48 protein-coding genes and 1 tRNA gene (1 of these 49 running past the window's edge) are annotated in these 53,025 nt (G+C 68.4%); 31 read left to right on the plus strand and 18 right to left on the minus strand.

What is annotated here, in order from left to right:
• The 4 genes from rlmH to QLQ86_RS14035 all read right to left on the minus strand — a co-directional run.
• Positions 1-309, minus strand: the 5' portion of a protein-coding gene (gene rlmH / locus QLQ86_RS14020; protein ID WP_282817369.1) for a 23S rRNA (pseudouridine(1915)-N(3))-methyltransferase RlmH. Its footprint begins 159 nt before the window's first position; 309 of the gene's 468 nt are visible here — the first part of the coding sequence; the start codon lies at positions 307-309; its stop codon lies beyond the left edge, outside the window.
• The gene (gene rsfS / locus QLQ86_RS14025) at positions 306-674 is read right to left on the minus strand and encodes a ribosome silencing factor (protein ID WP_282817370.1); all 369 of its coding nucleotides are present in this window, start codon (positions 672-674) and stop codon (positions 306-308) included. Before rsfS ends, rlmH begins: the two co-directional genes overlap by 4 nt.
• A gap of 77 nt (positions 675-751) precedes the next feature.
• Positions 752-1,381 carry a nicotinate-nucleotide adenylyltransferase gene (gene nadD / locus QLQ86_RS14030; protein ID WP_282817413.1) on the minus strand — a complete coding sequence of 210 codons (630 nt, stop codon included), beginning with the start codon at positions 1,379-1,381 and terminating at the stop codon, positions 752-754.
• Positions 1,382-1,440: 59 nt separating this feature from the next.
• Positions 1,441-2,748, minus strand: coding sequence for a glutamate-5-semialdehyde dehydrogenase (locus QLQ86_RS14035; protein WP_282817371.1), 1,308 nt, complete (start codon positions 2,746-2,748; stop codon positions 1,441-1,443).
• 97 nt (positions 2,749-2,845) lie between these two features.
• Between QLQ86_RS14035 and QLQ86_RS14040 the strand changes: the two genes are divergently transcribed.
• From QLQ86_RS14040 to QLQ86_RS14050, 3 genes are read left to right on the plus strand one after another with little or no spacing between them, the layout of a single operon-like run.
• The gene (locus QLQ86_RS14040) at positions 2,846-3,715 is read left to right on the plus strand and encodes a hypothetical protein (protein WP_282817372.1); all 870 of its coding nucleotides are present in this window, start codon (positions 2,846-2,848) and stop codon (positions 3,713-3,715) included.
• Positions 3,708-4,643, plus strand: a complete 936-nt coding sequence (locus QLQ86_RS14045; RefSeq protein WP_282817373.1) for a diguanylate cyclase domain-containing protein — start codon at positions 3,708-3,710, stop codon at positions 4,641-4,643. The genes QLQ86_RS14040 and QLQ86_RS14045 overlap by 8 nt, the downstream gene beginning before the upstream one ends.
• Before the next feature lie 42 nt (positions 4,644-4,685).
• A complete protein-coding gene (locus QLQ86_RS14050; RefSeq protein WP_282817374.1) occupies positions 4,686-6,089 on the plus strand; it encodes a bifunctional DedA family/phosphatase PAP2 family protein in 1,404 nt (467 codons plus the stop codon).
• 117 nt (positions 6,090-6,206) lie between these two features.
• On the opposite strand, the gene QLQ86_RS14055 is transcribed toward QLQ86_RS14050, so the two are convergent.
• The 3 genes from QLQ86_RS14055 to mpl are packed head-to-tail and all read right to left on the minus strand — an operon-like array spanning position 6,207 to position 8,828.
• The gene (locus tag QLQ86_RS14055) at positions 6,207-6,830 is read right to left on the minus strand and encodes a LysE family translocator (RefSeq protein WP_282817375.1); all 624 of its coding nucleotides are present in this window, start codon (positions 6,828-6,830) and stop codon (positions 6,207-6,209) included.
• Positions 6,827-7,444 carry a flavin prenyltransferase UbiX gene (locus QLQ86_RS14060; RefSeq protein ID WP_282736524.1) on the minus strand — a complete coding sequence of 206 codons (618 nt, stop codon included), beginning with the start codon at positions 7,442-7,444 and terminating at the stop codon, positions 6,827-6,829. The genes QLQ86_RS14055 and QLQ86_RS14060 overlap by 4 nt, the downstream gene beginning before the upstream one ends.
• A complete protein-coding gene (gene mpl, locus QLQ86_RS14065; RefSeq protein WP_282817376.1) occupies positions 7,425-8,828 on the minus strand; it encodes a UDP-N-acetylmuramate:L-alanyl-gamma-D-glutamyl-meso-diaminopimelate ligase in 1,404 nt (467 codons plus the stop codon). Before mpl ends, QLQ86_RS14060 begins: the two co-directional genes overlap by 20 nt.
• 208 nt (positions 8,829-9,036) lie before the next feature.
• Here mpl and QLQ86_RS14070 point away from each other — a divergent pair, with 208 nt between their 5' ends.
• Positions 9,037-10,296 carry a 6-phosphofructokinase gene (locus tag QLQ86_RS14070; protein ID WP_282817377.1) on the plus strand — a complete coding sequence of 420 codons (1,260 nt, stop codon included), beginning with the start codon at positions 9,037-9,039 and terminating at the stop codon, positions 10,294-10,296.
• Positions 10,297-10,399: 103 nt separating this feature from the next.
• On the opposite strand, the gene QLQ86_RS14075 is transcribed toward QLQ86_RS14070, so the two are convergent.
• On the minus strand, positions 10,400-12,127 hold the full coding sequence (locus QLQ86_RS14075; protein ID WP_282817378.1) for a bifunctional protein-serine/threonine kinase/phosphatase: 1,728 nt from the start codon (positions 12,125-12,127) through the stop codon (positions 10,400-10,402).
• Positions 12,128-12,348: 221 nt separating this feature from the next.
• Here QLQ86_RS14075 and ppa point away from each other — a divergent pair, with 221 nt between their 5' ends.
• The gene (gene ppa / locus QLQ86_RS14080; protein WP_282736520.1) at positions 12,349-12,879 is read left to right on the plus strand and encodes an inorganic diphosphatase; all 531 of its coding nucleotides are present in this window, start codon (positions 12,349-12,351) and stop codon (positions 12,877-12,879) included.
• Between the two features lie 93 nt (positions 12,880-12,972).
• Here ppa and QLQ86_RS14085 read toward each other — a convergent pair whose 3' ends face one another.
• The gene (locus tag QLQ86_RS14085; protein ID WP_282817379.1) at positions 12,973-14,478 is read right to left on the minus strand and encodes a DUF2333 family protein; all 1,506 of its coding nucleotides are present in this window, start codon (positions 14,476-14,478) and stop codon (positions 12,973-12,975) included.
• A gap of 207 nt (positions 14,479-14,685) precedes the next feature.
• Between QLQ86_RS14085 and dsbD the strand changes: the two genes are divergently transcribed.
• From dsbD to purH, 7 genes are all read left to right on the plus strand, one after another.
• Positions 14,686-16,593, plus strand: coding sequence for a protein-disulfide reductase DsbD (dsbD, locus tag QLQ86_RS14090; RefSeq protein ID WP_282817380.1), 1,908 nt, complete (start codon positions 14,686-14,688; stop codon positions 16,591-16,593).
• 207 nt (positions 16,594-16,800) lie between these two features.
• Entirely contained in the window at positions 16,801-17,259 is a 459-nt protein-coding gene (gene accB / locus QLQ86_RS14095) for an acetyl-CoA carboxylase biotin carboxyl carrier protein (protein ID WP_282736517.1), read from the plus strand.
• Positions 17,260-17,301: 42 nt separating this feature from the next.
• A complete protein-coding gene (accC, locus tag QLQ86_RS14100; protein WP_282817381.1) occupies positions 17,302-18,642 on the plus strand; it encodes an acetyl-CoA carboxylase biotin carboxylase subunit in 1,341 nt (446 codons plus the stop codon).
• Positions 18,643-18,729: 87 nt separating this feature from the next.
• Positions 18,730-19,659, plus strand: coding sequence for a 50S ribosomal protein L11 methyltransferase (gene prmA, locus QLQ86_RS14105; RefSeq protein WP_282817382.1), 930 nt, complete (start codon positions 18,730-18,732; stop codon positions 19,657-19,659).
• Positions 19,660-19,721: 62 nt separating this feature from the next.
• Complete coding sequence (dusB, locus tag QLQ86_RS14110) at positions 19,722-20,780, plus strand: tRNA dihydrouridine synthase DusB (RefSeq protein WP_282817383.1); 1,059 nt, start codon at positions 19,722-19,724, stop codon at positions 20,778-20,780.
• Positions 20,777-21,115 (plus strand): DNA-binding transcriptional regulator Fis, encoded by a 339-nt coding sequence (fis, locus tag QLQ86_RS14115; RefSeq protein WP_282736513.1) that lies wholly within the window; start codon positions 20,777-20,779, stop codon positions 21,113-21,115. The genes dusB and fis overlap by 4 nt, the downstream gene beginning before the upstream one ends.
• 83 nt (positions 21,116-21,198) lie before the next feature.
• A complete protein-coding gene (gene purH / locus QLQ86_RS14120; protein WP_282817384.1) occupies positions 21,199-22,779 on the plus strand; it encodes a bifunctional phosphoribosylaminoimidazolecarboxamide formyltransferase/IMP cyclohydrolase in 1,581 nt (526 codons plus the stop codon).
• A gap of 224 nt (positions 22,780-23,003) precedes the next feature.
• Here the strand turns inward: purH and QLQ86_RS14125 are convergent, their stop codons facing one another.
• The 3 genes from QLQ86_RS14125 to folE all read right to left on the minus strand — a co-directional run bounded on the left by QLQ86_RS14125 (position 23,004) and on the right by folE (position 25,560).
• Positions 23,004-24,461, minus strand: a complete 1,458-nt coding sequence (locus QLQ86_RS14125) for an NAD-dependent succinate-semialdehyde dehydrogenase (RefSeq protein WP_282817385.1) — start codon at positions 24,459-24,461, stop codon at positions 23,004-23,006.
• Positions 24,462-24,569: 108 nt separating this feature from the next.
• On the minus strand, positions 24,570-24,980 hold the full coding sequence (gene folX, locus QLQ86_RS14130; protein WP_282736510.1) for a dihydroneopterin triphosphate 2'-epimerase: 411 nt from the start codon (positions 24,978-24,980) through the stop codon (positions 24,570-24,572).
• Between the two features lie 22 nt (positions 24,981-25,002).
• Positions 25,003-25,560 carry a GTP cyclohydrolase I FolE gene (gene folE / locus QLQ86_RS14135; RefSeq protein WP_282817386.1) on the minus strand — a complete coding sequence of 186 codons (558 nt, stop codon included), beginning with the start codon at positions 25,558-25,560 and terminating at the stop codon, positions 25,003-25,005.
• Positions 25,561-25,840: 280 nt separating this feature from the next.
• On the opposite strand from folE, the gene QLQ86_RS14140 reads away from it, so the two are divergent.
• A complete protein-coding gene (locus tag QLQ86_RS14140) occupies positions 25,841-26,392 on the plus strand; it encodes a hypothetical protein (protein WP_282817387.1) in 552 nt (183 codons plus the stop codon).
• A gap of 75 nt (positions 26,393-26,467) precedes the next feature.
• Here QLQ86_RS14140 and QLQ86_RS14145 read toward each other — a convergent pair whose 3' ends face one another.
• Together QLQ86_RS14145 and QLQ86_RS14150 are read right to left on the minus strand one after the other, a co-directional pair.
• The gene (locus QLQ86_RS14145) at positions 26,468-27,454 is read right to left on the minus strand and encodes a serine/threonine protein kinase (RefSeq protein ID WP_282817388.1); all 987 of its coding nucleotides are present in this window, start codon (positions 27,452-27,454) and stop codon (positions 26,468-26,470) included.
• A 48-nt stretch (positions 27,455-27,502) separates the two neighbouring features.
• On the minus strand, positions 27,503-28,291 hold the full coding sequence (locus QLQ86_RS14150) for a ComF family protein (protein ID WP_326521286.1): 789 nt from the start codon (positions 28,289-28,291) through the stop codon (positions 27,503-27,505).
• On the opposite strand from QLQ86_RS14150, the gene bioB reads away from it, so the two are divergent.
• The 7 genes from bioB to bioA all read left to right on the plus strand — a co-directional run bounded on the left by bioB (position 28,290) and on the right by bioA (position 34,363).
• Positions 28,290-29,435, plus strand: a complete 1,146-nt coding sequence (gene bioB / locus QLQ86_RS14155; protein ID WP_282817389.1) for a biotin synthase BioB — start codon at positions 28,290-28,292, stop codon at positions 29,433-29,435. The two genes, QLQ86_RS14150 and bioB, sit on opposite strands and share 2 nt — an antisense overlap.
• A 6-nt stretch (positions 29,436-29,441) precedes the next feature.
• Positions 29,442-30,614, plus strand: coding sequence for an 8-amino-7-oxononanoate synthase (gene bioF, locus QLQ86_RS14160; protein ID WP_282817390.1), 1,173 nt, complete (start codon positions 29,442-29,444; stop codon positions 30,612-30,614).
• Complete coding sequence (locus QLQ86_RS14165) at positions 30,611-31,318, plus strand: alpha/beta fold hydrolase (RefSeq protein WP_282817391.1); 708 nt, start codon at positions 30,611-30,613, stop codon at positions 31,316-31,318. Before bioF ends, QLQ86_RS14165 begins: the two co-directional genes overlap by 4 nt.
• Positions 31,315-32,127, plus strand: a complete 813-nt coding sequence (locus QLQ86_RS14170; protein WP_282817392.1) for a methyltransferase domain-containing protein — start codon at positions 31,315-31,317, stop codon at positions 32,125-32,127. The genes QLQ86_RS14165 and QLQ86_RS14170 overlap by 4 nt, the downstream gene beginning before the upstream one ends.
• 1 nt (position 32,128) lies before the next feature.
• Positions 32,129-32,830 (plus strand): dethiobiotin synthase, encoded by a 702-nt coding sequence (gene bioD / locus QLQ86_RS14175; RefSeq protein WP_282817393.1) that lies wholly within the window; start codon positions 32,129-32,131, stop codon positions 32,828-32,830.
• A gap of 44 nt (positions 32,831-32,874) precedes the next feature.
• Positions 32,875-32,959: transfer RNA gene (locus tag QLQ86_RS14180), tRNA-Leu, on the plus strand.
• Positions 32,960-33,076: 117 nt separating this feature from the next.
• Positions 33,077-34,363, plus strand: coding sequence for an adenosylmethionine--8-amino-7-oxononanoate transaminase (gene bioA, locus QLQ86_RS14185; RefSeq protein ID WP_282817394.1), 1,287 nt, complete (start codon positions 33,077-33,079; stop codon positions 34,361-34,363).
• Between the two features lie 12 nt (positions 34,364-34,375).
• Here the strand turns inward: bioA and QLQ86_RS14190 are convergent, their stop codons facing one another.
• Positions 34,376-36,400 (minus strand): CocE/NonD family hydrolase, encoded by a 2,025-nt coding sequence (locus tag QLQ86_RS14190; RefSeq protein ID WP_282817395.1) that lies wholly within the window; start codon positions 36,398-36,400, stop codon positions 34,376-34,378.
• A gap of 28 nt (positions 36,401-36,428) precedes the next feature.
• On the minus strand, positions 36,429-37,733 hold the full coding sequence (locus tag QLQ86_RS14195; protein ID WP_282817396.1) for an ATP-grasp domain-containing protein: 1,305 nt from the start codon (positions 37,731-37,733) through the stop codon (positions 36,429-36,431).
• A 229-nt stretch (positions 37,734-37,962) separates the two neighbouring features.
• On the opposite strand from QLQ86_RS14195, the gene QLQ86_RS14200 reads away from it, so the two are divergent.
• The 5 genes from QLQ86_RS14200 (at position 37,963) to QLQ86_RS14220 (ending at position 43,857) form a co-directional block, all read left to right on the plus strand.
• Positions 37,963-38,958 carry a hypothetical protein gene (locus QLQ86_RS14200; RefSeq protein ID WP_282817397.1) on the plus strand — a complete coding sequence of 332 codons (996 nt, stop codon included), beginning with the start codon at positions 37,963-37,965 and terminating at the stop codon, positions 38,956-38,958.
• Between the two features lie 16 nt (positions 38,959-38,974).
• The gene (locus tag QLQ86_RS14205) at positions 38,975-39,277 is read left to right on the plus strand and encodes a winged helix-turn-helix domain-containing protein (RefSeq protein ID WP_282736497.1); all 303 of its coding nucleotides are present in this window, start codon (positions 38,975-38,977) and stop codon (positions 39,275-39,277) included.
• 8 nt (positions 39,278-39,285) lie between these two features.
• Positions 39,286-40,341 carry an alpha/beta hydrolase gene (locus QLQ86_RS14210; protein WP_282736496.1) on the plus strand — a complete coding sequence of 352 codons (1,056 nt, stop codon included), beginning with the start codon at positions 39,286-39,288 and terminating at the stop codon, positions 40,339-40,341.
• Between the two features lie 192 nt (positions 40,342-40,533).
• The gene (locus QLQ86_RS14215) at positions 40,534-42,465 is read left to right on the plus strand and encodes a hypothetical protein (RefSeq protein ID WP_282736495.1); all 1,932 of its coding nucleotides are present in this window, start codon (positions 40,534-40,536) and stop codon (positions 42,463-42,465) included.
• Positions 42,466-42,549: 84 nt separating this feature from the next.
• Entirely contained in the window at positions 42,550-43,857 is a 1,308-nt protein-coding gene (locus QLQ86_RS14220; RefSeq protein ID WP_282817398.1) for an ATP-grasp domain-containing protein, read from the plus strand.
• 180 nt (positions 43,858-44,037) lie between these two features.
• Here QLQ86_RS14220 and acuI read toward each other — a convergent pair whose 3' ends face one another.
• Positions 44,038-45,021, minus strand: coding sequence for an acrylyl-CoA reductase (NADPH) (acuI, locus tag QLQ86_RS14225; protein ID WP_282817399.1), 984 nt, complete (start codon positions 45,019-45,021; stop codon positions 44,038-44,040).
• A 67-nt stretch (positions 45,022-45,088) separates the two neighbouring features.
• Positions 45,089-45,727, minus strand: coding sequence for an acrylate utilization transcriptional regulator AcuR (gene acuR / locus QLQ86_RS14230; RefSeq protein ID WP_282817400.1), 639 nt, complete (start codon positions 45,725-45,727; stop codon positions 45,089-45,091).
• Between the two features lie 190 nt (positions 45,728-45,917).
• On the opposite strand from acuR, the gene QLQ86_RS14235 reads away from it, so the two are divergent.
• The 6 genes from QLQ86_RS14235 to trkA all read left to right on the plus strand — a co-directional run bounded on the left by QLQ86_RS14235 (position 45,918) and on the right by trkA (position 53,025).
• On the plus strand, positions 45,918-46,325 hold the full coding sequence (locus QLQ86_RS14235; RefSeq protein WP_282736491.1) for a hypothetical protein: 408 nt from the start codon (positions 45,918-45,920) through the stop codon (positions 46,323-46,325).
• Between the two features lie 248 nt (positions 46,326-46,573).
• Positions 46,574-47,176: a hypothetical protein gene (locus tag QLQ86_RS14240; RefSeq protein WP_282817401.1), complete on the plus strand. Its 603-nt coding sequence runs from the start codon at positions 46,574-46,576 to the stop codon at positions 47,174-47,176.
• Positions 47,177-47,418: 242 nt separating this feature from the next.
• Positions 47,419-48,909, plus strand: coding sequence for a Trk system potassium transporter TrkI (gene trkI, locus QLQ86_RS14245; protein WP_407650100.1), 1,491 nt, complete (start codon positions 47,419-47,421; stop codon positions 48,907-48,909).
• A 30-nt stretch (positions 48,910-48,939) separates the two neighbouring features.
• Complete coding sequence (locus tag QLQ86_RS14250; RefSeq protein WP_282817402.1) at positions 48,940-50,919, plus strand: DUF4118 domain-containing protein; 1,980 nt, start codon at positions 48,940-48,942, stop codon at positions 50,917-50,919.
• Positions 50,909-51,655 carry a response regulator transcription factor gene (locus QLQ86_RS14255; protein WP_282817403.1) on the plus strand — a complete coding sequence of 249 codons (747 nt, stop codon included), beginning with the start codon at positions 50,909-50,911 and terminating at the stop codon, positions 51,653-51,655. The genes QLQ86_RS14250 and QLQ86_RS14255 overlap by 11 nt, the downstream gene beginning before the upstream one ends.
• Positions 51,652-53,025, plus strand: coding sequence for a Trk system potassium transporter TrkA (gene trkA, locus QLQ86_RS14260; protein WP_282817404.1), 1,374 nt, complete (start codon positions 51,652-51,654; stop codon positions 53,023-53,025). Before QLQ86_RS14255 ends, trkA begins: the two co-directional genes overlap by 4 nt.

Raw genomic sequence — 53,025 nt, forward strand, 5'->3', positions numbered from 1 at the left:
CACCAGCAGCACCACGTCACGCCCCTCGAGGCGCCAGGAGTCGGCCTCCCGAGTCAGTTGCTCGGTGCTCCAGGCCTTGCCCCCCACCTCCAGGGCGACGAGATGCTCCCCGCCCTTGAGGCGACCACGGATCCGCTCGGCTTCCGTCTCCATGGCTCGCGCCAGATCGGCATTCTTGCCGCGCTGCCCCGGGGCGATCTCCTCCACCTCCAGGGTGAAGTCCCTGGGCAGGCGTTTGCGATACTCCTCGACACCGCGCGACACCCAGTCGGGCATGCGCGTGCCCACCGCCAGCAGGCGGATCCTCATGAACCGTGAACCCCTTCCTCGACACGGGAGTCCGTATCGCTTGGCAGGTCGGCCCAGAGTCTCTCCAGGTCGTAGAGCTGCCGTGTCTCGGGGAGCATCACGTGCACCACCAGGTTGCCCAGGTCGACCAGCACCCAGTCGGCGCCATTCTCGCCCTCGACACCCAGCGGCGGGATGCCCTGCTCCTTGGCGGCCTGGACCACGTTGTCGGCCAGTGCCGCCACATGGCGGCTGGAGGTGCCACTGGCCACCACCATCAGGTCGGTCACGCTGGTCAGTCGTGAGACATCCAGGACGGCAATGTCCTGAGCCTTGAGGTCCTCCAGTGCGTCGATCACCAGAGTCTTGAGTGCGTCGATATGCATAGCCCTTCGTGTCAGCCCTTCATCAGCGGGAAATCCTCGGCCCCATTGTACCGACTTGGCGACCGCCTGGGCAGCACTCAGCGGTGCCGATAGAGGCCCCGTGACAGGAGTTGCACCTCCACCGCCTCCGGCAGCAGATAGCGCACGCTGAGGCCCGCCGCCAGGCGCCGACGCACCTCGGTGGCCGAGATCGCCATGCGCGACGGCAGCCTGAGGCGCAGCAGCCTTCCGGCGGGCCGGGCCATGAGCGTCTCGCTTTCCTCGACCTCGCGTCCGGCCAGCAGATCCACCAGCGGCTCGGGCAGCGTGGCCCGGTGGTCCGGTCGATCGATCACCACCACATGGGCCAGCTCGAAGAGCCGCTCTGGCTCATGCCAGTCGGCCAGCCGCAGGAAGGCATCGTGGCCCAGCGCCATCACCAGGCGCGCCTCACTACCGAATTCCCGGCGAAGCGAGGCGAGGGTGTCGGCACTGTAGGAAGTTCCGTCACGCTCGAGCTCCCGGGGGTCGGCGACCAGGCCCGGCGTATCGCCGATCCCCAGACGCAACAGGGCGAGGCGCTCGGCGGGCGAGACCCGGGGTTCGCCCCGCAGTGGCGGCATGGCGGCGGGCACCATGTGCACGCGATCCAGGGCCAGCGCCTCGCGAAGCTCCACGGCGCTGCGCAGGTGGCCCAGATGCACCGGATCGAAGGTGCCGCCGAGCATGGCGATCCGGGGCGGTGATGGCGGGTCGCGGTCGGCCCTGACGGGCAGGCCCGGTTGACTCACTGACGCACCTGGCCGTCGCCGAGTACCACGTACTTGCGGGTGGTCAGCCCCTCGAGCCCCACGGGCCCCCGGGCGTGCAGGCGATCGGTGGAGATGCCGATCTCGGCGCCCAGCCCGTACTCGAAGCCGTCGGCAAAGCGGGTCGAGGCGTTGACCATCACCGAGCTGGAGTCCACCTCGGCGAGAAAGCGTCGCGCCAGGCCATAGTGCTCGGTGACGATGGCGTCGGTATGGCGCGAGCCATAGCGCTCGATATGCGCCATCGCGGCATCGATGCCGTCGACCACGCGGATGGCCAGTACCGGGGCCAGGTACTCCGCCTGCCAGTCCGCCTCGCTGGCCTCGGCGAGATCGCCGAGGATCGCCCGGGTCCGCTCGCAGCCGCGCAGCTCGACGCCATGCTCGCCGTAGGCGCGCGCCAGCGTCGGCAGCAGGGTCTCGGCCACCGGCGCATCGACCAGCAGGGTCTCCATGGTGTTGCAGGTGCCATAGCGGTGGGTCTTGGCATTGACCGCAATGGCCAGGGCCTTGTCGAGATCAGCGCTGGCATCGATGTAGACGTGGCAGACGCCATCGAGGTGCTTGATCACCGGTACCCGTGCCTCTCGGGTGATGCGCTCGATCAACGACTTGCCACCACGCGGGATGATCACGTCGACGTACTCCGGCATGCTGATCAGGCGACCCACGGCGGCCCGGTCGGTGGTCGCCACCACCTGGACGGCCCCCTCGGGAAGGCCTGCCCGTTCCAGCCCGGCGCGGATGCAGGCAGCGATGGCGGCGTTGGAGTCGCGCGCCTCGGACCCGCCCCGCAGGATGGCCGCGTTGCCCGACTTGAGACACAGGCTCGCCGCCTCCAGGGTGACGTTGGGACGCGACTCGTAGATGATGCCGATCACCCCGAGCGGCACGCGCATCTGTCCCACCTGGATGCCGCTGGGCCGCGAGCGCAGGCCGTCGATCTCGCCGACCGGATCCGGGAGGGCGGCGACCTGAGCGAGTCCGTCGATCATGGCATCGAGACGCGTGTCGTCAAGCGCCAGTCGGTCGAGCAGGGCCGCCTCCAGGCCGCCCTCGCGTCCCCGGGCGAGGTCGCGGGCGTTGGCGGCCAGCACCTCGCCCCGAGCCCGCTCGAGATGCTCGGCCATGGCCAGCAGGGCGGCGTTCTTGGCCGCGGTGTCGACGCGGCGCATCCGGGTGGCTGCTTCGCGGGCGCCCTGCCCCAGGCGCTGCATGTAGGCGTCGACATCGCCGATATCGGGGATAGTGGCGTCGTGGTCCGAGCGGGAGGCTTGAGCTGTCATGCCGTTGCGTGTCTCCTGGGGCCGGCAACGCCGCGACAAGGGCGATGCCGGCGTTATACTGTGCCGTAAACCGGGAAGGGATTCATACTAAGCCACCATGCAGACCAAGTACAAAGTCGGACTGCTGCGCGGCAACCTGCTGGTCGCGGCGGCGCTGCTGGCCCTGCTGGCCATGGCCACGACGACCCTGACCGAGGCCCTGCTGCTGTGGCTGGCCGCGTCCTGGCTGGCCGTTACCGCGCTACTGCTCGCCTTCAACCATCGCCGTCCCGCCACGGTGCCCTGGCAGCTGCTGCCCGCCCTGCTGCTGGCCGCTCTGCTGTGGGTGAACCCCGAGCGGCACGTCACCTGGCTGTGGGCCTGGGCGGTGCTGCTGATGCTCCCCCAGCCCCACTGGATCCTGCTGCTCGAGGCCCTGCTGGCAGTGGCCACCTGGTGGCCACTGCGCGAGCTGTTGGGGCTCGAGCAGTGGGCCCTGGCAGGCCTTCTGCTGGCGGCCCTAATGCTGTTGGGGCTGTCCAGGGCCCTGGACCTTCGCGCGCTGCGTCAGAGCACCCTGCGCCGGGCCCGACTGGTTCCCGGCCTGCCGCTCTGGCCCGGCGCCAGGCTGGCCCAGGACCTCGCCCTCGAGCGAGCCCGCAGCCGTCGCGAGGGCGTGCATGCCGAGCTGCTGCTGCTGCATACCCCGCGACACCACTGCTGGTCACTGGCCCACCGGCTCTGCCGGCTGACGCACAGTTTCGAGCCCTGCTACCGCCTCGACCCGCGAACCCTGGCCGTGATCCTGACCAGCCGCAACCATCGCGAGGCCAAGGAGCGTCGCGAGGGGCTTTGGCGCCATCTGGATGCAAGGGGCCCGGCCCGGGCGATCGCTCTGACCGGCCTGTCATCACTTGCGGACGAACGACAGGCCCTGGCCCGACAGGCACCCGGACTCCAGGTCGATGGGGATGCGGCCGATGCCTGAACGCCGAGTCCGATTCCTGAGACTGTTCGCGGCATGGTACGCCAGCGGCGCGTTGCTGCTGCTGGGCATGGCCCTGTGGCTCTACCTGATGGGCGAGTACGAGCGTCTACCCCTTCCCGCAGCCCTCTTCCTGCTGATGCTGGTGGCCACCCTGCTGAGCGTGACGCGCGAGGATCACACGCGTCTGGCCGCCTATCTGGTGCTGATCTGCGGCTACCTGCTGATCGCCGTGGAACTGCCTCGACAGTCGGGGCTGCCGTCGCTCTGGATCGGAGTGCCGCCGGTCCTCACCCTGCTGCTGCTACCGCTCGGCCCGGCGATGCTGCTCAACGTGGCGCTGACGCCAGTCTGGCTGGCCCTGCTCGGCAATGGCGAGCTCGACCGGAACATGCTGCTGGGCTATCTGACGCTGGTGGTCGTGGCGGCCCTGGTGCCCTGGGAGCAGGTCCGCCAGCATGCCTTGCTGCGGGCCACCGACCCTCGCGACCCCGAATGCCCGGCGGTGGGGCGCGCGACGCTGCACGAGAGACTGGCCAGCGAGGCCGACCGCGCCACACTGCTCGGGCAGCCGCTGGCAGTGATGCTGATCCACCTGCCGCAGCTGGAGATGGCGGAGGAACAGTTCGGATCCCAGGCGCGACAGGCCCTGCTGGACTGCCTCTGCCAGGCCGTCACCAGCCGCTGTCGCGACCATGACATCCTGGGAAGGGAGGGGCCGGCGGATTTCTGGCTGGTACTGCCGGACACCACCGAGAGCGGCGCCCTGCTGGTGCAGCAGAGACTCGGCCAGGCTTTCGAGCAGACCACCCTGATGGAGACCGGTCCGATGGAGGCACGACTGCGCCTCTGCCGGCCGCGCCCGGGAGAGTCCTGGCAACGATTCGAGCAACGCTTGCAGGTCGTCAGCCAGTCGCTGGCCGATGGTTGATTCGCCCCTCCGCCAGTACCCGGCACGGCAACGGAGCACCCCTTGAGCATCGCCGATACCCTCTTCCAGCTGGCGCCCTCGCCGGGGCTGCTGCTGCTGATCATCGCCGCCATCGCCCTGGTCGAATCCCTGGCACTGGTGGGGCTGCTGGTACCGGGCGTGGTCCTGATGACCGCCGCCACTTCCCTGGCCGGACACCAGGACCTGGCCCTGGGCCCGGTGCTCGGCGCCGCCTTCCTCGGTGCGGTGGCCGGCGACGGCCTGAGCTTTCTGCTCGGCTACACCCAGCGCGAGCGGGTGACCGTGCTGTGGCCGCTGTCACGACATCCCGAATGGCTGGCGCGGGGCGCCCGCTTCTTTCAGCGCCACGGCACGCTGTCGGTCTTCCTTGGCCGTTTCGTGGGCCCGGTGAGGCCCGTGGTGCCACTGATCGCCGGCATGCTGAGGATGTCGCCCCGCACCTTCACCTGGGCCAACCTGGGCTCGGCACTACTCTGGGCACCGGCCTATGTGCTGCCGGGTTACCTGCTGGGACGGACCTGGCAGCAGCTGCTGGACCTGCCCGAGGGGCTCAATCCCTGGCTGGTCGCCCTGGGCGTGCTGGTGGTCATTCTCGCCGTGGTGTTCTCCTGGTGCCGCCACCTGGTGACCCGCGACGGGCTCGCCTACCGCGGCCTCGCCTGGGCCTCGGGGCGAACCCCCCTGGGCCGGCGCCTCTGGCAGCTGCTCGCACCGCCCCATGAGGAGGAGCCACCGCTGGCCTCCTGGCTGCTGCTGATCCTCTCGCTGGCGGCCCTCTCCGCCTGGACCCTGGTGGTGATCCACCACGAGGGTCCGTTGGCCATGGATCTGCGTCTCGCGGGCCTGCTGGAGAGACTCGCGCTGCCGGGCCTGGCCACCTTCGGGGGGGGGATGGCCAAGGCCAGCGACCTGCTGGGCGTGCTCGCCTTCACCCTGCCCTGGGCGGTCTGGCTGCTGTGGCGACGCCAGCTGCCGGCCTTCTGGCACATCACCGGCGGGCTCGTTGGCGTCGCGCTGCTCAACACCCTGATCAAGGCGACCATCGGTCGGGCGCGGCCCGACACGCCGGCCGACCTGGCCGATTCCCTCTCCTACCCCAGCACCCACACCTCGACCGCCGTGGTGCTGTTCGGCATGGCCGCGGCCTTCGCCACCCGGGAACTGCCCCATGGCAGGCGCTTCCTGGCGTACTGGGCCGCCATTGCCGTGATCCTGCCGATGGCCCTGTCCCGCCTGCTGATCGGCGTGCACTGGCTCAGCGACCTGATCGGCGGTGCCCTGCTCGGCCTGGTGGTCTGCGCCCTGGTGCAGCTGGCCTGGCAGCGACATCCCCGTCCGCGCCTCGGCCCCTGTCCCTGGCACCTGCTGGGTGTTGCCTCGCTGGTGCTGATCGCGGCCCGGATCGCCTGGTTGCCGGCGGTCTAAGCTGGAAGCTGGAAGGCAGCATGATTCCACAGACGCTGGCGTCAGGGGTTTTCTTCAAGCTTCCAGTCGCGAAGCGACGCTCTTCCAGCTTCAAGCTCCTGGCCCGGCGCAGCCGGGTCAGCCCAGCGCCAGCCAGAGCCCCACGCCGACCATCAGCGTCCCGGCGAGGCGATTGAGCAGCCGCACGTTGCCGCTCTCGCCGAGCAGCCGGCGCAGGGTGCGTCCGCCGGTGGCATAGAGCAGCAGGCAGAGGAATTCGATGGAGAGGATTACCGCGATCAGCACCACGAGCTGGAGGACCAGTGGACGGGAGGCGTCCAGGAAGGGCGGCAGCAGGGCCATGAAGAAGGCCCACCCCTTGGGATTGGCCACCGCGGTGACCAGCCCCTGCAGGGCCAGCTGGCCACGGGCGGCGGGGGGCCCCGCTTCCAGTTGCAGGGGTATGGCCATGCGCCCCCTAGAGCGCCACATCATCACGCCCAGGTAACCGAGATAGGCGCCACCCAGCCATTTGAACAGCGCGAAGAGCTCGGGCTGGCGCAGCATCAGCGCCGCCACGCCGGCACCGGCGGCGAAGGCCACCAGGCCAACGCCCACCAGCTCGCCGGCCATCATCCACAGGGTACGCCGCACGCCCTGGGTCATGCCCAGCACCATGGCCAGGGTCATGCACATGCCGGGGGTGAGCGAGACCAGCAGGAAGGTCGGCACGAACACCGACAGCAGCGAAAGGTTGATCATGCCTCGCCCCAGCGGGGCATCAGGCGATGCGCGACCCCCAGCTGGTTGAGAATCCGCGCCACGATGAAGTCGACCAGGTCGTCGACCGACGCCGGCTGGTGATAGAACCCCGGCGCGGCGGGCAGGATCACCGCCCCCATGCGAGTCAGGGCGAGCATGTGCTCCAGGTGGATCGCCGAGAAGGGGGTCTCGCGGGGCACCAGGATCAGCGTGCGTCGCTCCTTGAGCGCCACGTCGGCGGCGCGCTCGATCAGGTTGTTGCTGGCCCCGGTGGCCACCGCCGAGAGGGTCCCGGTGCTGCAGGGGCAGATCACCATGGCCGAGGGTGCCCCGGACCCCGAGGCGACCGGCGCCATCCAGTCCTCGCGGCCAAAGCAGCGGATCTGGCCGGGCACCGCCCCGCTGCGTTCGGTGAGGACCTCGGCCAGTCGGGCGGGACGCGCCGGCAGTTCGCGGTCGGTCTCGGTGGCGATCACCAGGTGGGCGGCCTTGGAAATCATCACCCACACCTGATGGTCGGCCGCCACCAGCGCCTCGATCAGCCGCAGGCCGTACTGGGCCCCGGAAGCGCCGGTCAGGGCCACCGTGACCGGGTCACGCAGTTCCGTCGGCATGGGCCACCTCCAGCGCCGCCAGCAGCTTCTCGTGGATACCGCCGAAGCCACCGTTGGACATCACCACGATGCGGTCCAGCGGTCGTGCCTCGGCGACCAGCGCCTTCACCAGGGCGTCGAGGTCGGCGAGCAGCCGGGCCGGCACCGGGCTCGCCTCGAGCACCGGCGACAGCGACCAGTCGAGTCCCGGCGGCTCGAACCAGAAGGCGGCATCGGCGGCGGCGACGCTTGCCGCCAGCCGGTCGCGCAGGGAGCCCAGCCGCATGGTGTTGGAGCGCGGCTCGATGACCGCCAGCAGGCGCCCACGCGGCGTCGCGGCCCGCAGCCCCTCCAGGGTGGCAGCGATCGCCGTGGGATGATGGGCGAAGTCGTCGATCACCTGAATATTGGCCACCTCCCCACGCAGTTCCTGGCGACGCCGCGGCGTCGCGAAGCGCGACAGCGCCGCGGCGCCGCGCGGCAGGTCGACCCCGCAGGCACTCGCTGCCGCCAGGGCGGCCAGGGCGTTGCGGGCGTTGTGGGCACCGGTCAGTGCCCAGTCGACCACCGCGTCCTCGTTCACCTCGGCGCCGCCATCGTGGCGCTCATGGATCACTCGGAAGCGCGAGGCATCCTCGCGCTCGAGCTCCAGCCGCCAGGGACTTGTGGCCTGGGTGCCGAAGCGCTCCACCGGGGTCCAGGCCCCCATCTCCAGTACCCGGTCCAGGGCCGGCTCACCATCGGCCACCAGCAGGCGGCCCCGTCCCGGGACGGTACGCACCAGATGGTGGAACTGTCGCTCGATGGCGCCCAGGTCCTCGAAGATGTCGGCGTGATCGAACTCCAGGTTGCCCAGGATGGCGATCTCGGGCCGGTAGTGGACGAACTTGGAGCGCTTGTCGAAGAAGGCCGTGTCGTACTCGTCGGCCTCCACCACGAAGGGGGCATCCTGGGCGCCGAGCCGGGCCGACACGCCGAAGTTGCGCGGCACCCCACCGATCAGGAAGCCCGGCGCCTGGCCGCCGGACTCCAGCAGCCAGGCCAGCAGGCTCGCCGTGGTGGTCTTGCCGTGGGTGCCAGCCACGGCGATCACCCGACGCCCCGGCAGCACCTGCTCGGCGAGCCACTCGGGGCCTGAGACGTAGGCCAGCCCCAGGTCCAGGACCGCTTCGACCTCGGGATTGCCGCGCGAGAGGGCATTGCCGATCACCACCCGGTCCGGTCGCGGCCAGAGGTTGTCCGCCGAGTACCCCTCGCACAGCGCGATGCCGGCCTCCTCGAGCTGGGTGCTCATCGGCGGATAGACGTTGGCGTCGGAGCCGCTGACGGTGAGGCCCAGTTCGCGGGCGAGCAGCGCCAGGCTGCCCATGAAGGTACCGCAGATTCCGAGGATATGAAGGTGCATGCGCTCTCCGGGAACTCATTGCGCCGCTGGCCGCGGCACGACCTGCGCGAGACTAGCATGGCCCCCTCGGCGCGCTCCAGCCGCCACCGTCGCCCGCGAGGCCCAAGGCGACTTGAGATCGGCGGGCACGCAGGTGCAGCCATTGCCACTTTCGGCTAGACTCACGGGCTTTCGAAACCCTTGACGTGACCAGGAACAGGTAAGCCCCATGGCCCAGCACAACGCCTTCTACGCCCAGTCCGGCGGCGTCACCGCCGTGATCAACGCCAGCGCCTGCGGCGTGATCGAAGCCTGCCGCCGCCACCCGGACCGGATCGGCAAGGTCTATGCCGGGCACAACGGCATCATCGGCGCCCTCACCGAGGACCTGATCGACGTCAGCCAGGAGACGGACGAGACCATCGCCGCCCTGCGCCACACCCCGGGGGGCGCCTTCGGCTCCTGCCGCTACAAGCTCAAGGACATCGAGTCCCACCGTGCCCAGTACGAACGGCTGATCGAGGTCTTCAAGGCCCACGACATCCGCTACTTCTTCTACAACGGCGGCGGCGACAGTGCCGACACCTGCCTCAAGGTCTCGCAACTCTCCGAGAAGCTGGGCTATCCGCTGACGGCCATCCATGTGCCCAAGACCGTGGACAACGACCTGCCGATCACCGACAACTCCCCGGGCTTCGGCAGCGTGGCCAAGTACATCGCCACTTCCACCCTCGAGGCCTCGCTGGACATCGCCTCGATGTGCGCCACCTCCACCAAGGTGTTCGTGCTCGAGGTGATGGGCCGCCACGCCGGGTGGATCGCCGCCGCCGGCGCCCTGGCCGGCCAGGGCGAGGGCGACCCCCCTCACCTGGTGATCTTTCCGGAGGTGCACTTCAACCGCGCCAGGGTGATGGCCCGGGTGGAGGAATCGGTCAAGAAATACGGCTACTGCGTGATCGTGGTCTCCGAGGGCGCGCGCTACGAGGACGGCACCTTCCTCGCCGACTCCGGCAACACCGACGCCTTCGGCCACCGCCAGCTCGGCGGCGTGGCGCCGACCCTGGCCGGCATGGTCAAGCAGGACCTGGGCTACAAGTACCACTGGGCCGTGGCCGACTACCTCCAGCGGGCCGCTCGCCACCTGGCCTCGAAGACCGACGTCGAGCAGGCCTACGCGGTGGGCGAGAAGGCCGTGGAGCTGGCCATCGAGGGCAAGAACTCCATGATGCCGGCGATCAAGCGCGTCAGCGAGACCCCCTACGAGTGGCGCATCGAGGCGGCTCCGCTGGCCGAGGTCGCCAACCGCGAGAAGTTCATGCCGCGCGAGTTCATCCGCGAGGATGGCTTCGGTATCACCGAGGCCTGCCGCCAGTACCTGTCGCCGCTGATACAGGGCGAGGACTTCCCGCCCTTCGAGAACGGCCTGCCGAAGGTGGCACACCTCAAGCTGGCCCGGGTCGAGCGCAAGCTGCCGGAATTCAAGATCTAGGCGCCGAACGCCGAGCAGGATGGTGCTCGCGCACCACCAGGGCAACAAAGGAAACCCTCCAGCAAGCGACTCTGCTGGAGGTTTTTCTTGGCTGCTTGGCGCTTTATCGCAACAACCAGGAGAGCACCAGCAGCAGCAGCAGGATGCCCGCCACGCCCTGCCAGAAGCGGGTCGGCTCCCGCTTGCGCGCGCCGCCCTCACCCGCGTCCCGGGCCGGATCCTGCGGCGGACGCAGCGCTCGACGGAACTCCGACATGCGCCGGAAGCGCAGCGCACGCTGGGGGTCCAGGGCCCGGCGCAGGGCATCGTCCAGAGCCACCGGCACCTCCGGGTTGAGGGTGCGAGCACTGCGATAGGCCAGCTGCTCCAGGTCGGTATGGCTGCGCAGCCGGTTCGGCGCCAGCGCATAGGGCAGCTCGCCGGTGAGCAGCCAGTAGATGGTCGAGGCCAGGGAGTACTGGTCGCTGCGACGGCCGACGTCATCCTCCAACGCATACTCCGGCGCGCTGTGCTCGGTCAGCCCGAGCTGGCGAACCAGTTCCCGTGAACGGCGGTGGCCGTCGACGTCACGCAGGTGGCAGGCACTGAAATCGGCCAGCACCACCTGGCCATGCAAATCGATCAGTATATTGTCGGGATGGATTCGCTGGTGCAGCAGGTCGCGGTGGTGCAGTGCCTGCACCGCCTTGCCCAGCTGGTTGGCAATGTCGAGGCGCTGCTCCAGGCTGGCCTGGGGATGGCGCCGGGCCCACTCGGCCAGGGTCACGCCCTTGACGTGGGCCATCAGGTAGTAGAGGAAGCGCCGCGGCCGCGAGGACTCCATGATGCGCACCACGAAGGGCGACTTGACGCGCTCCACCACCCACTGCTGCAGCAGGAAGTGCTCCAGGTAGGCATTGCGACTGGAGAGCTCGGGACTCGGCGCCTTCATCACCATCTCGCGGCCGCTGTGCAGGTCGCGCACGTGATAGACCCGCGACTGGGCCGTGCGCGAAAGCACCGACAGCACCTCGAGGCCGTCCAGGCGATCGCCTGGCGAGAGCTCCGGGGGAATCGGCAGGTCGCCATAGACGCGGCCGGGCTGGTCTTCCGTTCCCTCGTCGGGCAGGCCATCGATGCGTACCAGCTGGAAGCAGAACTGGTCGCCGCCGTAGCCCCGCGCCTGCGCCCGCTCACGGGCCGCCGCGCCCAGGCGCTCGCAGGCGGCATCCAGGTCGCTGGCATCCTCGCGAATCAGCCGCACGTAATCCGAGGGCATCAGGGTGCCCTGTACCGCCTGGGTGGTGAACAGGAAGATGTCTCCCTGCTTGAGCGGCATGCTGACATAATCGATCTCCAGGCCACTGTCCATGCCCATGGCACGGGAGGGGTAGCGGTAGCCGCCCAGGTCGGTGACATGGTCCCGGGAAAGCTGCTCGAACTCGGCGCCGCGCAGGCGGAACACCAGGGTATCCCCCATATGGAAGAGGTGCGCCTCGCGCCCCCGGTAGACCATGGCGGAGAGCGAGGAGACATAGCTGCCGTCCGCCATCTGGCGGTTCTGGCTGAAACACCAGGCGTTCAGCGCCCGCAACACACGGGTCGCCGAGGTCTTGACGTCCCAGTGGTCGGGGGTGGAGAAGTAGTCGGTCAGAAACCCCTTCACGCTGAGATCCCCCGCCTGCTTGGCCAGGTTGTTGCGCAGGGTGGAGTCACTGATCAGGGCGCAGGCGCCCTTCGCCGCGAGCAGGGGAGGCTCGGGGAAGCGCACCGACATCGAGCTGCGATGCCGTCGCCGTTCAGGCGCCACGAAGGCCTGTCCGTAACTCAGTGACAGTTGCACGGGTGTCAAGGCAGTCTCCTCGCAGTCGGCGCGATGCGCCGGCCGGTGGCCGGCACCTTCCATCGGAGACCCATGATACACCCTGGCCCACCGGCGGGCCCATCGACCAAAGGCAAGGCCTGCCACCTAAGGCCCATTGGTAATCCCTGCCGCGGCTTCGTATAATTCGGCGGATTTTGCGCCTGCCCGATTTCGCCAAGCCTTATTTTTGCCAACCCAAGGAAGCGACGATGAACTTAGACAACATCCCCGCCGGCAAGGACCTCCCCAACGACGTCTACGTGGCGATCGAGATCCCGGCCAACCACGCGCCGATCAAGTACGAGATCGACAAGGACATGGGCGCCCTGCTGGTCGACCGCTTCATGGCCACCCCGATGTTCTATCCGGCCAACTACGGCTTCATCCCGCACACCCTGGCCGACGACGGCGACGCCCTGGACGCCCTGGTGGTGACGCCCTACCCGGTCCAGCCCGGCGCCGTGATCCGCGCCCGCCCGGTGGGCATCCTCAACATGACCGACGAGGCCGGCGAGGATGCCAAGCTGGTGTGTGTCCCGCACCCCAAGCTCTCGAGCCTCTATGACGACGTCCAGGAGGTCACCGACCTGCCCGAGTTGTTGCGCCAGCAGATCGCCCACTTCTTCGAGAACTACAAGGACCTCGAGAAGGGCAAGTGGGTCAAGGTGGAGTCCTGGGAAGGCTCCGAGGCGGCCTGCAAGGCGATCGAGAAGGCCGTGGCGGCCCACGATAAGGCCTGACCCTCGGATACAGCGGTCATGGACAGCACCGCCTGATACGACAACGGGCTGCCCTTGGGGCGGCCCGTTGTCGTTGCATGAGCGTCACGGTCGTCAGTTCGCCGGCTGCCCATCCTCAGCCGTGACATCTTCGTCGGCTGAGGCGTCCTCGCTGCCTTCCTTTGCGGCGTCGGAGGGCATCTGCTCACCATCTGTTGCGGTGGCATCGTCGGAGGAAGCATCGTCGCTGCCGTCCTCTGCCGCCTCGGCGGGCATCTGCTCACCCCCGGTCGCGGTGGCATCGTCGGAGGAAGCCTCGTCGCTGCCCTCCTCTGCGGCTTCGGCGGGCGTCTGCTCGCCACCGGGAGACGTCATTTCACCCTCGCCGGAATCGCCGGCCTGCTCGTCAACGGCCTGCGCTTCGGTGCCGTCATCGTTGTCCGGCGCAGCCATGGCCTCCTCGCCTTCGTCGGTGGCAGCCTCTTCGAGGGGTTCCTCTTCGCTGGAGGCAGGCATTTCGCCCTCGCCTTCATCGGCAGGCGCTTCTTCGGCGGCATCCTCGCTGCGTTCCACCTCCACCACCGGTGGCTCGCTGGCCGTGGGGGCGGGCGTGGGGGTCACCGCGGCCAGGCCCTCGGTGACCTCGCGCGCCAGGTCCCTCGCACGCACCATGTGGTTGGCCAGCACCAGCGAATGGTTGGCGAAGATGCCGAAGCCCGAGCCATTCAGCACCACCGGGCTCCACAGCCGACGCTGGCTGCGTTCGAGTTCGGCCACCAGCAGCTCCCAGTGCTCGGTGACCCCGGCCGAGGCCAGCACATCGGCCTGGTCACGCCGCACCGCCTCGAGCAGGTGCATCAGGGCCCAGGCCTGGCCGCGCGCCTCGAAGAAGACGTTGTCGACGCGATACCAGGGCGTTCGTGCCGGTAGGGCGTCGGCGTCGATGTCCAGGTCGCGCAGCTCGTCGCGGCTGCCGATGCTCGCCGAGAGTCGCAGCCCCAGATCGTCCAGCGCCCCGGTGACCGACTCGAGCCAGGCCGCGAGCCCCTGGCCCTGATCACCGAAGGCGGCCCCGCCGCCCTCTCCGAGCGAATCGAGGTAGCCGTCCAGTTCCTCAAGGGCCTGCTCCAGTCGCTTCTCGGTGGAAGGATAGAGCCAGTCGCGGCTGTCACCCATCAGGCGCTCCTGTACGCCCTCCAGTACCGGGGCCGACGACTGCTCCATGGCCGGCAGCGACCTCGAGAGCCGACGGGCCTGGCTCAGCACGCCCAGTTCCCAGGCCGGCATGTTGTCGAGCCACAGCCCGGGCGGGGCGATATCGTTGCGCAGGTACCCGCCCGGCTTCTCGAGAAGGGTCTCGATCAGGGTCATCAGGCCGGCGGTGGTCACGGCGCCGCGGGCCGCGGAGCTGCCCGCCCCCTCGCCACGCTGCTCGGTGACGGCCTGCTCCACGTCGAAGCTTCCCGGCGTGCGGCTCCACCAGATCCCCAGCCCCAGGCACACCACCAGGTAGATCACCAGCAGTGCCAGCAACGGCTTCCAGATCCAGCCATACTCCGGACGCTCGAGCACCTCGGTCCGACTGCGGCGCCTGGCGCCACCCTTTTCCGTCAACGCCATGGTCAGGTTCCCTTGATGATGAAAGCTTCCGGCGACGCGACAATACGGCGCAGCCTTCCAGGCGGGAGGCCATCAACAGCTCCCCTACTACTGCGATATCCTAGCAGGACCTTGGCCTCGCCGCCGATGGACGGAACCCGGCTTCGAGAAACGGGGTCCAATTCGCGCCGTGCCGCCAACCAAGTTCACCGCAATCAAGGAAGTGCTGTGCCGATCGTCCTGCGACTCGCCCTGCTGATCACGCTGCTGTTGCCCCTGGGAGCCCAGGCCCAGTGGTTCTCCCAAGATGACGACGAGGCGTTCCTGCCGGTCCTTGAGGCCTTCCAGCCCAGCGCCTGGCACGATGGCGAGACCCTCCATGTAGGCTTCGAGAACGCCGAAGGCTACTACCTCTATCGCCACCAGTTTGCCGTCGAGACCGACGTGGAGGGTCTCGAACTGGGCGACCCCGAGCTCCCCCCGGGGCTGGCCAAGAGCGACGAATTCCTGGGCGACGTCAATGTCTTCTATGACAGCGTGGTCTTCGAGATGCCCCTCGAGCCGGGCCACCAGGGCCCGCTGGACATCACCCTGACCTTCCAGGGCTGTGCCGATGCCGGCCTCTGCTACCCACCGGAACGGGTGGAGCTGACCGCCCCCGAGGGCGAGGCACCGGCCACCTTCGCCAGCTGGACGCCATCCGATGACCCAGGCGCTTCCGGCAGCGATGCGCCCGGTGATACGGCGCCTGCCGCCAGCGAGGCGGCCAACCGTGACGTCGCCGCGACCGGCGGCGGTGATTCAGGCGCTGCCCCCCAGAGCGAGGATGGCCGCTTCCGCACCCTGATGGCCGAGGCCAGCCTGCCGCTGGTCCTCGGGCTCTTCTTCCTTGCCGGCCTGGGGCTGACCTTTACGCCCTGCGTGCTGCCCATGGTGCCGATCCTCTCCTCGATCATCGTCGGCCAGCACCCGACCCGCCCCCGGGCCTTCGCCCTCTCGGCCAGCTACGTGGCCGGGATGGCGCTGACCTACGCCGCCGTGGGGGTATTGATGGGACTGTTCGGGGCGGGCCTCAACCTCCAGGCTCGCCTGCAGTCGGCCCCGGTACTGATCACCTTCGCCGTTCTCTTCACCCTCTTCGCCCTGGCGATGTTCGGCGCCTTCGACCTGCGCTTCTCATCCAGGCTGGCCGGCCGCATCGACGGCTGGCAGGCCCGCGCCCAGCGCAGCGGCCCCGCTGGCCTGGCCCTGGCCGGGGCGCTGTCGGTACTGGTGGTCTCGCCCTGCGTCTCGGCGCCGCTGGCCGGTGCCCTGGTGTTCATTTCCACCACCGGCGATGCGCTGATGGGCGGGGCCGCGCTGTTCTCGCTGGCCCTGGGCATGGGCGTGCCGCTGCTGCTGGTGGGCACCTTCGGCACCACCCTGCTGCCCCGCTCCGGCGCCTGGATGAACGGCGTCAAGGCCGCCTTCGGCATCCTGCTGCTGGGGGTCGCCATCTGGCTGGTGGAGCGCCTGCTGCCGGGCAGCATCGCCCTGCTGCTGTGGGCCGGCCTGGCCATCGGCAGCGCCCTGGCCATGGGGGCGCTGACCGTCAACCAGGCCCAGGGCTGGCCGCGGGTCCGGCAGGCGGCGGGGCTGATGCTGCTGGTCTGGGGCATCGCCCTGGTGATCGGCGCCTCCCGCGGCGGAGAGGATCCGCTGCGGCCCCTGGCACCCGCCAACCCGGTGGCCGGCACCGCGACCGGAGAAGCGGCCACCATCGCCCGGGAGGTCACCACCGTGGAGGACCTCGACGCCCTGCAGGCCTCGCTGGCCGAGAGCGACCAGCCGGCCTTCGTCAACTTCACCGCCGACTGGTGCATCTCCTGCAAGGTGATGGAACGCGACGTCTACCCGGCACCCGAGGTGGCTGGCCAGCTGGCCAACTTCCGGCGCATCAACGTCGACGTCACCGACAGCGGCGCCATCAGCCGCGAGGTGCTGGACCACTTCCAGCTGTTCGGCCCGCCCAGCCTGCTGTTCTTCGACGGCGACAAGGAACTGCGCGATGCCCGCGTGCAGGGCGAGGTGAATGCCCCACAGCTGGCCAGCCACCTGGAGGGTGTGCTGGACTGGCTGGAGGGCCGGCAAGGCTGACCCCCCGCGCCACGCCGGGAGCCGGCCTCGAACAGTGTTCTTGCACGGCTGGACATCCTTGCCGATTTTCGGCAGACTCCGGCCTCATTGCTCTTTCATGGTCAATAGATGCCTCAAGACACGCCATCTTGCCGCGATCTATTGCAAGTTGGCCGGGGTTGACAGCGCCCCGGATCACCCCCCAACCCCACCGGTCGAGACAACGTCATGGATATCCGCAAGGTCAAGAAGCTGATCGAACTGCTCGAAGAGTCCAACATCAGCGAGATCGAGATCCAGGAAGGGGAAGAGTCGGTTCGCATCAGCCGCCACCCCAATGGCACGAACTGGCAGACGCCCATGCCCCAGCCCTATGAGCCACCGGCAGCGTCTGCCCACCAGGCGCCAGCCCCGGCTGCCGAGCCCGCCGCCGATGCCGCGCCGGCCTATCAGGGACATACCGTCAACTCGCCGATGGTCGGCACCTTCTACCGTTCGCCGGCACCCGGCTCCAAGGCCTTCGTCGAGGTCGGCTCGAGCGTCAAGAAGGGCGAGACCATCTGCATCGTCGAAGCGATGAAGATGATGAACCAGATCGAGGCAGATCGGGACGGCGTGATCGAGGCCTTCCTGATCGATGACGGCGAACCGGTCGAGTTCGACCAGCCGATGCTCGTCATCGCCTGACGCGCTACCTGGCCTCATCATTCACCAACTGGCGGATTCCTCATGCTGGACAAGGTCCTCATCGCCAATCGCGGCGAGATTGCCCTGCGCATCCTGCGCGCCTGCAAGGAGCTGGGCATCAAGACAGTGGCGGTCCACTCGACGGCCGATCGCGAGCTGATGCACGTGCGCCTGGCTGACGAGGCCGTGTGCATCGGGCCGGCCTCCTCGGCGAACTCCTATCTGAACATCCCGTCGCTGATCAGCGCCGCGGAAGTCACCGACTCCAGTGCCATCCACCCCGGCTACGGCTTCCTCTCCGAGAATGCCAACTTCGCCGAGCAGGTCGAGCGCTCCGGCTTCATCTTCATCGGTCCCCGGGCAGAGACCATCCGCCTGATGGGCGACAAGGTCAGTGCCATCGAGTCGATGAAGAAGGCCGGCGTGCCGACGGTGCCCGGCTCCGACGGTCCCCTGGGGGAGGACGAGGGGGAGACCCTCGCCGTGGCCCGGCGCATCGGCTACCCGGTGATCATCAAGGCCGCCGCCGGGGGCGGCGGGCGCGGCATGCGCGTGGTGCATACCGAGGCGCACCTGCTCTCGGCGGTCAACGTCACCCGCACCGAGGCCTACTCCTCCTTCGGCGACGGCACCGTCTACATGGAGAAGTTCCTCGAGAACCCGCGCCACGTGGAGGTGCAGGTACTGGCCGACGGCCAGGGCAACGCCATCCACCTCTTCGATCGCGACTGCTCGCTGCAGCGTCGCCACCAAAAGGTGATCGAGGAGGCCCCCGCGCCGGGCATCGACGAGACCGCCCGCGCCAAGGTCCTCGAGGCGTGCCGGGAGGCGTGCATCACCATCGGCTACCGGGGCGCCGGCACCTTCGAGTTCCTCTACGAGGACGGTCAGTTCTTCTTCATCGAGATGAACACCCGGGTCCAGGTGGAGCATCCAGTCACCGAGATGGTCACCGGCGTGGACATCGTCCGCGAGCAGCTGCGCATCGCCTCGGGCCTGCCGCTGTCGGTCCGCCAGGAGGACGTCACGCTCGCCGGCCACGCCTTCGAGTGCCGAATCAACGCCGAAGATGCCAGGACCTTCATGCCTTCCCCGGGCAAGGTGACCCTCTACCACCCGCCCGGCGGGCTCGGCGTGCGCATGGACTCCCATGTCTACACGGGCTACACCGTGCCGCCCCACTACGACTCCTTGATCGGCAAGCTGATCACCTGGGGCGTTGACCGGGAGACGGCACTGATCCGCATGCGCAACGCCCTGGACGAGCTGCTGGTGGAGGGCATCAAGACCAACACCGACCTGCACAAGGACCTGGTGCGTGACGGCTACTTCCAGCAGGGGGGCGTCAATATCCACTACCTGGAGAAGAAGCTGGGCCTCTGAGCCCGGCGTCTTTCCTGCCAGCGGGGCGGCCACGGCCGCCCCGCTTGCGTTTCCCCTGCCGCTCCAAGCCCCGACCGGAGACCGCCCATGCCCTGGATGCAACTCAAGGCCCGCATCGCCCCTGAGCACGCCGAGCTCCTCGAGGAACTGCTGCTCGCCGAGGGTGCTACCGCCATCACCCTGCAGGACGCCTTCGATGACCCGGTCTTCGAGCCGGAGCGGGGCACTACCCCGCTGTGGGACGAGACGGTGCTCACCGGCCTCTACGACGACCTCGAGGGCATCGAGACGATGCTCGACCGGGTGCGCCAGGCCTGGGCCGCCGAGTTCCCCGAGGAACCCTGCCCCGAGGTGGAGGTCGAGCTGCTGGCCGACCGCGACTGGGAGCGCGAGTGGATGGCAGACTTCCACCCCCTGCGGATGGGTGAACGGCTGTGGATCGTGCCAAGCTGGCACGCCCCGCCGGAGCCCGACGCCGTCAACCTGCTTCTCGACCCGGGACTCGCCTTCGGTACCGGCACCCACCCCACCACGGCGCTCTGTCTGGCCTGGCTCGACGGCCTGTCGGTGGCCGGCGAGCTGCAGGACCTGGAGGTGCTCGACGTGGGTTGCGGTTCGGGCATCCTGGCCATCGCCGCCCTCAAGCTCGGTGCCCGGCGGGCCACCGGTACCGACATCGACCCCCAGGCGCTGCAGGCCAGCCGCGATAACGCCGAGCGCAATGGCGTGGCCGAGGCCGACTTCCGGCTCTGCTACCCCGAGCAGCTCGAGGCGGGTGATTTCCCGCTGGTGGTCGCCAACATCCTCGCTGGCCCCCTGGTGGAGCTGGCCGACGAGATCGCCGGCCGCGTGGCATCGGCAGGCCGGCTGGCCCTCTCGGGCATCCTCGAGGGCCAGGCCGAGGAGGTGCTCGAGGCCTACCGTGGACAGGGGCTGGTCATGGAGGAACCGGAGATCCGCGAGGGCTGGGTGCGACTCTCCGGGCGGCGCCCCCTGGCCGGCATTCGCCTTGAGTAGCGGTTCACCAACGCCGGTCGGGGGCGTATGATATGCAGCCCCTGACGCCAGTGACGCCGACCATGTCCGATTCTCGCCCCCTGCCCCGCATCGGCCGCCACCAACTGCCCAACCGGGTGATCCTGGCGCCCATGGCCGGGGTCACCGACCGACCGTTCCGGACGCTCTGTCGCCGCCTCGGGGCCGGCCTGGTGGTGGGCGAGATGGTCACCTCGGACCCCAGCCTGTGGCATACCCGCAAGTCCCGGCTGCGCATGGACCACCGCGGCGAGCCGGGCCCGCGCAGCGTGCAGATCGCCGGCGGTGACGCGGAGATGCTCGCCGAGGCGGCGCGTCTCAATGCCGAGATGGGCGCCGAGATCATCGACATCAACATGGGCTGTCCGGCCAAGAAGGTCTGCAACAAGGCGGCCGGTTCCGCCCTGCTGCGCGACGAAGCCCTGGTGGCCGAGATTCTCGACGCGGTGGTCGCCGCGGTGGACGTGCCGGTGACCCTGAAGATCCGTACCGGCTGGTGCGCCCAGAGCAACAACGGCGCGCGGGTCGCGCGCATCGCCGAGGAGGCCGGCATCCGGGCCCTGGCCGTGCATGGCCGCCATCGCCAGCAGCGCTACGGCGGCGAGGCGGAGTACGACACCATCGCCGCCATCAAGGCCGCCGTGGACATCCCGGTGTTCGCCAACGGCGACATCGATTCTCCCGCCAAGGCACGCCGGATCCTCGACTATACTGGGGCGGATGCGGTGATGGTCGGCCGCGCTGCCCAGGGCAATCCCTGGATCTTCCGCGAGATCGACCACTACCTGCGCCATGGCCAGCGACTTGGCCCGCCGGGGGATGAGGAGCGTGCCGAGGTCCTTCGCGACCACCTCGCAGCCCTGCATGACTTCTACGGCGAGCATCTGGGTGTGCGCATTTCGCGCAAGCATCTCGGCTGGTATCTGGCCGGAGATGAACGTTTCGACGACGCCGGGCGGCGTGCCCTGCGGGCCACCTTCAACAGCCTGGAGAGTTGCCAGGCCCAGCGCCGCTTCATCGATGAACTCTTTCGTCACGCCCCCGCCGCGACGCCGCGCCGCGTTGCCCGGGCCGTGGCACCGGATGGAATCTGTGCCGCATGACCAGCAGCCAATCCCTTGACCAGAATGCCGCGCTGCCCGAGCTGGATGCCCGGGCCACTCGTGATCTCGCCGTGCTGAGCGAAGACGTCCGTCCGGGACCACAGGACGACCGCCCTCTGCGCGAGGCCGTGGAAGCCTCGCTGACCCGCTACTTCGATCACCTGGACGGCAGCAGCGTCACCGATCTCTACGCCATGGTAATGGCCGAGGTCGAGGCCCCGCTGCTCGCCTCGGTCCTCGAGCATACCCAGGGCAACCAGACCCGCGCCGCCGAGATGCTGGGCCTCAACCGCGGGACCCTGCGCAAGAAACTCAAGCACTATGGCCTGATCTGACCGCTCCCACCGAGGGAGCCTGCGGCGCTCCCTTCGCTTTCCCGCCTCCCCCTTCACAACCCATCGACAGAAGAGTGACTCCCATGGCCCAAGCCTCCTCCGCCGCGGTTCGCCGCGCCCTGATCAGCGTCTCCGACAAGACCGGCATCGTCGACTTCGCCCGCGGCCTCGTCGAACAGGGCGTCGCGCTGCTCTCGACCGGCGGCACCTTCCGCCTGCTCCAGGAGAACGGCATCGACGTGACCGAGGTCTCCGAGCACACCGGATTCCCCGAGATCATGGACGGCCGGGTCAAGACGCTGCATCCGAAGATCCACGGCGGCATCCTGGGCCGCCGTGGCCAGGACGATGCCGTGATGGCGGAGCACGGCATCGACCCCATCGACATGGTGGTGGTCAACCTCTACCCCTTCTCGGCCACCGTGGCACGTCCGGACTGCGCCCTCGAGGACGCCATCGAGAACATCGACATCGGTGGGCCGACCATGGTGCGTGCCTGTGCCAAGAACCATGCCCACACCACCATCGTCGTGGACGCCGGTGACTACCCCCGGGTGCTGAGCGAAATCGCCGCCGGGGACGGCGCCGTGAGTGATGCCACCCGCTTCGACCTGGCGGTCAAGGCCTTCGAGCATACCGCCGGCTACGACGCCGCCATCGCCGATTACCTGGGCCAGCGGGTACCCGGCGGCGAGGACGGCTTCCCGCGCACGTACAACCTGCAGTTCGAGAAGAAGCAGGCCATGCGCTACGGGGAGAACCCCCACCAGAATGCCGCCTTCTACGTGGAAGCCGACGCCAGCGAGGCCAGCGTGGCCACGGCCACCCAGCTGCAGGGCAAGGCGCTCTCCTTCAACAATGTGGCCGATACCGATGCCGCCTTCGAGTGCGTCAAGGCCTTCACCGACACCGCCTGCGTGATCGTCAAGCACGCCAACCCGTGCGGCGTGGCAGTGGGCGCAAGCCCGCGAGAGGCCTATGAGAAGGCCTTCGCCACTGACCCGACCAGCGCCTTCGGCGGCATCATCGCCTTCAACGTGCCGCTGGACGCCGAGACCGCCCGCGCCATCGTCGACCGCCAGTTCGTCGAGGTGATCATCGCCCCGGGGGTCGAGGGGGAGGCGCTGGCCATCGTCACCGAGAAGAAGAACGTCCGCCTGCTCGATGTCGCCGCGAAGTGGCCCGGCGAGCGCGAACATGCCCACGACTTCAAGCGCGTCACCGGCGGCCTGCTGGTGCAGGACCGCGACCTGGGCATGGTCGGCCGCGACGAGCTGACCGTGGTCACCGAGCGGGTGCCCAGCGAACAGGAGATGCGCGACCTGGCCTTCGCCTGGAAGGTGGCCAAGTACGTCAAGTCCAACGCCATCGTCTACGCCAAGGACGGCCAGACCATCGGCGTGGGCGCCGGCCAGATGAGCCGGGTCTACTCGGCGAAGATCGCCGGCATCAAGGCCGCCGACGAGGGCCTCTCGGTCCCCGGCTCGGTGATGGCCAGTGACGCCTTCTTCCCCTTCCGCGACGGCATCGATGCCGCGGCCGCCGCCGGCATCGCCGCGGTGATCCAGCCCGGGGGCTCCATGCGCGACCAGGAAGTGATCGACGCCGCCAACGAGGCCGGCATCGCCATGGTCTTCACCGGCATGCGCCACTTCAGGCACTGACGCCTGCGGCGAGCTGCAAGGAGCAAGGAGCAAGGAGCAAGGAGCAAGGAGCAAGGAGCAAGGAGCAAGGATGATGTGACCGTGGCTCCTCGCTGGCGACTCCTCTTCTGAGCGTTCTCCAAGAAAAACCCCACTCAACCATCAGGTCGAGTGGGGTTTTTCGTGGGGGATACGGCGGCCCGTCGACGAGCTGCTTGTCCCTTGCTCCTTGAGCCTTGTCGCCCTTATCCCAGATCGATGCAGAGGTACTTGGTCTCCAGGAACTCCTCCAGGCCCTGGTGGCCGCCCTCGCGCCCCAGGCCCGAGGCCTTGACCCCGCCGAAGGGGGCGGCGGCGTTGGAGATCAGCCCGGTGTTGATGCCCACCATGCCGTACTCCAGGGCGTCGGCGACGCGCCAGACACGCCCCAGGTCCCGGGAGTAGAAGTAGGACGCCAGCCCGTACTCGGTGTCGTTGGCCATGTTGACGGCGTCTTCCTCGTCATCGAAGGGGAAGACCGCCGCCAGCGGGCCGAAGGTTTCCTCGTGGGCCACCTTCATGCTGGTGTTGGCGAAGCTGATCAGGGTCGGCGTGAAGAAGTTGCCGCCCAGCGGGTGCGGATGGCCACCCAGCAAGAGCTCGGCGCCCTGGTCCACGGCGTCATGGACATGCTCGCTGACCTTGGCCACCGCCTTGTCGTCGATCAGCGGGCCGATGTTGATCCCCTCCTGGGTGCCGTCACCGACCTTGAGCTCGCTGTTCATGGCGACCGCCAGCTTCTCGCAGAAGGCGTTGACCACGCTGGACTGGACCAGGAAGCGGTTGGTGCAGACGCAGGTCTGGCCGGCGTTGCGGAACTTGGCGGCCATGGCCCCCTCCACCGCGGCGTCCAGATCGGCATCCTCGAAGACGATGAAGGGGGCGTTGCCGCCCAGTTCCAGGGAGATCTTCTGGATGTGCTGGGAGGCCTGGGCCATCAGCTGGCGACCCACCTCGGTGGAGCCGGTGAAGGTGATCTTGCGCACCAGCGGCGACTCGGTCATCGCCGCGGCGATCTCGGAGGCGCGGCCCGGCACCACGTTGAACACCCCGCGCGGTACCCCGGCCCGCTCGGCCAGCTTGGCCAGGGCAGTGGCGGAGAACGGCGTCTGGCTGGCCGGCTTGACCACGATGGTGCAGCCGGCGGCCAGGGCGGCACCCGCCTTGCGGGTGATCATCGCCGCGGGAAAGTTCCAGGGGGTGATCGCCCCCACCACGCCGACGGGCTGCTTGGTGACCACGATGCGCTGGTTGGGTTTGGCGGCGGGCACGGTCTCGCCGTAGACGCGCCGCGCCTCCTCGGCGAACCAGCGCAGGAAGCTCGCCGCATAGGCGATCTCGCCGGCGGCTTCCTTGAGCGGCTTGCCCTGCTCGAAGGTCATGATCATGGCCAGGTCGTCCTGGTGCTCGAGCATCAGGTCATGCCACTTCATCAGGATGTCGGCGCGCTCCTGCGCGGTCATCGCACGCCACGCCGGCAGGGCGGCATCGGCCGCGGCGATGGCCCGCTCGGTCTCCGCCCGTCCCAGGCGTGGCACATCCCCCATGGCCTCGCCGGTGGCCGGATTGAGGACGTTGATCTGCTCGCCGCTGTCGGCGGCGACCCAACTGCCGTCGATGTAGGCGAAGGGACAGTAGAGCTGCGTTTCCGTGAGGGCTTGCATGATCGTCTCCTGCCGCAAAGGCGGCCTCTTGTCGGTTTTCCCCATGCTAAGCGAAAGACCCCGGTGCACCAAGCACCGGGGACCTTTAATCATCGTCTCGGGTCACCCTCAGCGTGGCCGGCGCGGCTCCCGCGAGTCGGAGAGCGTGATGGAGACGGAGTCGGCGAAGCGCAGCGCATGGGGCTTGTCGATCTCCACCTGAGCGGTCAGCACCTGGTCATGACTCATGATCAGGTCCAGCACCTCGCGGGTCATGCGCTCGAGCAGCAGGAAGCGATGATCCTCCACCAGGGCGATCACTGCCTTGGTGATGGTGCGGTAGTTCAGCGCCTGCTCGATATGGTTGAACTCGACCGCCCTGTCGGCGCGATAGCGGATCACGGCATTGATCACCACGTCCTGGCGGTTTTTGATCTCGTCGTCCTTGATGCCGATATGGGTGCGCAGCCGCAGGTTCTTGATGCGGATCGTGGCGAGATCATGGTCGAAGTGCTGGTCGTCCAGGGCATGCATCGTCATGGCAGGGCTCCTTGCGGGGGGATCAGCGGCCGTTGACCAGGGTGAGGAACTCCTGGCGCGTGCTCTGCTTCTCGCGGAAGGCGCCGAGCATCACCGATGAGGTCATGCTGGAGTTCTGCTTCTCCACCCCGCGCATCATCATGCACAGGTGGCGCGCCTCGATCACCACCGCCACCCCGCGGGCCTCGGTGACCTGCAGCACCGCCTCGGCGATCTGGCGGGTCAGGTTCTCCTGGATCTGCATGCGCCGAGCGTACATGTCGACGATTCGCGCGAACTTGGAAAGCCCCAGCACCTTGCCGCTGGGCAGGTAGGCGATATGACACTTGCCGATGAACGGCAGCAGGTGATGCTCGCACATGGAGTAGAGCTCGATATCCTTGACCAGCACCATCTCGTCGGTCTCGGACTCGAACACCGCGCCGTTGACGATCTCTTCCAGCGACTGGGTATAGCCGCGGTTGAGGAACAGCATCGCCTTGGCGGCCCGCTTCGGCGTGTCGCGAAGTCCCTCACGGTCGGGGTCCTCCCCCAGCTCGTGGATGATCCGGCGATAGTGGTTGGCGAGTTCTTCGGTCATGGTCAGGCCCCGTGGCAATGTCGGTGTCCGATGTAACGTTGGTGGATGGCCTGGCCATCACATCATATACAGAAAATATACAAGATTTTAGACTTGTACAATAAAAGAGTCTCGGGACTCGCTATTCTAGCGCATGACGCCCGGCAACGCAGGCGCGGTCGCCGCCAAGAGTGACATCGTGTCGCGTCTTCGCCGTGCGCGGCCGGCTGCCGGTCCGCCCGCCCTGTGGTAGAGTAATGGCTGCTTCATGCTGTGCCCAAGTCACCCTCGAGAGCCCGACATGATCAAGACCCATGCCACTGTGCTGATGGCCGCCATGCTGGCGATGCCGACCCTGGCCATGAGCGATACCCTCGAACTGCCGGCCGATGCGACCGTCGACGTTCAGGTCATCGACGTGCTGACGCTGACCGAGCAGGCACCGGAACGCAACGATCTGATCATCCATCCGGTGGCCGATGGCGACGCCTCGCATGCCCTGCCGGAATACTGCGTGCTGATCGGCGACGCCAGCCTCGAGGGCGAGCGCATCCGCCTGACCACCCAGTCGCTGACCTGCATCGAGACCGATGGCAGCGAGAGCGAGATCTACAGCGGCGAGGTATCCGCCGCCGCCTACGACAGCGACGGCGACTTCGGACTCGCCGCCTGCCAGGACGGCAACTGCCGCCTGACCCCGGAGCAGACCTTCCAGCTGCGCCTGGCCAGCGACCTGGCCATCGAGCAGCAGGACAACCCCGCCGCCAAAATCAACGAGCAGCGCCGCCAGGCCGAGGGCGAGGGAGTCGCCAACCCGATTCCCGCCCAGGCACCGGATCCCGACGGCGACTGAACGTCACCCCGGTCACGACGAGACGCACCCCGAGGGGTGCGTCTTTCATGGTGGCGGACAAGCCTCCCTCCCCGATCAGGCCAGCCAGCGGGGCCTTGCCTCCAGCGCCTGGCGTTGCTGCTCCAGCATGCGCAGGTGGCCGTCCCAGTAGCCGGCATCGGCCAGCCAGGGGAACGCCGTCGGGAAGGCCGGATCCTCCCAGCGATCCACCAGCCAGGCGCTGTGGCGCAGCAGGCGCAGGGTGCGCAGCGGCTCCACCAGCGCGAGCTCGCGGCGGTCGAAGTCACGGTGCTGCTCGTACCCCTCGGCCACCTCGGAGAGCTGCATCTGTCGCTCCCCCTCCTCTTGCGCGGTGAACAGCATCCACAGGTCCTGGATGGCCGGCGCCATCAGGCAATCGTCGAAGTCGACCAGCGCAAACTGCTCGTCACGCCCGAGGATGTTGCCGATATGGCAATCGCCCTGCACCCGGATCGCCTGTTCCGCGCTCCAGGCATGGGGCGCCAGGCTGCGATGCAGTGTCGCGGTGATGCGTTCGTAGGCCTGACGCTGGCGACGGTCCAGCCAGCGGCTGGCCAGCACCTTGTCGCGGGCCTCGAGCACCATGCCATCCAGGTCCAGCACTCGACGGTGCACGAAACGCCCCCGCTCGCCCACCGCATGCACCGCGCCGATCAGCTCGCCCAGGGCGAACAGGTGGGCCGGATTCTCCAGCTCCGGCGCCTGCCCCGGGAGGTGGGGGAAGAGCGTGAAGCGAAAGCCCTCGGCAAGGTGCAGGCTCTCGCCCGCCGCGTCCCGCCAGGGAGCAGCCACGGCCACTCCGGCCACGGCGAGTTCGGCCAGGAAGTCATGCTCCTCGCGGATCTGGGCGTCGGTCCAGCGCTCGGGGCGGTAGAACTTCACCACCCAGCGGCGGCGCTCCTCGTCGTGCACCAGGAAGACCCGGTTCTCGTAGCTGTTCAGCGTGAAGGGCTCGCCGGGCAGCCAGAAGCCGAGCGACTCCACCGCCGCGACCACCCGGGCGGGCGAGAGCTGCGAGAAGGGATGGGGGCTGGTGTCCATGGGGGCTCCTGGTACGTCTGGAGCCTTATGCTAACAGGGAAGCGACCGTCAGTGTCGCCCTGCTGGTGTCCGGGCCACCGCCCAGGCCTGCACCTCCTCGGCGCCGGCCTGGCGGCAGGCCATGGCCAGGGCATCCAGCGTCGCCCCGGTGGTCATGACATCATCCACCAGCGCTACCCGCCGCGGCAGGCCTGCGGGGAGGCGAAAGGCACCGCGCAGGTTGCGGCGCCGCTCGCCACGGTCCAGGCCGCGCTGGGTGCGGGTGTCGCGGGTACGCTGCGCCAGTACCAGGGGGCAGCGAAGCTGTCGCCCGAGACGCGCGGCCAGCCAGCGCGCTTGGTCGAAGCCCCGCTCACGGGCCCGCCGTGGATGCAGGGGAACCGGGACCAGCGCCTCGGGCCAGCCTCGAACCGCCGGGGGCAGCCCCTCCTTCATCAACTCCAGCAGCACCCGGCCTGCCCGCGGCGAGGCATCGAACTTGAAGCGCTGCACCAGGCCGGCCACCTCGGCGTCGTAACGCAGCGGCACCCAGGCCCCGTCGAAGGCCGGGGGACGGCGCAGGCAGCGGCCACAGCGACGTCCCCACGCGGCGCCCGGCTGGGGCTCGGCGCAGCCGGGACAGGCACTCGGGTTCCAGGGCAGTTCCGAGACGCAGGCCTCGCACCAGGGGGCATCCCCCGGCAGGGGTGTCAGACAGAACACGCAGCGACCGGGAAGGGCTCGTCCCAGCCAACCGTCAACCTTGGCTTGCCAGGAGGTTGACATGACGGCCCCAGGCCTTAGGCTATCCGTCAACCTGGATATGAACGTCAAGTTGACCATAAGCGAGCCCACCATGATCCCAGCGTCCCACGAATCCCGCTCCGCTTCCCTGACCCTAGCCCCGCGGGGCGAGGTCCGCCACGACTGGACGGTCGAGGAGATCGAGGCGCTCTTCGCCCTGCCCTTCAATGACCTGCTGTTTCACGCCCAGCAGGTCCACCGTGCCCACTTCGACCCCAATGCCGTGCAGGTCTCCACCCTGCTCTCCATCAAGACCGGCGCCTGCCCGGAGGACTGCAAGTACTGCCCCCAGTCGGGGCACTACAACACTGGCCTGGGCAAGGAGAAGCTGCTGGAGGTCGAGAAGGTGGTCGAGCAGGCCCGGGCCGCCCGCGAGGCCGGCGCCAGCCGCTTCTGCATGGGCGCGGCATGGAAGAGCCCCCGCGAGAAGGATCTCGACGTGGTGCTGGAGATGGTGCGTCGCGTCAAGGCACTGGGGCTGGAGACCTGCATGACCCTGGGGATGGTCGACAACGACCAGGCTGGCCGCCTGGCCGAGGCCGGGCTCGACTACTACAACCACAATCTCGACACCTCGCCCGAGTACTACGGCGAGATCATCACCACCCGCACCTACGCCGACCGCCTGGAGACCCTGGGCAACGTGCGCCAGGCGGGCATGAAGGTCTGCGCCGGCGGGATACTCGGCATGGGCGAGGCGCCCCGCGACCGCGCCGCCCTGCTCCAGCAGCTGGTGCGCCTGGAACCGCACCCGGAGTCGGTGCCGATCAACATGCTGGTCAAGGTCCCCGGCACGCCGCTCGAGGACGTGGACGATCTCGACCCCATCGACTTCATCCGCGCCATTGCCGTGGCCCGCATCCTGATGCCGGCGAGCCATGTGCGCCTCTCCGCGGGTCGCGAGCAGATGAATGAATCCACCCAGGCGCTGGCCTTCCTGGCCGGGGCCAACTCGATCTTCTACGGCGACCAGCTGCTGACCACCGCCAACCCCCAGGCGGAACAGGACCGGGCGCTGTTCGACAAGCTGGGCCTTCACCCGGAAGTCGTGGGAAAGAGCACACGTGAGACCTGCGCCGACGATGCTCGCCAGCAGGCCGACCTGGCGGCCGCTCTTGAAGTCAGAGCCGCACGCCAGGCCGCGGCGGCACTCGACGCGAGGGCCGGTGAGCTCGCCTACGACGCCACCCGGGCCTGACAGGCGATGCAGAATGCCTGGAGCAGCTACCTCGCCGAGCGTGCCGCGACCCAGCGCCACAGCGGGCGCTGGCGACGTCGCCGCACCCGCTGCGCGGGCGACGGGCTCTGTGACTTCGCCGGGAACGACTACCTGGGCCTGGCCAGGGACCCGCGTCTCGCCGAGGCCCAGGCCCAGGGCGCACGACGCTTCGGCGCCGGTGGGCGAGCCTCGCACCTGGTCAGCGGCCACCTCGCGGTGCACGAGGCCCTGGAACAGCAGCTGGCCGCGCTCACCGGCCGGCCGGCCGCGCTGCTCTTCTCCACCGGCTACATGGCCAACCTCGGCACCCTGCAGGCGCTCTGCGACCCCGACACCCGGGTGTTCCAGGACCGCCTCAACCACGCCTCGCTGATCGACGGCGCCAGGCTCGCCGGTGCCCGCTCGCGGCGCTTCCACCATGGCGACCTCGGGGACCTCGAGCGGCTACTCGCCCGCGCCCCGGGCGACGGGCGCACGCTGGTGGTCAGCGACGGGGTATTCAGCATGGATGGCGACGTGGCCGATATCGCCGGGCTGGCCGCGACCAGCGCCCGCCATGGCGCCTGGCTGATGGTCGATGACGCCCATGGCCTGGGCGTGTTGGGCGAGGCCGGCGACGGCTGTGTGGGCCGCGCCCATGGCATCGAGCGGGTCCCCGTGCTGGTCGGCACGCTCGGCAAGGCGCTGGGCTCCGCCGGCGCCTTCGTGGCGGGAAGCAAATCGCTGATCGAGCATCTGATCCAGTTTGCCCGCCCCTATGTCTATACCACCGCCCAGCCCCCGGGAGTGGCCGCGGCCACCCTGAAGGCCCTGGCGTTGCTCGAGGCCGAACCCGACCGGCGCACCCGCCTGGCCACGCTGATCGCGCGCTTCCGCCGCGAGGCCCGCACCCTGGGGCTGCCGCTGGCCGCCTCCAGCACGCCGATCCAGCCGCTGGTGCTGGGCGATAGCCAGCGGGTGATGCACTGGGCGGCCTGGCTGGCCGAGCGCGGGATCACGGTCGGCGCGATCCGCGAGCCCACGGTGCCCCGCGGCCAGGCGCGGCTGCGCATCACCCTGAGTGCCGCCCACACGGATGCCGACCTGGAGGCCCTGCTCGAGGCACTGGCCGACTGCCGAGCCCGGGAGGCCCTGGCCAGCGGGGAGGCGAGCCCATGACGCGCCTGGTGCTGCTCTCGGGCTGGGGCTGCGACGCCCGCCTCTGGCAGCAGATGGCCGAGCACTGGCCCGAGGGGCTGGCGGTCAGCGCCCCCGACTGGCCCGGCTACGGGACCCGTCCTCCGCTGGCGGACCCCGGCAGCCTGACTCAGTTGGCCGACGCCATGGGCGACGATCTCTCGGCGGACGCCATCTGGGTAGGCTGGTCGCTGGGCGGCCTGCTCGCCACCGCCCTGCTGGACCACCTGCCCGCGCCGCGTGCCCTGGTACTGCTCGGCATGGGTGAGCGCTTCTGTCATGAAGCGGGCATCCCAGAAGCGGAGCTGGCCGCCTTCCGTCGGGCCTTCGCGCGTGCCCCGGAGGCGACCCACCGGCACTTCCTGCGCTGGCAGCTCCAAGGCGAGTCTGACCCGCTCGCTGCCTACCGGCGGCTGCGCGAGCTGCTCGGCGATAACGGCGGCGCCGACCACGCTACCCTGGCCGCGGGGCTCGACCAGCTCGCCGGGCTCGACAACGCTGACCGGCTGGCCCGTTCGCCCTGCCCGGTATGGCGCGTCGCGGGGGATCGCGACCCGCTGCTGGCACCGGCATGGCGCACGAGCGCCGATTATCGCCTGGTCGATACCGGCCACTGCCCGATGCTCGGCCAGCCGTCGTCACTGGCCGCCTGCCTCCTCGGCATCGCCGGGGTGCCCGCGCCATGAGTGCCTTGCCGCTCGCCGCCCCCGCCTGCTGGAGCGCGACCCGGGGAGAGGACTGGCAGGCCCGTGTGGCCCACGCCTTCTCCCGCGCCGCCCCTCGCTATGCCGAGCGAGCCGTCGCCCAGCGGATCATGGCCGAGCCGCTTCGGTCTCGCCTTCCCGGGCATGCCGAGAGGGTGCTGGACCTCGGCTGCGGGCCGGGCGAGCTGACCGCGCAGCTGGCCGGGCGCTTCGGTGCCGGCTGCACGGTCATCGGCCTGGACCTTGCCCCGGGCATGCTCGAGGTGGCCCACCGCACGCACGGCGACGCAGCCCGCTGGCTGTGCGGCGATGCCGCCGCCCTGCCGCTGGAGGAAGCCAGCCAGGAGCTGGTGGTCTCCAACCTGGCGATCCAGTGGTGTCCGGACCTCGACGCCGTGATGGCCGAGCTTCGCCGCGTCCTGCGCCCGGGCGGCCGGGCGCTGGTCAACACCCTGGGACCCGGGACCCTGGCCGAGGTCGGACGGGCCTGGTCGCGCCCAGGCCGGCCCGCCGGCCTGCTGACCTTCCGCGACGCCGCCTGCCACCGGCGGGCGGCCCGGGCGGCGGGCTTCTGCCGCATCGACTGCCAGGAGCGGGCGGTGCGCTTCCATTATCCCGACCTCGCCGCGGTGATGGCCTCCATCAAGGGCGTCGGCGCCCAGACATCGCGGCCCGAGGGCCGGCTCACCCGCGCCGACCTGGCCCGGGCGACGCGCCGCTTCGAGACACAGCGCGAGCCCGAGGGCCTGCCCGTGACCTATCGCTTGCTGACCCTGGAGCTGGAAACCTGACATGAGCGCCTACTTCGTCACCGGCACCGACACCGATGCCGGCAAGACCCTGGTCACCAGCGGACTGCTGGCCCTGGCGCACCGACGCGGCCTGACCACCCTCGGCCTCAAGCCCGTGGCCTCCGGCAGCGACCCCACGATCGAGGGCCTGCGCAATGCCGATGCCCTGGCCCTGCAGGCCCAGACGCGTCCCACCCTGCCCTACGCGACGATCAACCCCTTCGCCTTCGCCCCGGCCATCGCCCCGCACCTGGCCGCCCGCCGGGCCGGCGTGACGCTGGCCCTCGACGATCTGATCGAGCGTACCTGGCCCCTGCTCGAGGCGGGGCGCGACCTGACCCTTGTCGAGGGTGCCGGTGGCTGGCGGGTGCCCCTGAACGAGACCGAGGACCTGTCCGATCTGGCCGCGTGGCTCGAGCTGCCGGTGATACTGGTGGTGGGCCTGCGCCTGGGCGGCATCAGCCATGCGCGGCTCACCGCCGAGGCGATCACGGCCTCAGGCCTGCGCCTGGCGGGCTGGGTCGGCAGCCTGGTGGATCCGGCATTCGCCGACGACGATGCCCTCTACCGCGACAACCTGGCGACCCTCGCGGCCACGCTGCCCGCCCCCTGCCTGGGCATCGTGCCGCGGCTGCCGGCCGGCGATGCGAGCGCCATGGCCGAGGCCGCCGCCGACCACCTGGCGCTGCCCGATGGCAATTGACTTGCGCCGGGGCGTCCGTAGAATGTGGTCGCCTGCCTGCCCGTGCGGATGTGGTGGAATTGGTAGACACGCCAGGTTTAGGTCCTGGTGCCTTCGGGCTTGGGAGTTCGAGTCTCCCCATCCGCACCACCGTGGTTCCCCGTTACGCTCTCCCGTTTTCGACGCGATGCTTCCGTCATCTCCCCGAGGTGCGCGGCGCCTTCGCGTGCCTGTCATATCGCTTCACCGCTGCCATGGAGCCCTCTGATGTCCTCTCCCCTGCCCCCCTCTCCCGTCTGGCACCCCTATGCCCATCTCAAGACCCAGCGCCCGGCGCCCAGGGTGGTCGGCGGCGAGGGGCCACGCTTCACCCTGGAGGGCGGCGAGACGCTGCTCGACGCCACCTGCTCCTGGTGGTGCATGATCCACGGCTACGCCCACCCGCGCCTGGTGGCGGCGATCCGTGAACAGGCCGGCGAGCTCTGCCACGTGATGCTCGGCGGCCTGACCCATGAGCCCGCCGACCGCCTGGCCCGGGAACTGGTGCGCGTCACCCCGGCGGGACTCAACCACGTCTTCTACTCCGACAGCGGCTCGGTGGGCATGGAGGTGGCCATGAAGATGGCCGTGCAGTACCACCAGCTGCGCGGCAGGCCGGACAAGCATCGTCTGCTCTCACTGATGAAGGCGTATCACGGCGACACCGCCGGCTGCATGGCGGTCTGCGACCCCGAGGAGGGCATGCACTCGCTGTTCGCAGGCTACCTGCCCCGGCACCCCTTCGCCCCGGCGCCCACCGCCCCCTTCGATGCCGAGCCCGAGGCGGTGGCGGCGGACCTCGACGCCCTGCGCGAGGTGCTGGAGCGCCACCATCGGGAGATCGCAGCGCTCCTGATGGAGCCGCTGCTGCAGGCCGCCGGCGGGCTCAACATGACCTCGCCCCACTATCTACAGGGAGCGCGCGAGCTGTGCGACGAGTTCGACGTGCTGCTGGTGTTCGACGAGGTGGCCACCGGCTTCGGCCGCACCGGGCGGATGTTCGCCGCCGACCACGCCGACGTCACGCCAGACATCATGGTGCTCTCCAAGGGGCTCACCGGCGGTTACCTGGGCCACGCCGCGACGCTGGCCACCGACCGGGTACATGACGCCTTCGTCGGCGACTCCCCCGAGCACGCCTTCATGCATGGCCCCACCTTCATGGGCAACCCGCTGGCCTGCCGGGTGGCCCTGGAGAGCCTGGCGGTGTTCGAGGAGGAGGACTACCCGGGCAAGATCGCCGGGCTCAACCGGGTGCTGCGCGAGGCCCTGCTCGAGGACCAGGCGCTGGCCACGCACCCGGCGGTGGCGGACGTGCGGGTACTGGGGGCCACTGCGGTGATCGAGGCCCGCGATGTGGCGGCGCTTGCCGGCGTGGGCGACTGGGCGCGCAAGCAGGGCGTCTGGCTGCGTCCCATCGGCCGTTGGCTCTACACCATGCCGGCCTACGTCACCGCCGAGACCGACATGCGACGCATCACCGACGTCATGAAGGGCTGGTTCCTGGCGCGCTGAGCGCGCCGAGGCCTACACCAGTCGGCGCGGGATGGCGACATCCCAGTTGCGACTGTAGACGCGCTGCTCGCCCTCGTAGGCATCCAGGGTGGCATGCAGCCGGAATTCTCCGGCCGTCGAGGTCAGCACGGTGCGGGTCACCGTGAGCACCTCCCAGTCACCCCGCTTCAGCGAACGCTCCCAGAGGGTCGTCCCCTCCAGGGAAGCGAAGTCGTCGTCCCGAGAGCGATAGGTCTCCACCGCGCATGTCGCCACCTCGATGCCGCTGTCCTCCAGCCGGATCCGACCGTTATCATTGATCACCTCGAGGGTCGAGAGGTCCTCGGCGAGGTCGCGATGCACATACCAGTTATGGTGTCCGGGCTCGAGGCGCGTGGTATCGATGGAAGGCGCGGCTTCCGGCTCGGCGAACGGGGCCAGATGCTCATCCTCGTCGCGTGGCGGGCGCACGGGCAGGTGCAGCGCGCTGTTCTTGTCGAAGATTGTCAGCCGCACGTGCTCGGGGGGTGCCCAGGCCAGCGGCCAGTAGGAGGTCGAGAGCGAGAGCCTCAGCCGATGCCCGCGGGGAAACACCTGTGCCACGTCGTTGAGCTTCACGCGAACCCGGTAGCGACGGCCCGCTTCCAGAGCGGACGGCAGCTCATGGCTTTCGCGGTGGGTCAGGTTGAGCAGGCCGTAGGTCACTCGGGTGGCCTTGTCGTCGGGCGCCACGTCGGAGAGCCGGACCGCCACCATGGCCACGGGTCGGTCGGCGGCCAGCTCCAGCTCCAGCTCCGGCGCCCCCATCATCTCCAGGGTGGCCTCGAGTGGCGGCGTGTCGAAGATCAGGGCGCCGCCGTCCTCCTCGCGCTGGTCATGGGCCAGGTCGGGACCCGCCGCATAGGAGCACCACTTGCCGGCGAACAGGCCACAGGTCAGCGGCGACTGCACGCTGAGTGCGCTCTCCTCGTCGCTGCGCGCGCCATCCAGGGCCAGTCGCCCCGGCGCCAGCGGCAGGCGCCAGTGAGTGACATTGGGCGATGGCCAGCTCGGCTCCGCCACCCAACGCCCCGGCCGGCAGCCGTAGCGAGTAGTCGGCGGCATGCTGTCCTGCATCCACACCCGCAGTGCGGGATCCTGCTCCACGCCCCTGTCCACGCCCTTCAGCCACTGGTCCCACCAGCGCAGGCACTCCTGCAGGAAGCCGATGGCCGGTCCAGGCTCGCCGAGATGGGGGTACTTGTGGCTCCAGGGACCAATCAGCCCCTTGCAGAGGTCGGGCAGATTCGCCACCAGCCGCTTGACCGCGTTGGAGTAGCCGTCCGCCCAGCCGCTGGCGGCCAGCACCGGCACCTGAACCCGGGAGAAGTCCTCGCAGATGGAGCCGTGCTGCCAGTAGCCGTCCCGGTGCGGATGCTCGAGCCAGGTCGAAAGCCACAGGCCGCTGCCCTCGAGCCGCCGGTGCCACATCTCGCGCCAGGCCTCACCGACCACGGCGGGGTCCGGCGGCAGCGAGTTGTAGGCGAACATGGTGGAGGCCCAGGAGAGGTTGTCGCCGAGCAGGCAGCCCCCCATGTAGTGCACGTCATCCGCGTAGCGGTCATCCGTGGAACAGACGCTGACCACCGCGTGCAGCTCGGGAGGCCGCCGAGCGGCCAGCTGCAGACCGTTGAAGCCGCCCCAGGAGATGCCGATCATGCCGACCTTGCCGTCGCACCAGGGCTGTGCCGCGATCCAGCGCAGGATCGCCTCGCCGTCCACCAGCTCCTGCTCCAGGTACTCGTCGGTGAGCACGCCGCCGGAGTCTCCGCTGCCGCGTAGGTCCACCCGCAGCGAGGCATAGCCGTGCCCGGCAAAGTAAGGGTGGTGCATGGCATCGCGCCGCGCGGAGCCGTCGCGCAGCCGGTAGGGGATATATTCGAGGATGGCCGGCACCGGGGCCTGCTCGGCGCCCTCCGGCAACCAAAGCCGGGCGCACAGCTCGACCCCGTCGTCCATGGGAATCCAGACGGGATCCCGGCACTCGACCGGATGGGGAAAGTCGGTCACGACGCGCATGACGGCCTCCTTCAGGGACGGCGATGGCTCAGCGAGGCTCCGGCGAGGAGAGTGGCGCGATCTCGAAGGGCAGCATCCGCCGGCACGACTCGATCCGCTCCGTCAGCGCCTCGCGGGTCTGGGCCCCGGTGAACAGCACGCCAAGCTCCCAGGAGAAGGAGTCCTGGTGCTTGAGCTCCGAGAGCCGCATGCCCTCGTGCACGTTGAGATGCACCAGGGTGCCCGGGAACGCCTCCTCGACCCGGCGGATCTCCGCTTCCGTCGGCACCCGGCGCACCCAGCCATCCTCGAAGACCCGCAGCATCTGCTTGGCGGCGACGGGATAGCGGCCCTCGCGGTACGGCATGCGCGGCGCAATCCCCAGCGCCACGTCCACCATCACCTGGAAGTGCGGGGCGCCGTCGACCAGCTGGAAGATCGCCGCATGGGAACGCGAGATCCGGGCATTGATCTCCAGCAGCCAGATGCGGTCGGTCTGCTCGTCCAGGTAGTACTCGATGTTGAACGGCCCAGCGTCATAGCCGATCCGGGCCAGGAAGCGCCGGGTGATCGCCAGCATCCGCTCCTGCACCTCGTCGGGCAGCGAGGAGGGATACTCGTAGCGCAGCAGCACGGAGGAGTGCGTGGCGTCGCGCAGGCTGTCGACAATGCCGACCAGGTGAACCTCACCGTTCTGGACATAGCCCTCCAGGGTGCACTGGCGGCCGGATGAGATGATCGCCTCGGCGATGCAGTGATGCCCGGTGACCGCCGCCACCTCCGCGGGCAAGTCGGCCAGGGCGGTGATCTCGTCGAAGGGGCGGCCGAAACGCCCGATGCCACGGCGGATCGCCGGCAGCACCTCGCGCAACTGGTCGGCGTTCTCGATGCGGAAACCCAGATGCGAGGAGTGGGCCTTCACCGGCTTGATCCAGAACGGGTAGTCGATCTCGACGGCTTCGACGGCCTGGTCGTCGAAGGGGTCGAGCGCCTGGAAGGCCGGGACGCACTCCGGCACGGCCCGGGCCTGCTCCAGGCGACTCCAGTACTTGTGCTCGCACTTGAGGAAGGCCTCCAGCGACGGGCCCGGCAAGCCCCGTTCCCGGCGCAGGACCGGCAGCAGCCCGCTGGTGGGGAAATCCCAGTACCCCACGATGGCATCCACCGGCCCGGGGAAGCGCTCGAGCTGGGCGAGGGCATCCGACACCAGCCGAGCGAAGGGGTACTCCTCGGCGTGCACGACCTCCTCGAGGGACAGCAGTTCGTGGAAGGCATAGTCCTCGACGTGGCGCAGGTTCGGCAGCATCCGCTTGCTCAGCGCATCGTGGCCGATGATAAAGACATTCCAGCTCATGTAGCCTCCTCCGGCATGCGTATCCCAACGGCGAGGGCACTGCCGGCGCGATCCAGGAACCCTAGGCGTCCCTCCAGCATGGCAGCTATCTGTCGGCCTGCCTTGATATTGGTCAACGTGATCCCGACGAACGTTCGCCCCCAACACGACGAGCCCTGTCGGCGCAAGATGATGGTGCCGATGCTGGAGAAGCCGGTAGACTTCCCCGAAAAAGGCAAGGGATACGGGAATGAAGGGTTTGCGCACACTGGTGGCCATGTGGCTGGTCAGCCTCGGCCTCGCCGCCCATGCCGACACCCAGGCGGTCGACGACGACAGCGATCTGCCGGCCTGGGCGGAGCAGCGGATCGGGCCCTTCCATGCCCGTCTCTCGCGTTGGGTGGAGAGCACCTCCCGCGGCATCGACGGCTTTTTCGGCACCACCGATGCGCTGAGCGTGAATACCGACTCCTACCTGCGCCTCAGCCAGGAGTGGGACTGGCGCGAGGGCGACCCCTTCGACCAGGACCTGGGCGCCCGTTTCCGCCTCGACCTGCCCACCACCGAGGAGCGCCTGCGACTGATCATCGAGAGCGAGCCCGACGAGACCCGCGGCACCCTGGCGGAACGTGAGTCGGCGCTCAGCGATGACCGCGCCGACAGCCTCGGCGACCTGCTGGTGGGCCTGAACCGCCTCGGCGACAAGGACAAGGCCCGCCACTGGAACACCCGGGGCGGCGCCGGCATCAAGCTGCGCCTGCCGCTGGAACCCTACGCGCGCCTGACCACCCAGCGGCTCTGGACCCTGCAGGACGGGCCCTGGCAGCTGCACAGCGACAATCGCCTCTCCTGGTTCAACGGCGACGGCTACTCCGCCCGCACCCGCTGGGACCTGGGCAGGCCGCTGGACGAGAAGCGCCACCTGCGCCTTCTCACCAACGCCCAGTGGCGCGAAGAGGTCGACCGCCTCGAGTTCAGCCAGGCCGTGGAGCTCAACCGCCGCCTCAACCGCCGCAGCGTGCTGCGCACCTCAGGCGGCGTGATCGGCGAAAGTGGTTCCCACCCCGTCATCGAGGACAGCTACCTCGAGGTGCGGTTTCGCCGCGACGTCCACAAGGGCTTCACCTTCCTGGACGTCGCCCCCTCGCTGCACTTCCCTCGGGAGGCCGACCGCGACCCTCGATGGGCGCTGACCCTGCGCCTGGAGATGTACTTCCGCCGCCATATCGACCGCGTCACCCTGTAACGCGAAGGATGCCCGCATGACCCTGAGCAAGACCCGCACCAGCTTCTACCGCCGCCTCTACGTGGCTCACCTGGTGGCCACCGGTACCGCCAGCGTGCCGGCCATCACCGCGGCCACCGGCATGCCCCGACGCACCGCCCAGGACACCCTCGGGGCCCTGGGCGAGTTGGACATCCTCTGCGAGTTCGAGCACCTGGCCGGCGAGCGCCACAACATCGGCGCCTACGTGATCCGAGACTGGGGCCCGATCGACCCGGCGTGGGTGGCGGCGCACGCCGGGCGGCTGCGAGACGCCCTGGGCTATCCGTCCAGTCCGTGAGCAGCACGGTGAAAGCCCGGGCCGGGAGAACGGCAGGCAGAGCCCGGCGACTTGCCCTGCGTATCGCGCCGCTCGGCCTGCTGCTCCTGCTGGCCGGCTGTGGCGAAGGGGCCCTGCGCCAGACGCCGGGGCCCGGCACCGACGCGGTCCGGCTGGCGCAGGGCCAGGTGATTGCCGAGGATGGCTACCGGCTGCCGCTTCGCCACTGGCCGGCCGAGGGCGAGCCACAGGCCATCGTGCTGGGGATCCACGGCTTCAACGAGCACGGCGGCACCTATCAGGTCCTGGCCGAGGCCCTGGTACCCCGTGGCATCACCCTCTATGCCCACGACCAGCGCGGCTTCGGCACCACGGCCCAGCGACGCATCTGGCCGGGCCACCAGCGACTGGCCGCCGACGTCACCCTGCTCGCCGAACTGCTGAACGAGCGCCATCCCGAGGCACCACTCTACCTGGTCGGCCACAGCATGGGGGGCGCGGTGGCGATCCTCGCCCTGAGCGACGACAATCCACCGCCGGTGGACGGCAGCGTATTGATCGCGCCCGCGGTGTGGGGCTTCGAGGCCATGCCCTGGTACCAGCGCCTGGGCCTGTGGCTCGGCGTGCGCCTCTTCCCCGCCCTGAGCTTCTCCTCGAGCACGGTCCAGCGCCTGGGCATCGAACCCACCGATGACCCCGAGATGAAGCGCCGGCTGGCCGAGGACCCGCTGATCCTGCGCCGCGCGCGCGTCGATACCCTGCATGGGGTGAGCCTGGCCATGGACGCGAGCTTGGAGGCCGCCCGCCGGCTGCCCGCCCCGGCGCTGATCCTCTATGGCACCGAGGACCAGATCATCCCGCCGGAGGCGATCTGCGCCCTGCTCGAGCGCCTGCCCGAGAAGGAGGGCATCCGCCTGGCGGTCTACCCGCAGGGCTACCACATGCTCACCCGCTACACGAAGCGCGAGCGCACCGAGGCCGATATCGCGGCCTGGCTGGCCGACCCCACCGCTCCCCTGCCCTCCGGGCACGAGCGCGACCGCCGGGAGGCCCGCCGGACCCTCTGCGATCAGTCTTCCGAGTGATTCCCAAGGATAGAGTAACGGAGCATGTCCGCCGGGGTTCGCCGTTGCGACACGGGCTGGCGCTGCAGAATGTCCTGCGCATGGCCCGTCCAGATGTGATTGACATGTCCCGAGATAGGACGGACTGTAGGATCAATGAGAGTAGATACAAACGACTCTGCCCATCATGACGATGGCACTTCAGGCGAGCTAGTGAAGCAGCTCGACGCCGCCATCGAGCGGCTTTCCGCCGCGAATGCCGTTGCAGAAGTCTCTCCCGTATTCGAGGTCATCGATGCGGCACGCCCCCTGATGTTCGATGCCAGGGGGCTGGAAGCCCTCTACGCACGCGTACCAACGATCGAGGCCGCCGGGTTCTTCGGAGGCAGCGACTGGGATTATCCCCAGACACTGGTGCCTTCGCTCGCCGTGCGTACCGTGCGACACGGCGACCCGGTCGCCACCCTGGTCGAGAGCCTGAGCCAGATTCGCTTGCTGGCCGTCGCCAAGGGCGACTATTCGCACCCCTCGGTCTCGGCGGAGCACGCTCATCACTTCCTCGCCCAGGTGATGGCCATGAACCTCGATATCGTGGTCAGCGACCTGCAGGAGAGCGACCGGCTGCGGCCTGACCGGCTCGGGTACGCCGTCCAGAACCTGTATCGCTACCTGCTTCAACACCTGGGCTACCGGAATCTTCTGGAGCACCTGGTAGCCGAGGTCTGGCGAATCCTGGCACAACGCCCCGTGCAGGTGGATGGCGTCAAGCAGATGGTGACCCAGATTGCCACCTGCCTGAACAACCCGGATGCCATGGCCGGCGAGGTCGGGGACGACGCCCTGCAGTTGATCAATGCCGTGTTCAGCCCCACCGAGGGCTGCCGCGAGGATCCCGGCTTCGAGGTGTACGCCGAGCGGCTGGCGAGCATGGACGACGCGGCCTTGCTGAGGGAAGCCATTGCCTTTGCCCAGGCCATGCACAGTACCGGCCTGGTCTCGCCCTACATGCCGGGGTTCATCCGTTACCTGCGCAGCCGATGGAACGCGTTGATCCCCACGGCACTCGGCCTGAGCCATACCGGGGCAGACGCCTTTCACTGCTACCCGGCGTTGATTCACACGCTGATCGATGACGCCCTGTTTGCCGAAACCAGTCAGGCCGCCTACGGTCTAGCCATGATGCTCGAGCGAGGCATTCTGTATTCGCCTCCGGTGGCACCGTCGCTGTGGCGGCAGCTGAGGCTATCGTTGTGCGATGCCGCGGCACAGAAGATCGTTGCTGTCTTCGGGCACCGCCGCTCGCCAGAATGCTTTCTGCTCGCCGACGTTCTCAATGTGCTCGGCCGCCCGCTGGGCGTGGGCCAGGGTAACTACCCCACCTGCCAGTCGACACGCGCCTTGTCCATGTGGGCCTTCAATACGCCGGCCGACCTGCTGCGGATCGTCGCCTGGGCGGCGCGAGACGACGAGATCGTGATGCGCTTCGAAGGGCACAACATTTCCTCCCGTGAGCTCGGCGCGGGCCTGGCAGCCGAGCCACCCGTGGATGTGGATGCCGTCTCGCTGCTCACCGTCCCTCACCTCGATCGCATCTACTTCGAGATGGGACGCCGCAGCGCCGGCCGCGGAGAGGATCCGCACAAGTGGGTCAACGCCGAGTTCCATGGCGATCATGTGGGCCATGGCTTCCGCATCGCGGTCGATGTGTATACCGGTGGCCTGAAGGACTTCGAGGGTTTTATCCGAGACTTTTATGCGGCCTATCACCCCTTCTACAACGGCAACATTCCGGTGATCAATCCGCAGCCCGCGGGCATTGCCGTGACCGATAGCGCCACGCGCTTTCTCGGCTGGCACGCGATCACGATCCAGCGCCTGGCGCTCGATCCGAGCCAGGTCATGCGGGTGTACTTCTTCAATCCCAACAACGACAGCGGGCAGGACTGGGGGCAGGACATCGTCACCTCGACCCAGGGCAATGGCGAACTCTACGGCGAGGCCTCGCTACCGGTTGCCCAGTTCGCGTCACGGCTGTACGTCTTTCACTACGACCCGCTCGAGAAGGGCGAGCCGGCCGATGTGCCAAACGATGAAGTGGACCGGGCCATGCGTCTGGCCCGGGATAGCTGGGCGTCGGGGCGATAGCCCGAGGATGCTTGGCCCTCTAGCTCGACAAGACCGCTAACATCGAGCGCCAATGTTCTGCCCAGGGCAGAAGGAGAGCAACACATGTCGATTGCATCAGAAACCCCGGCCTCCAAGGACGTTTCAAGCTGGACCGACCCGACACTGGATTCGGTCCGCGGAACGGAAACGCCCAAGGATCCCAACAAGGGATATATCGCGCTGCTGGGCTGGAGCGTCAATGCCATCAAGGCCGCTCAGAAGTTTGACCGCCGCTACGTGGTGGTAGCGCCCGACTGGGCCGCCGACTTCTGTGAAGCCAACAAGATCCCCTTCATTCAATGGGATTTCGTGCGCCTGAATGATCGATCCATGGAAATTGCCGAGCGGCTCAAGGCGGAAGGCGTTGATGTGGCCATCCCGCTGTTCGAGGAGACCGTCGAATGGTCAGGCGCGATCAACTCCGTGCTTATGGACAACCCCCGCATGTACGGGCAATCCATCCTGTTTCGGGACAAGGCACTGATGAAACGCCGCGCCCAGCTTGGCGGTATTCGCGTGGGGATCTTCGAGGAAGCTCACGAGAAAGAGGACATCGTCCGCTTCATGAAACGCGTCAACCAGACGCTGCTCAAGCTCGACGGCGACCCCGATGACCCGATTCACGTCAAGGCCTTCGACAAGGCGGGCTGTCTCGGACACCGCATGATCCGCAAGATCGATGAGATCGACAGCATACCGGCCGAAGAGTATCCGTTGCTGATGGAGAGTCACCTTGATGGCTGGGAGTTTGCCGTCGAGGCCTGGATCCATGATGGTGAGATCAAGTTCCTCAACATCTCCGAGTACGTCACCCTGGGCTATTCGGTTTTCGTTCCCGCCACCAGGGAACTCGAGAGCTGGCGCGATGCCATCACCAAGCAGATCAAGAAGTTGATCAAGACGTTCGACATCCAGTTCGGCCTGATCCATCCCGAGTACTTCGTGGCGGCCGATGGCGAGATGTACTTCGGCGAGGTCGCCTATCGCCCCCCCGGTTTCAAGGCTTTCGAGCTCATCGAGCGCGCCTACGGGTTCAGTGCCTACCAGGCATCGATGCTGGTCTTCGACCCCAAGAGCACCAAGGAGGAGGTCGAGGCCTTCTTCCCCCGCGAAGTGGTCGACGCGAAAGGCTATGCAGGTTGCTTTGGCGTGTACCCACGGCGTCGTGTCGTCAGCAAGCTGGAGATGCCCAAGGAAACCATCGAGCACCCCTACTTCGAGTCTCACGAGCTGGTGGCGCCGGCCGAAGAGACGGTGCCGGACCGCTCCGCTTTCGGCACGCACTGGGGCCTCGTGTTCTTCTTCGGTGACGATCCGATCAGGATGCGGGACCTGCTCAAGGCGCAGGAAGAGCTGGACTTCTACGTCTAGTGACGCCTCGAAGGCCGTCTCGTGTCGAGACGCGATCTGACCAGGGGCAGGGCCTGCGCCCTGCCCTTTTCATGCACGCTGATTCAGCAGTTCTCGAACGCGTACCCCTTCGGCTGATCAAGGCGACCAGCAGACGCCGCCCGCCCGAAGGGAACGCCCTTCTCAGGAGCAACCGACACGCTAGCGCGCCATGTCCACCACGACGCGGCCGCGGACCCGACCGGCCAGCAGTTCGCCTGCCGTGTCGATGGCCTCGTCAAGGGCAATCGTGCGGGTGATGGCGTCGAGCTGCTCTGGGGCCAACAGCTCGCCGAGCCGACGCCAGGCCTCGACGCGATCCTCGTAGGGCCGCATCACGCTGTCGATCCCCGCCAGGGTCACGCCCCGCAGGATGAAGGGGGCGACGCTGCTCGGCAGGTCCATGCCCTGTGCCAGCCCGCAGGCCGCGACGGTGCCGCCATAGCGGGTCGCGGCCAGGACGTTGGCCAGGGTGTGGCTGCCCACCGAATCGATGGCCCCCGCCCAGCGCTCCTTCGCCAGGGGCCGCCCGGGCTCCGACAGCGTCTTGCGATCGATCACCTCCCGGGCCCCGAGGCCCTCGAGATAGTCTGTCTCCTCCGGGCGTCCAGTGGAGGCCACGACTCGATAGCCCAGCCGCGAGAGGAGCGCGATGGCATAGCTGCCGACGCCGCCATTGGCACCGGTCACCAGCACCTCACCCTGGTCCGGCGTCACGCCCTGGCGTTCCAGCGCCATGACCGCCAGCATGGCGGTGTAACCGGCCGTGCCGATGGCCATGGATTGACGGGCGCTGAAGGCCGATGGATGGGGGATCAGCCAGCGACTGTCCAGGCGGGCCTTCTCGGCCAGGCCGCCCCAGTGGGTTTCTCCGACACCCCAGCCGTTGAGCAGTACGGCGTCACCGGGCTGATAGGCCTCGGCCGTCGAGCTCTCGACCGTGCCCGCCAGGTCGATCCCGGGGACCATGGGAAACGTGCGCACCACCGGCCCCTTGCCGGTGATGGCCAGGGCATCCTTGTAGTTGAGCGTGCTGCACTCGACCCGCACCGTCACGTCCCCCTCGGGGAGTCGCGAGTCGTCGAGTGTCTCCAGCGACACACGCTGGCTGTCGTCGTGCTTGTCGATCAGGATTGCCTTGAACATCGTGAACCTCATTGATACGTCGATTTATGGACCGGTCGTCTATACAAGGACATGAACGCGCCCCGGGCTAACGGGGCAGCCCTTCCATGTAGGTGGTGATGAATATCTCCAGGGGGCGGGCGCGGCCCTCCAGCCGGGCGCGCATGACCGCCCCCTCCCAGCCGATCCAGAAGGCCTCGGCAAGCCAGTCGCAATCAGCCTCGCCAGCGAGCTCACCGGCGGCCTGGGCCTCGCGCAGGCACCGCGCCACGCGCTGCTGCCAGTCGTCGAGGGTCCTTCGCAACCACCGCCGATAGCCTTCCGGCAACCCTCCGACCTCCTGGCCCAGGTTGCCTACCAGGCAGCCCCGGCGGAAGTGGTGGCGTTCCATACCAGCCCTGGCATCGGCGACGAAGGCCTCGAGGCGCTGCAGGGGCCGGCGTGACGCGTCCAGCAGGTGCTGGTCGAGCTTGTTGGCGAAGTAGGCGCCGTAATGCTCCATGACGGCACGCCCGAAGGCCTCCTTGCTGTCGAAGTAGTAGTAGAAGGAGCCCTTGGGCACGCCGACGCGCCGCAGGATGCCGTCGATGCCGGACGCGGTGAAGCCCTGTTCGGTCAGCACCTCGAGCCCGCTGCGAATCAGGGCCGCGCGGGTATCCGGGTCGTCGCGGGGGACGCGGGGCGGACGCCCACGACGGGGCTTGGGAAGAGAGGTCGTTCGTGTCATGCCTTTAATATAGACCGATCGTCTATAAATTCAAGGCCTCCAGGAGCCCCTGCACAGCGCACACAGTGATGGAGGCAGTACCCACCGCTTCCCGCAAGCCTGGCCTGGTGCCCCGCATTGACAGGCGCGGCCGGGCACGCCTACTATCGATAATTATTCTCATTAAAAGACTGTTGCGGGGTCGACCGTCATGAATCCCGAACGCCCCAGGGTGTACACCACCGTCGTCTTCCTGCAGGTCTCCTTCCAGGCCATCAAGCACTCCATGGCCGGCAAGGCGAGCGACGGCCTGCCCTGCTGGCTCGACGGCAAGATGCTGAGGATGCTCTGTCGTGACCTCAAGGCCTGCCGCGACGAGGCCATAGACCATGACGAGGCCCATCTGGCCCTGGAGGCCGCCTCTACCCAGTGCGACGAGCTGCTCGCCCACTGCCCGGGCGGGCTGAACAGCACCCTCTGCCACCGTCACCTGGATGCCATCCTGGTCGGGTTGCAACGCGCGCTCGTCGCGCTGGCTACCCCGACGGCCGCCGCCCCGACCGGCCTCTGGCACAACGCCACCCGCCACCTCCGCGAGGGCTGGCGCCGCCTCTCCTGAGGCCGCAGGGCAGTGTTTCTCGCTGCCCGCGTGCCACCCCGGCCGCCGAAAGCGGCTCGTCCCCGCAGCTGAGGCCGTCTGTTACCGGAGTATCACGACAATATCAGCCGGTCCGGGTTTGCCCCGGCGCTATAGTTCAAGCGATGGTCCAACCCGTTTCGCGCCCCTTGCGGCAAGCACAGGGGCGCATTTCGTGCCGGGCGCCTGCAAGCGCGAGCCGGCACCACGCCTACAGGAGGAAGAATCCCATGCGTGGCATCTTGTGGGGAGGCGTCATGACCGCGGGGCTGGCGGCGGCCTGCCTGCCGGACGACAGCGCCCGGGCCGATGACGTCGAGGCGTTGATCGCGTCGATCAAGGCGGCAACGGTGCGCTTCGAGGATGTGAACGTGGCACTGGCGGAAGGCTACGAACCGGATCCCTCCGGCGAGTGCGTGAGTGCCGCGGCCCATGGTCTGCCTGCCGAGCTGGGTGACATGGGCATCCACTACCTGCGCCCGGACCTGCTCGGCCTCACGGTCACCGCCCCCCGAGTCGACGGCACCAGCACCCATACCGACTTCATGACCCCCGCCATCCTGCTCTACGAGCCCCAGGCGGACGGCTCCCTGGTGCTGGTCGGGGTCGAGAACCTGGTGTTCCGCAAGGCCTGGGAGGCCGCGGGCCATGGCGAGCCACCGACCCTCGCGGGTCGCCGCTGGGACTACATGGTCGACGACCCCGATACGCCTGCCGAGGAGGCCCACCACTTCGAGCCCCACTACGACCAGCACGTCTGGTTCCGCGACAACCCCAACGGCAACCTCGAGCCCTTCAACCCGGCGGTCACCTGCAACGCCTGGAACGCCTGAGACCACCTGAGAATGCGGGGGAGGCAGCAAGGAGGAGCGCCTCCCCTGCTCTCGTATCCCTATGCTGCAAAGGCCACTCCAAGCGCCCCATGGGGCGCCACACCTGCTTTACGCCTTCTTCAGCGCACCATCATGCCCCCTCAACGCCTACTCCCCTGTCATCACTGTGCGGTCATTTTTTACGGACTTTTTATGTCGCTGCATGGTTGCATGGGCCCCTCTCTGATGAGTGGGACAAGAAGATGTCCAGGACGCTGAGCCTCCATCGCCACCTGAGTGATCGATTTCGCCAGTGGGCACCGGTCTTCAAGGCGGTGTCGGTCCTCTGGCTGGTGTTGGCGATGTTCATGGCACTCCCCTGGGCAGTGCTGGTGATCGAGGAAGATCCCGACGCCACGGCCTTCGGCCTGTCGATCCTGCTGATCCTGGGGGCCGTGGTCCTCACCTGGGCCGTCACCTTCCGCGTCGCCGTGGAGCTGAAGTCCTGGCAGATGTTCGTGCTGACGGCTTTGAGCTGGATCACCGTCAGCGGATTCGCCAGCCTGCCGCTGGTACTGGGGGCGCCACAGCTCTCCTTCACCAACGCCGTGTTCGAGTCGGTGTCGGCGATCACCACGACCGGCTCGACGATTCTCGAGGGCATCGAGTTCCTGTCAGACGGCCTCAAGCTGTGGCGTGGCATCATGCAGTGGCTGGGCGGCATCGGCATCATCGTCATGGGGATCGCCATCCTGCCCTTCCTGAAGGTCGGGGGCATGCGCCTGTTCCACACCGAGTCCTCCGACTGGTCCGAGAAGGTCATGCCTCGTACCGGCGGCATCGCCAAGGCAACGCTCGGCATCTACTGTGGCTTCACGCTCACGGCGATGCTCGCCTACTGGCTGGGTGGCATGGCACCGCTGGATGCCGTGGTGCACGCCATGACCTCGGTGGCCACGGGCGGCTTCGCCAACTCCGATGCCTCCTTCGGGGCCTATGCCGACGCCCCTCACCTCCTGTGGATGGCCAGCCTCTTCATGCTCTGCGGCGCCCTGCCCTTCGTGCTCTACATCCGCGTGTTGCGCGGGGCACGGATGGCCCTGTGGCGGGACCAGCAGGTGCATGGGCTGCTGATCCTGCTGGCAACGGTCTGCCTATTGCTGACGCTGTGGCGCATATCGCTGGGTACGCCACCCTTCGAGGCACTCACCCACGTGGTCTTCAATGTCATCTCAGTAGTCACCACCACCGGCTATGCGTCGGATGACTACACGCTCTGGGGCCCCATGGCCACGGTGGCCTTCTTCTACCTCACCTTCGTCGGGGGCTGCAGTGGCTCGACCGCCGGGGGCATGAAGATCTTTCGCTTCCAGGTCGCCATGCTGCTGCTGGTCAGCCAGTTGCGCTTCCTGATCCACTCAAGTGGTGTCTTTGTCTCGCGCTACAATGGCCAGGCGCTGACCGACGAGATCACCCGGGGTGTGGTGGCGTTCTCGTTCTTCTTCTTCCTGACCATCGCCGGCCTGGCGCTCGGGCTATCGCTCATGGGACTGGACTTCATCACGGCGCTCTCGGGCGCCGCCACGGCCGTGGCCAATGTGGGACCGGGGCTCGGCGACATCATCGGCCCGTCAGGCAACTTCACCACCCTGCCGGATGCTGCCAAGTGGCTGCTGTGCATCGGGATGCTGATGGGGCGCCTGGAGATCCTGACGGTGCTGGTACTCCTGACCCCGATGTTCTGGCGGCGATAGGCGGCTATGCAAAAGGCCCTCGAGATGAGCATGCAGGCTATCGAAGAGCACACGGCCAGTCCGTCGCGCCACCCAGCGCCCATTCGGCTGCTGGTCGCGCTGAGCGGCGGGGCTGAGGATGCCGCTCTGGTTCGTGCCGCCCATCGCCTGGCGTCTCGTGATCGCGTCCAGTGGTGTGCCGCCTACGTCGAGAGCGACAGAGAGGATCCGCAAAGGCGGCTGATGCTGGAGCGCGACTTTGCCCAGGTCCAGCGCCTGGGCGGCGATGTCCGCGTGGTCTCGGGACAGGATCGTGCCCGCGAGCTCTTGGCACTGGCGAATGAGCTGAAGGTTGCCACCCTGATGGTCGGCCATGGCCGCCCATCGGGCTGGCGAGTCTGGCGTCGTCCCCTGGCGGAGCGCCTGGCGCGATTGGGAGGACCCTTCGACCTCGTGGTGGCGGCCGAGGCACGTCAGCGGCCACGCTTTCGCCCTCGCCAACGCCAACGCCTCTGGCACTGGCGGGATTCGGGTATTGCCCTGAGCTCGACCCTGGCGGCGCTGGCCCTCTCCGCAGGCCTGAAGTCCTGGCTGGCACTGGGCAATCTGTCCTTGCTGTTTCTCGGCGCGGTGCTGGTCAGTGCCACCCTGGCGGGAACCCGTTCCGCCATGCTGGCCGCCGTACTGGGGTTTGTCAGTTTCAATTTCTTCCTGACCGAACCGCGCTACTCGCTGGCCATGGTGGAAGACGATCAACTGGTCACCGTGGTGGTCTACCTGCTGGTCGCCGTGGTGGTCGGGCAACTGGCAGGGAGCGCCCGAAAGCGCCTTCTTGCCCTGCGTGCGAGCCGCGAACAGACCTACCAGCTGCTGACCTTCTCCCGGGAACTCGCGGTGGCGACGGACCGGGAACGCGTCGGCGAAGTGGGCGTGGCCACCCTGATGCGCTGGCTCGGGTGTCCGGTGGTGATGCTGGACGCCACCGACAACAAGGGTGATGGGGCACTGCTCCATAGTGCGCCGGCGGGACACCGCCTTGACCCCGATGCCAGGACCGCCGTGGCGTGGACCCGTCTGCACCGTCGTCCCAGCGGCAAGGGGACCGAACAGCCGATGGATACCGACTGGCAGATCATTCCGCTGGTGGAGCAGGATCGGCTGGTGGCGCTGATCTGCCTTGCCCTGGGCAAGCGGGAGCACCCGCCATCGCCCGACGAGGAAGGGCGCATCGATGCCATGTTGCGCATGCTGACGTTGTCGCTGGAGCGGACTCGCCTGGTCGCCGACCTGGAGGCGTCGCGGCTTTCCGAGGAAAACGAGCGTCTGCGCTCGGCGCTGTTGTCATCGGTCTCCCATGATCTGAGAACGCCCCTGGCCTCGATCATCGGTTCCGCCAGCACCCTGCGCGACCTGGCCGATCAACTCAATGATACCGACCGTGCCGAACTCCTCGACGGCATCTTGAGTGAAAGTGAGCGTCTGGATCGTTACATCCAGAACCTGCTGGACATGACGCGGCTCGGACAGGGCGGCCTCAAGCTGGAGCGCGACTGGATCTCGCTGGAAGACCTGGTGGCCAGTGCCCTCCGGCGTCTGGGGCCTGCCCTTCAGGGGCTCCGCGTGCAGCGGGACTGGCCGGAGGACCTGCCGCTCTTGCACGTGCATCCGGCGCTCATCGAGCAGGCGCTGGTCAATGTCATCGAGAATGCGGCGCGCTTCTCGCCGCCAGGCGGGACGCTGCGCCTTGAGGCCGGGGTCGCGTCGGGCCAGCTATGGCTCGCGGTGACCGACCAGGGCCCCGGCATCGAGCCCCACCTGCGCGAACGGGTGTTCGACATGTTCACCACCGGCGGCGAGGGCGATCGCGGCCGCCATGGCAGCGGCCTGGGGCTCGCCATCTGTCGCGGCATGCTCGGCGCCCATGCCGGCACCATCGTCGCCGAGCCTGGCCGTGAGGGAACCGGCACGCGCATCGTGATGCGCCTGCCACTGCCCGACGCCACCGAGGAGCCTCGCCACCATGTCGACTGAACCCCAACGCATCCTGGTCATCGACGACGAGCCGCAGATTCGCCGCTTCCTGCGCATCAGCCTGGTCTCCCAGGGCTTCGTGGTCTACGAGGCGGCGAATGGTCGCGAAGGGCTGGCGCTGGCCCTGAAGGAGGCCCCGGATCTCGTCCTGCTGGACCTGGGCCTGCCCGATATGGATGGCCAGGCGGTGCTCGATCGGCTGCGTGCACGCGGCCAGGTGCCCATCATCGTGGTTTCGGTACGCGGCCAGGAGGGGGAGAAGGTCCGGGCCCTGGACCATGGTGCCAACGATTACGTGACCAAGCCCTTCGGCATCCAGGAACTGCTGGCACGCATCCGTGCCCTGCTGCGTGTTCGCGAGGTGCCCCAGGGCATGCCGGAAGGCCTGCGCTACCGCGGCAACGGCCTGGTGATCGACCCCATCGAACGGCGTGTGTGGCGAAACGGCACACCCGTTCACCTGACGCCCAAGGAGTACGCCGTGCTCGAACGCCTATGCCGCCACAGCGGCCGGGTCGTCACTCAGACACAGTTGTTGCGCGAAGTGTGGGGCCCGAGCCACGCCGAGGATACCCACTACTTGCGCATCGTGATCAGCAAGCTGCGCCAGAAGCTCGGTGATGATCCCGCTGACCAGTCACTGCTGCAGACCGAGGCCGGGATCGGCTACCGCCTGATGATCGAGCCAGAAAGCACCGACGATCCCGGCGACAACAAGAAGGAGACCCTTCCGTGAAGATCATCATTCTTGGCGCCGGCCAGGTCGGCGGCACCCTGGCCGAGCACCTGGCCCGGGAGGAGAACGACATCACGGTGGTGGACACCGACGGCGAGCGCCTGCGCGAGCTGCATACCCGCCTGGACATCCGCACGGTCTCCGGGGCCGGCTCCTACCCCATGGTGCTTCGCCAGGCCGGCTGCGAGGACGCCGACATGCTGATCGCAGTGACCAACTCTGACGAGGTCAACATGATCGCCTGCCAGGTGGCCCACACCCTGTTCCGCACGCCGACCAAGATCGCCCGGGTGCGTGCCACCGCCTACCTGACCCGCAAGGGCCTGTTCGCCCACGAGGCGGTGCCCATCGACGTGCTGATCAGCCCCGAGCAGGTGGTCACCGACCATATCCGCCGGCTGATCGAGCATCCCGGCGCCCTGCAGGTGCTGGAGTTCGCCGGCGGCCTGGTGCAGCTGGTGGCGGTGAAGGCCTTCTACGGCGGCCCGCTGGTCGGCCAGGAGCTGGGCTTCCTGCGCCGCCACATGCCCAGCGTCGACACCCGGGTGGCGGCCATCTACCGCCAGAACCGGCCGATCATTCCCCGCGGCGACACCGTGATCGAGGCCGACGACGAGGTGTTCTTCATCGCCGCCCGGCGCGACATCCGCGCGGTGATGAGCGAGCTGCGCCGCCTCGACCGCGACTTCCGCCGGGTGATGATCGCCGGCGGCGGCAACATCGGCGAGCGCCTGGCCGAGCACCTGGAGCACAGCCACCAGGTCAAGATCATCGAGCACAACCTCGAGCGCTGCACCCAGCTCTCCGAACGCCTCGACCGCACCGTGGTGCTGCACGGCAGCGCCACCGCCAAGCGGCTGCTGGAGGAGGAGAACATCGAGGAGTGCGACATCTTCTGTGCGCTGACCAACGACGACGAGGTCAACATCATGTCGTCGATGCTGGCCAAGCGCATGGGCGCCAAGAAGGTGCTGACGCTGATCAACAACGCCGCCTATGTCGACCTGGTGCAGGGCGGCGAGATCGACATCGCCATCTCGCCCCAGCAGGCCACCATCGGCAGCCTGCTGACCCACGTGCGGCGCGGCGACATCGTCAACGTCCACTCGCTGCGCCGCGGCGCGGCCGAGGCCATCGAGGCCATCGCCCACGGCGACACCCAGTCGTCCAAGGTGGTGGGGCGCGCCATCGGCGAGATCGACCTGCCCCAGGGCACCACCATCGGCGCCGTGGTACGCGGCAAGGAGGTGCTGATCGCCCATGACGACGTGGTGGTGGAGTCCGGTGACCACGTCATCCTGTTCGTGATCGACAAGCGCCGGCTGCGCGACGTGGAGCGGCTCTTCCAGGTCGGGTTGACGTTCTTCTGA

The sequence above is a fragment of the Halomonas rhizosphaerae genome (assembly GCF_030012485.1).
In the GTDB taxonomy this organism is placed as follows: domain Bacteria; phylum Pseudomonadota; class Gammaproteobacteria; order Pseudomonadales; family Halomonadaceae; genus Halomonas; species Halomonas rhizosphaerae.

Bases quoted from the DNA above. Each gene is read 5' to 3' on its own strand.
- QLQ86_RS14085 (WP_282817379.1), bottom strand. From the start codon at position 14,478: ATGGCGTTGACGGAAAAGGGTGGCGCCAGGCGCCGCAGTCGGACCGAG.
- accB (WP_282736517.1), top strand. From the start codon at position 16,801: ATGGATATCCGCAAGGTCAAGAAGCTGATCGAACTGCTCGAAGAGTCC.
- QLQ86_RS14195 (WP_282817396.1), bottom strand. From the start codon at position 37,733: ATGAGCTGGAATGTCTTTATCATCGGCCACGATGCGCTGAGCAAGCGG.
- accC (WP_282817381.1), top strand. From the start codon at position 17,302: ATGCTGGACAAGGTCCTCATCGCCAATCGCGGCGAGATTGCCCTGCGC.
- bioD (WP_282817393.1), top strand. From the start codon at position 32,129: ATGAGCGCCTACTTCGTCACCGGCACCGACACCGATGCCGGCAAGACC.
- bioF (WP_282817390.1), top strand. From the start codon at position 29,442: ATGCAGAATGCCTGGAGCAGCTACCTCGCCGAGCGTGCCGCGACCCAG.
- fis (WP_282736513.1), top strand. From the start codon at position 20,777: ATGACCAGCAGCCAATCCCTTGACCAGAATGCCGCGCTGCCCGAGCTG.
- QLQ86_RS14170 (WP_282817392.1), top strand. From the start codon at position 31,315: ATGAGTGCCTTGCCGCTCGCCGCCCCCGCCTGCTGGAGCGCGACCCGG.
- folX (WP_282736510.1), bottom strand. From the start codon at position 24,980: ATGACGATGCATGCCCTGGACGACCAGCACTTCGACCATGATCTCGCC.
- QLQ86_RS14070 (WP_282817377.1), top strand. From the start codon at position 9,037: ATGGCCCAGCACAACGCCTTCTACGCCCAGTCCGGCGGCGTCACCGCC.
- QLQ86_RS14200 (WP_282817397.1), top strand. From the start codon at position 37,963: ATGAAGGGTTTGCGCACACTGGTGGCCATGTGGCTGGTCAGCCTCGGC.
- prmA (WP_282817382.1), top strand. From the start codon at position 18,730: ATGCCCTGGATGCAACTCAAGGCCCGCATCGCCCCTGAGCACGCCGAG.
- QLQ86_RS14235 (WP_282736491.1), top strand. From the start codon at position 45,918: ATGAATCCCGAACGCCCCAGGGTGTACACCACCGTCGTCTTCCTGCAG.
- trkI (WP_407650100.1), top strand. From the start codon at position 47,419: ATGTCCAGGACGCTGAGCCTCCATCGCCACCTGAGTGATCGATTTCGC.
- purH (WP_282817384.1), top strand. From the start codon at position 21,199: ATGGCCCAAGCCTCCTCCGCCGCGGTTCGCCGCGCCCTGATCAGCGTC.
- QLQ86_RS14055 (WP_282817375.1), bottom strand. From the start codon at position 6,830: ATGATCAACCTTTCGCTGCTGTCGGTGTTCGTGCCGACCTTCCTGCTG.
- QLQ86_RS14150 (WP_326521286.1), bottom strand. From the start codon at position 28,291: ATGGTGGGCTCGCTTATGGTCAACTTGACGTTCATATCCAGGTTGACG.
- QLQ86_RS14250 (WP_282817402.1), top strand. From the start codon at position 48,940: ATGCAGGCTATCGAAGAGCACACGGCCAGTCCGTCGCGCCACCCAGCG.
- QLQ86_RS14220 (WP_282817398.1), top strand. From the start codon at position 42,550: ATGTCGATTGCATCAGAAACCCCGGCCTCCAAGGACGTTTCAAGCTGG.
- QLQ86_RS14255 (WP_282817403.1), top strand. From the start codon at position 50,909: ATGTCGACTGAACCCCAACGCATCCTGGTCATCGACGACGAGCCGCAG.
- folE (WP_282817386.1), bottom strand. From the start codon at position 25,560: ATGACCGAAGAACTCGCCAACCACTATCGCCGGATCATCCACGAGCTG.
- QLQ86_RS14060 (WP_282736524.1), bottom strand. From the start codon at position 7,444: ATGCCGACGGAACTGCGTGACCCGGTCACGGTGGCCCTGACCGGCGCT.
- QLQ86_RS14040 (WP_282817372.1), top strand. From the start codon at position 2,846: ATGCAGACCAAGTACAAAGTCGGACTGCTGCGCGGCAACCTGCTGGTC.
- bioB (WP_282817389.1), top strand. From the start codon at position 28,290: ATGATCCCAGCGTCCCACGAATCCCGCTCCGCTTCCCTGACCCTAGCC.
- rsfS (WP_282817370.1), bottom strand. From the start codon at position 674: ATGCATATCGACGCACTCAAGACTCTGGTGATCGACGCACTGGAGGAC.
- QLQ86_RS14165 (WP_282817391.1), top strand. From the start codon at position 30,611: ATGACGCGCCTGGTGCTGCTCTCGGGCTGGGGCTGCGACGCCCGCCTC.
- ppa (WP_282736520.1), top strand. From the start codon at position 12,349: ATGAACTTAGACAACATCCCCGCCGGCAAGGACCTCCCCAACGACGTC.
- QLQ86_RS14045 (WP_282817373.1), top strand. From the start codon at position 3,708: ATGCCTGAACGCCGAGTCCGATTCCTGAGACTGTTCGCGGCATGGTAC.
- nadD (WP_282817413.1), bottom strand. From the start codon at position 1,381: ATGCTCGGCGGCACCTTCGATCCGGTGCATCTGGGCCACCTGCGCAGC.
- acuI (WP_282817399.1), bottom strand. From the start codon at position 45,021: ATGTTCAAGGCAATCCTGATCGACAAGCACGACGACAGCCAGCGTGTG.
- QLQ86_RS14240 (WP_282817401.1), top strand. From the start codon at position 46,574: ATGCGTGGCATCTTGTGGGGAGGCGTCATGACCGCGGGGCTGGCGGCG.
- bioA (WP_282817394.1), top strand. From the start codon at position 33,077: ATGTCCTCTCCCCTGCCCCCCTCTCCCGTCTGGCACCCCTATGCCCAT.
- dusB (WP_282817383.1), top strand. From the start codon at position 19,722: ATGTCCGATTCTCGCCCCCTGCCCCGCATCGGCCGCCACCAACTGCCC.
- QLQ86_RS14190 (WP_282817395.1), bottom strand. From the start codon at position 36,400: ATGCGCGTCGTGACCGACTTTCCCCATCCGGTCGAGTGCCGGGATCCC.
- acuR (WP_282817400.1), bottom strand. From the start codon at position 45,727: ATGACACGAACGACCTCTCTTCCCAAGCCCCGTCGTGGGCGTCCGCCC.
- QLQ86_RS14125 (WP_282817385.1), bottom strand. From the start codon at position 24,461: ATGCAAGCCCTCACGGAAACGCAGCTCTACTGTCCCTTCGCCTACATC.
- QLQ86_RS14205 (WP_282736497.1), top strand. From the start codon at position 38,975: ATGACCCTGAGCAAGACCCGCACCAGCTTCTACCGCCGCCTCTACGTG.
- QLQ86_RS14035 (WP_282817371.1), bottom strand. From the start codon at position 2,748: ATGACAGCTCAAGCCTCCCGCTCGGACCACGACGCCACTATCCCCGAT.
- mpl (WP_282817376.1), bottom strand. From the start codon at position 8,828: ATGCACCTTCATATCCTCGGAATCTGCGGTACCTTCATGGGCAGCCTG.
- QLQ86_RS14145 (WP_282817388.1), bottom strand. From the start codon at position 27,454: ATGGACACCAGCCCCCATCCCTTCTCGCAGCTCTCGCCCGCCCGGGTG.
- QLQ86_RS14140 (WP_282817387.1), top strand. From the start codon at position 25,841: ATGATCAAGACCCATGCCACTGTGCTGATGGCCGCCATGCTGGCGATG.